Below are 57,671 nucleotides of genomic sequence, written 5' to 3' on the forward strand. Positions count from 1 at the left end.
CATAAGGGCTGGCGTAGTCGCCTAGCTCAATAAGAATGCTCTTGGTTTGGGTGTAATGAAGCAGAGTTTCGGGTCCATTTTCGCGACCAATCCCAGATAGCTTGTAGCCACCGACTGGCATCTCTGCTGGTGAGTCACCCCAAGTGTTTACCCAGCAAATTCCAGCCTGCATTTGATGAATCACACGGTGCGCACGCGATAGGTTTTGGGTGAATACCCCCGCAGCCAAGCCATAATGAGTGTCATTGGCACGGCGAATCACATCATCTTCATCGGTAAACTTAAGTACCGACATCACAGGACCGAAGATCTCTTGCTGTACATGGGGCATATCATCATCACAATCGACAAACACGGTTGGAATAACAAAATTGCCATTCTCTAAACCGTTATCAGTCACTTGATAACCGCCGGTGAGCAGTGTGGCGCCCGACTGCTTGGCCGTTTCGATGGCCTCTAGCACTTTAGAGAGATGTTGCTTAGAAATGAGTGCACCGATCTGCGTCTCGATATCCATTGGATCGCCGATGATCAACTTTTCAGTGCGTATTTTGAGCTGGTCAATAAACTCTTGGTAGATGTTTTCATGAACATAAACACGCGTACCATTGGTACACACTTCACCTTGGGTGTAGAAGTTCGCCACCATCGCGGCAGAAACCGCATCATCAAGCTTGGCATCATCAAAAATGATCATTGGCGACTTACCGCCAAGCTCCATGGTGACAGACTTAAGCGTCTTGGCACTATCAGCCATTACCGCTTTGCCCGTACCCGTTTCCCCCGTGAAAGAAACTTTGGCAATATCAGGATGAGCCGTCAGCATTTGACCAACTCGGTAATCGCCTTGAACGACGTTAAACACACCGTCAGGTAGACCCGCTTCGGTAAAGATCTCCGCCAATTTTAGTGCGGTAAGTGGTGTCTCTTCTGAAGGCTTAAACACCATTGCATTGCCCGCGGCTAATGCAGGTGCCGATTTCCACATTGCAATTTGAATTGGGTAGTTCCAAGCACCTATACCGGCACACACACCCAGAGGTTCACGGCGGGTATAGAAAAACTGGCTTTCGCTCAGGGGTTGTTGCTCGCCTTGCAGAGTCGGAGCCAGGCCTGCGTAGTACTCAATTACATCGGCGCCAGAAGCTACATCCACTTCAATCGCTTCCTGCAATGGCTTGCCAGTATCAGCGACCTCAAGCTTTGCAAGGTCATCGTTTCGTGTTCTAAGTATTTCTACCGCCTTCATCAAAATGCGACTGCGTTCCACTGCACTCATAGCAGACCATACAGCAAAGCCGCGCTTCGCCGACTCAACCGCCTGATTGAGGTCTGATTGGGACGCTTGGCCTATGATCGCAATAGGTTCACCATTGGCAGGGTTAGTGCTGACAAAGGTTTCCCCAGACGTAGCAGCCACCGTTTTTCCATCTATGTATAAAGTGTTCATTTCCATGTGAGTTTCTGACTTAGTTTATGTTTAGGCTCTGCTGGCCCATTCAAAATTACGGGTGTTAAACGCGTTAATCGACATTCAGCGAGTAAAACGTCAGCTGTTTATCGAGATAATCGTTGATGATTGCGCGTGCTTTGTTGGCATCTATGCCTTCAGGGTTGAGCGTCCCACGCAGCCAAATACCATCAATAAGCGATGCAATACCATGCGCCACTAACTCAGCTTGCTCAGGCTCCAAAAGTGCCTTTAGTTCAATAAGCAAATGAGAAATAAGACGTTTTTCATTTACACGCTGCAGCCTTTTAAGCTGAGCGTCGTGCATTGAGTAAGACCAAAACGCCAACCAAGTCTTCGCGACCTTGTTCTCTGCTTGGTAGCCTTCGAAATTGCCGTTGATGATGGCGTTGATTCTTTGTTGATGAGCGTTAGCGGGTAACTCTTTTAGAGCTTTAGTGATAGTGACCGACAATTGGCGCAAGATTTCGCGCATCGTCTCTTCAAGCAGCCCATGCTTACCACCAAAATAGTGGTTGATGATCCCAGTCGACACGCCAGCTTCTTTACTGATCAAAGCGATACTGGCCGAATGCAAACCGACACGATCGATCACCGCCATTGTGGCTTGTACGAGTTGCGGTTTTCGGATATCTGGCATCCCTACCTTGGGCATTTTGGGGTCCTTTTATTTTTAATTGAACGTTCGATTAATTATAAAATGACAGAAAACTAGTTAGGGTTCAAATGATTATTTTAACAAAGCAATTACAAAACAAACGTAAAAACAACAAAAATAGACCTTAAAACAATAAGTTACATAATCATTCGCCCACTAAATAAATACCCAAAAGATTTGAGGTGTGATGTTTATTGTTCGATAGTTTTAGGCAAAGGTTGTTTAATAGATGAGCAGAAAGAAGGGAAAGCTTGAGGCTTGAAAATAGAAAGAACCGAAAACCGAGGATCTTGAAAATAGATGATAAAAAAACGGAGAGTAGCCAATGGCACTCTCCGCGTGATTTAGGGTTAGACTGTGGTTTTATTAGAACGTGGGTTAACTAGAACGCAAGGTGATAACTGTTGCTCGGCTGACCAAGAGTAATACTCCACGTACGCTCTGATTCGCTACTGGTCATTGGTACCCAGCGCACATATAGCGACTCCCAGTTCGTATTGATCTCAAGTTCGACTTCGTCGGTAAGATCTGGGTAGATGGTAGTAATGCGCGAAACCGGATCTGGGATGACTTCACCATCGTTTTTTACAAATGCCGCTTCTGAATAGAGATGCAGCGCTCCCTTAGTTGACCCTGAATAATCGATCGACAGGGTTATTTTCTCACCTACATCGAACGAAAAATCGCGTCGAGCAACAATATCTTGAGCGGCAGCCGGGGTCGCGGGTTGAGCCGTTGAGCCACCACCACCTCCTCCGCCGCCACCACATGCAGTCAGGGCTGAAATCGAAAGTAGGCTGATTAGCTTGATAAATGTTTTCATGATGCTCTCCTTATTCGCCCGTTGCTGAGACTGAAGTGTTTTCTACAGCGGTTTTGTACCACTCTCCATGGCTCTCTCCGCTTGCTTCTACCCAGTCATCAAAGGTTAGGTAGGCCTCACAAATGTCTGTGTATTCAATCGGGTGATCCCACTCGTCACGAATGTTTATCGCCCACGGCATATTGTTTTCCGTAGTGAACGAAGCCACACCATCAGACTTGTCATCATGGGTATTGAAGAAAGCATTGTTCATGTCACTGGTACCCGAGAACTGCTTCAAATGAGTCTGCCATGTGAACCCAGGAGCCTCGCTCGTAAAGTCACCGTGATACATGTATTGAGCAGCAAAAATAAACGAGTCGTAAGGTGGATAACCGACAATGTCTCGCGACACTGGGGTTGTGAACTCAACATAGAGTTGGTACTGCAATGCGCCGACATTCTGGGTACCCAAACAATCAACTTGAGTGCGATAGAATGCGCAGCTTTCGGTAAGTTCACCGAGGTTTTGCAGATCCACTTTAAGGTCTTCAGAGACAATTAATACTGCATCACTAGTACCCTGTTTTACAATCGAATGACTAACCGCAACACCATTACGAGTCAGAGTCGCATTAGCAATGTTACTAGGGTCAACGCCCGGAAGATGGATACCGTAGCCGTTTGAGAAGCCAGCCCCCATCGCTTGCAGCGTATAGTCAAAGCTGATGTTTTTCAGTTCACGCTGACCATTCAACTGCTCAGTAATTTGGTAGCGCCACACCACATCATTGAAGTCGTAATCACCCATCAATGGCCATCTGTCCTCGAATGCGATGGTCGCATAATCACTACCACTTGGATAAACAGAGGTGATGGTGATGTCGCTGTCTTGCTGCACCAATGGCTCATATTTTGAGTCTGTAGAACCGTCTGGGTTAACCCCATCCACCGCAGTAAACGGAGTCACTTCAACCGTGAACAGCAGGTCATTAAAGTCATGGTCACCCCCCGTACGTTTTAGGTCTTCAAAGCCCAGTACGAAGAACTCATTCTCAGTATCGATAAAGGCCACGTTATGTCTTCGCAGACTTGCCGTGTTCTCAGGATTAAGGTCAGAGTAACTGTAGAAAGGGGTGCCCCAATTACCAAGTGAAGCAATGTTATTGTATGAACCCGACCACCCCCAACCATTGGGAACGACAAAGAAGGCAAGGGTTTGACCCGCGGTTAACTCTACCCCGAGATCTATGGTGTCACCTTCGACCATTTCACCATCTGGTGCTTTTGAAGTGTTGGGAAAAATGATGGTATGCGCCGTAATGTCGTCCATTGAAGCTGGCGGGTTATTGGTATCGTAGACAAAGTAGCCTAGTGCGTTTCGATAACCCGCGCCCTCATTCAAAAAAGTGACTTTTGCCGATGCAAACTCGGCTCCACCCAATTCATCGTCAATATCAATATTAGAGTAGCGCTCTGGTGCGATGAAAGCGCTGTTGACATAGGTTCCTTCAGGCAACATCGAGTAGACATTATCTAGCGTGTCATGAGGCAATGTTCCCGCAATCGAATAAGTATCATTGGGCTTACCTAGGGCGGAGTAGTTTGAGCTGTCTGCTCCAGATTCAAAAGTAAAATCGGACGTTGTTAATGCAAGTGCAAGGCTGGGAACCATGCAGCCTGCCGCAACCAGTGGATTCCATATTCTCATTGTCTTCCCTCTCAACTGACTGTAAATGTGTAAAGTAAAAGAGAGCAAGTATGGTGCCTAAAATTTAGTCGTTTAATTTCATAAAGTTAGCAATACTGAACACGATTTTCTCATTTTGAGAATAAAGTTGACGTCCTAAAAGCAATTGACGAGATATTAAGTTTACCGCTCACCCAAAACAAAAAACTCCGACCTAATGTCGGAGTTTTTTGTTCAATCGACCACAATCGCCGCTAATCCCAATTCAGGATCTGCCAATTCGGTCTGTCTGCCAATGCCTTCAATCGTTGGCATGGGTTAACCAAATACGCGTAATCGGCAAATTCGCACAATGGCAAGTCATTGATTGAGTCTGTGTAGAAATGAATCTCTGAGTACGTTGTCGGTTGTGCAGCGAGCCACTGCTCTAAGCGTGTCACTTTACCCTCTCGATAACTCGGCACACCTTCTATTTTGGATGTGTAGCGGCCTTGCTTCTCGACCAGATCGATACCGAGTGCCTCTGGAATACCAAGTTTGCGCCCTACGACTTCAACCAAAAAAGTCACACTGGCAGAGATAATCAGCACGTCGATTTCATCGCGCTTTAGCTGTCCTATCAATGGCAGAGTCTGCTTGAACAGGTTAGGTAGAATTTTGGTGTCAACGCACTCCTCAACCAAGGTGTTCACCTGCTGTGTCGTCAGATCAGAAAGTGGCTGCATGGCGAACATGAGGTAGTCCTCCATGTCGAGTTCACCTTGGCTATACAACCCCATAAGACGATGATCTTCTTCTAAAAAGCTCGCATCACTTGCAATACCTTTTTCGACCAAGAACTCATTCCACATCATCGCAGCATCGCCGTTGACTAGGGTTTCATCCATATCAAATACATACAAAGGCTTAGACATTTTAGGCTCTCACAGGCTGAATTTCGTTTAGATTAAATAGCAACTCTAGTTGGCTACCGTTAGCCAATAGACGCTCAGAAGAACGATTTAATAGGTCGACAGTGAGCTCACACTCATCCACATCAACTTGATAGCGAATCACGTTACCCAGCAGCTGATGATTACGGATCGTACCCGTTTTTGGTGCTGAAATATGTGCACCGTATTGCCTTCCCTGCTCTTTGACATAAATAGATTCAGGGCGTATCGCGACCTTCCAGTCAGTGTCAATATCAAACAACTGCTTAGCTTTGTTTGCTTGTACTAAGTTGTAGTGTCCCATGAAGCCTGCTACAAACTCATTCGCAGGTTGAGTGTAGATCTCTTCAGGTGTGCCTGCCTGAACGATCTCACCTTTATTCATCAAGAAGATGCGATCGGACATGATCATCGCCTCTTCTTGATCGTGAGTAACAAAGATAGTCGTCAGATCCATCTCTTTTTGGATATCACGGATCTGCTGACGAAGGTGCTTACGGATCTTGGCATCCAATGCCGATAGCGGTTCATCAAGCAACAGAATACGTGGCTTAACCACCAAAGCACGCGCTAAAGCGACACGTTGACGCTGACCACCTGATAACTGATGTGGATAGAAGGCCTCTTTACCTTTCAAGTCCACCAGCTCAATCACTTTTGCTACTTCACGTTTGATTTCGTCGCCAGCCAGCTTTTTCATTTTCAAACCAAAGGCGATGTTTCCCTCCACCGTCATGTTTGGAAACAATGCATAGGATTGGAAAACCATACCGATGCCGCGCTGCTGTGGCGCTTGGTGGGTGATGTCTTCACCATTGACCCAGATTTGGCCATCATCGACTGGGTTTAGCCCAGCCAAGCTACGTAGCAGGGTTGATTTACCACAACCACTTGGCCCAAGCAGGGTAATAAACTCACCTTTCTCGATAGTGAATTGAATGTCTTCAAAAACGGTGTTGTCACCGAAACTTTTCGTTAGATTGTGTGCGTTTACATAACTCATTATTTGACTCCACGGCTAAAACGACTTGCCATCCAAGTCAGTAAGAAAATGAATAGGAAGTAGGTCATCACCAAGGCTGAAGTAAAGTGGCCGCTGGTCTGACGCATGTTGTATAGATAGATTTGTAGCGTCTCGTAGCGTGTTCCAACCAAGATGTTGGCAAACACAAATTCACCCAGTAGGAACGAGAACGATAGGAACAGAGAAGCCATCAAGCCCTTCTTCAAGTTTGGCAGAATAATCAACAAGAAAGCCTTGGTGGTGCTCGCACCGAGTAAGTGCGCAGCGTCCATCAGATCTTGTAAATTGATCACCTGAAAGCTGTTAGCGATAGCGCGATACATGAATGGCAGCGCAATGGTGAAGTAGGTACCAATCAAGATCCAAGGTGTGCCGATAAGTGCAATTTCACTATCGGCATACAGCTGTAGCAGACCAACCGAAGAGACCACAGGTGGCACAGCGAACGGCAATAAGATCATGATATTCATTACTTTATCCAGTTTCGGGAAATAGTAGAACACCACAAATATTGCCGGAAGAATCAGCACCACACTAAGTGCTAATGCCGCGATACAGATAAACAGTGAACGACCAAACGCTTGTAGGAAGCGCGGGTCCGTCAGTAGGCTAACGTACCAATCCAGAGTAAAACCATCTGGCAGAATAGTAGCTCCCCAACGTGATGACAGCGAGTAAACGAACGTGGCAAGAATTGGAATCATCATGATGCCAACGATCGAGAAAACCACCGTTTTATGAAAGCGAGTATTAACGTTTTGCATTAGCTTTTCTTCCCTGCATAACTCTTACTGATAAGCCATTGGTTAATCACGCTGATAAATGCCAGCATCGCCATCAGAATCACAGAAATTGCAGCGGCTAGATTTGGTTCAAGGAACAGGTCTCCAGATACCAGACTTGCGATTCGAATAGTAATGACGTTGTAGTTACCTGAAGTGAGTGCATAGACACTGGCGTAAGCACCTATCGCGTTGGCGATCAGAATAATAAAAGTACCGAATAGTGCTGGAGATAAGACAGGCAAACCAACCTTAAGCCAGTACTGCCACGTCTTTGCGCCAAGCAATGCAGATGCTGCCTGCCAATCGTCGCTCAACGCATCAAACGCTGGGTATAACAGCAACACTGCCAATGGAATTTGAAAGTAGATATAGATCGCCAACAAACCCCACTTTCCGTAGAGGTCAAACTCTCCCAATAGACCATACTGCTTCAGCAACAAGGTTATCGCACCGTTGGTACCAAGGATGATGATGAAAGCGAAAGAGAGCGGGACACCGGCAAAGTTGCTGCTCATGTTGGTAAAGGCGATCACGCCGTCGCGAATTTTGCAGTCAACACGGCGCAGGGAAGAAACCAATAAGGTAGAAATCGCTAAACCAAACACGCTCGACCACACGGACAGCCACAAACTATTACCAAAGGCCTGCATCATGAAAGCAGAATCAAACACCTCGGTGTAGTTTTCGAGCGACAACTCGCCGTCGTAATAGAAGCTGTTAATTAGCACCCAAACCATAGGGGCTAGCTGAAACAGGTAGAAAAACAGTGCGAACGGTGCCAACCATAAAGCGGGCTTAAAGCGTTTGAACCAAGAAGAGGCCTTAGGTTTCGACGCGTTTGCGTTTAGTGAATTCGATTTTTGGGTAATGGCAGGACTGCTCATAGTGCTAACAATTCCTGAGTGTAAGATTTATTGTGTTCTAAATTAAGGAGTTGGCACACAGTGCCGCAGATATCGGTCTGTTTTACCTGACACTCTTGATGCGTGAATTTGTCACCAATCACAAAGAATGGGACTTCGCGCTCTTCCGCCAGAATGCCACCATGAGAAAGGTCGTCGTTCATACCGTGATCGCTAGTCACAATCACTTGATAGCCATCTTCAATCCAACCTTTTATGTAGTTCGATAGGAAGATATCGGCGCCACGCGCACTATTGCGATACTGACTAGAGTCCAGTCCATGCTTATGGCCCATATCGTCAATATTCATTGGGTGGATCAATAAGAAATCTGGCTGATACGTTAAACGCAAGTGCTCGGCATCTAGAAACAGCGCCTCATCTGGGTAGTGGTCCCAGTGATAGAAGCAGCCGTGCTGAATGTTCAAACTCTCGTCATGAGTAAAACGATCTCGAACCGGATTGAATGGCGCACGATTATAAAGCTCGCTCACCCAGTGATACGCTGCAGCAGCGGTGGTTTTGCCCTGCGCCTTTGCCAAGCTAAAGATCGACTCATGATTAGATAAACGCACAATCTGGTTGTTAACGATACCGCTCTCCGCAGGGCGAACTCCAGTTAAGATGCACTCATAGAGTGGGCGCGACATTGAAGGCAGTTCACATTGCATCGGATAAAGCGTCGCGCGCATTTTGCCTTGCGATGGGCTTTGTGAATCACTCTGATTACTAGGCGAGTGACTCAGTTCTAGAAGACCATTCAGGTAGCCCATGCAATTGCGGGCTACCTGATAATTCAGTCCATCTAGAACAACAAGGATAACCTTATTGCTCATGATTTATTCTCTTACTCAAATGGGGATTACTGCTGGTGAATCAGAACGCTTTCTTGCCATTGGCGTGGCAGGCGACGTGCTGATTTTTCCCATGCCGAGAAGTCAGTCACTGGGTGAACATTGCCATACTCTTCATTCGCAATAAGCTTGTCTTGTACTGATTGAGGCAGAGTGATGTTGGTACGAATTGGACGCGCGTAGCCCTCAGCTAGATTGATTTGGCCTTGGTCGCTGAAGATGTATTCACGAGCAAGCTTCGCCGCGTTAGGGTTCTTCGCATACTTGTTGATGATGGTGGTGTAACCCGAGATAACAGAGCCATCTTGAGGGATGTTGACACTGAAACGCTCACGGTCAATCTTGTCGCGGTAGTTCAGTGCGTTGAAGTCCCACATGATCGCCACTTCAACTTCACCTTTTTCTAGGTTCGCCATATTTGGATCGGTGTAAGACAGACGACCTTGTTTTGCTAGCTCACCAAAGAACTTAATCGCAGGCTTTAGGTTTGTTTCATCACCACCGTTAGCAAACGCGGCTGCTAGTACTGCGTTATTTGCTTGTGCCGCAACGCCTACATCACCGACCGTCACCTTGTAGTCACCCTCAAGTAGGTCACTCCATGTCTTAGGCGCGTCTTTGACTAGATTGTTGTTTGAGATGAATGAGATAGTGCCCGTGTAAGCCAGAGCCCAGTGGCCATCTTTGTCTTTCGCCCACTCAGGAATGTCATCCCAAGTTGATGGTTTGTAGGGTTGAGTCACGTCTTTCTTCACTGCAACGCGAGCAAAAGCAAAGCCCACATCGCCAATATCAGCGGTTGCATTGCGCTTCTCAGCCTCAAATTTTGAGATTTCTTGCGCTGAGCTCATATCAGTGTCTTGGTGCTTTAGGCCGTAGTTTTCCTTTAGGTCCGCCCAAGTGTCTTTCCAGTTCGCCCAACTATCCGGCATACCCACACTGTAAACCGCGCCCTCTTTTTGAGCGGCTTTTACTAGTGCGTCTAAGTCTGCGTCATTCGCCATCGCTGGCATTGAAATGGTCGCTGTCATCAAGGTTGCGCCAATCAGTTTTGATGGTGATAGCGTTGAACGGCAAAGCAAAGTTTTCATTGTCTCTATCCTTCTGGACTAGGTCAGTAAGTTCACTTTGTATGCTAGAGGCGGATTGTTACGGTTTATGGCAACTTATTTGACAGTTCAAATGCATTTATATGGCAGAACTGTTTCAACAGCCCGACTTTTAACCAGAACCTGTTGTCACATTACTGTTAAACAGCCGACTTATACTGGTAACAACAACGAATCATGGACTAGATCAACAATGAGAATGCCGGGCAACAGCCATTCAGAGACACAATTAGGAAAAATCAAAAACAGTATCCGCGAACAGATCCAGTCTGGAATCTATAAAGAAGGGCAAAAGATTCCTTCAGAAAGAGAACTCAGTGAGCTCTTTGCTACCACTCGCATCACGCTCAAAGATGCGCTTATCTCTCTTGAGACTGAAGGGCTAATCTATCGCGAGGATCGACGCGGTTGGTTTGTCTCTCCTGAGCGCATCCGATACAACCCCCTATCTCGCTCTCACTTTCATCAAATGATTCGCGATCAGAATCGAATTGCAGAGACTCGTCTTATCAATACCCGCTCAGAAATGGCCGCAGGTGAATATGCCAAGGCACTGAAAGTTGAAAGCATCACACCAGTTCATGTCATTGAACGACTGCGCTACATCGACGGGAGAGTGGTGCTGTTTGTGGAGAACGTACTTAAAGCAAGTTTGTTTCCTGAGATCCTCTCGCACGATCTCAAGATGTCACTCACCGATATCTACAAGAAGAACTACGGTTACGAAACTCAGCGTTCTCGATTTGATGTGATACCCACCTCTGCGCCCGCGCACGTCGCCAAGGCACTCAACCTATCAGAAGGTCAACCAGTGCTGAAGATTTGCCGTGTGAACTACAAGCAAGATGGTGAGCTGATGGATTGCGAATTCGAGTACTGGCGACCGGATTCAGTGATGATTCATATTGATAGCCGTGGCTAGCAAAAAAAACAGATCACGACACGAATAGCTATATAAGCGCGTGTCATCAAATGGCCATTTCTCTCTTAGATTGCTGCGTATGATTCACTCGTACTTCAGAACATCACCAGCAAATTAAGAGAGTCTACTATGTTCAAGAAAACACTGATTGCCGCATCTTTGATTATGACAACCGCTTCGGTAACCGCTGCGGCATTGCCAACAGAAACTCCAGCGCCAACTGCAGTAGAAGCACCACAAGTTGTTGTATTTAAGAACGTTAATGTTTTCAACGGAACTGAGAATAAGCTTTACAACAATCACACTGTGGTTGTTACTGGCAATAAAATCACCGCGATCACTAAAGGTGACGCCGAGCTTCCCGAGCAAGCCAAGGTTATCGATGGTGAAGGCCGAACGCTAATGCCAGCTATGGTAGAAGCGCACATGCACCTCAACCTACCAAAAGGGCTACTCGGCACTAATGATATGCGTTGGTCTGAGATTGCCGTGCACGCTCAAGGGTTTGGTGAAATGTACCTCGATCTTGGCTTTGGTACGATTCGTGATGTTGGTGGTGCTGACGGCGTATGGACAGAGCTGGAGAAGAAAGGTGACATCGACTTCCCTCGTACTTACGTTTCAGGCGCACCTATTGCACCAATTGGTGGTCACTCAGACGTTGGCCTACAATCGCGCCGCCTAGATGACTCACCACAAAACCTAGAAATTTTAGGCATTATGTCGACACCAGCAGGTGTTGCAGAGATCCACGAACAAGCGCGTCACAACTACCGTCAGGGTGGTCAGTTCACTAAAGTGTTCCAGTCTGGTGGTGTTTCATCAAAATTCGACCCGTGGCAGTACCAATCCCTGCTTGATGAAGAGCTGAAAGCAGCGGTAGATATTGCGGAGTCTTACGGTTCTTATGTCTCGACTCACGCCTATTCAGATAAGGCTTTGCACCAAGCCCTTGATACCGGAGTTAAATCCATCGAGCACGGCTTCATGTTTAACGAAAGTCACGATAAGAAATTTAAAGAAAACGGCGCATTCTTGGTCACTAACTTAACCGCGTTTTCCCCAGAATTGGCTAAGGTACCCGTGGTGCAAGACCCAAGCATCCAGAAGAAGTTAGCATCTGCACAAGCTGCCTTTGGTGACTATATCGAGAATGTGCAAAAGCTTGACCCAGACTATCGCGCATTCAACACAGATTGTGTCGGCTACGCGGATATGTGTGCCAAGCAGATCGCTCATGAGATTTACTTAAACGCTAAGTTCTTTGGTAACTTCTCAGCACTACGAGCACTCACCTCGACTGGTGGCCGTATTTCTGCAGAACTCATGGAAGACTGGATCAACCCATACTCTGACGGAAAAATTGGTGTTATTGAAGTGGGCGCCTACGCGGATATCCTGCTCATCGATGGTAACCCACTGGAAGACATCACTCTCATCGGTGGTCGTGAGACTTGGTTAACTAACGATGCCAAACCTGACGGTTCTCACCTGAGTGAAATGGACCTAATCATGAAAGACGGCAAAATCTTCAAGAACACGCTGTAATATCTTTCATAACAATCAAAAAGTTACGGAAACTAGCCCGGTCAATCGAACCGGGCTATTCTCGTTAAATCATTAAAAACACGATTTATAAAAAACACTGTGCAATTCAAACTAGCTTTGGTTATCATTGGCGTGACTGATGAATGGAGTAAGGTTTTATGATCAAAGTGATTGCACCGTTGTTGCTGGTATTTTCTGGGTACGCCCTGAGTGCAGGAACTTCAAGCACAGAGAGTTCAAGTGCAGATAGCTCAAGTGCAGAAAATCCGGGGGTATTTGATATCACTTCGATTCAAAACCTACCAATTCAGAACCTATCGACTCAAAACTTACCCACTGCACCAGAGCAGCATCATGATTGCCAAAGCATAGTGTGTAACGACTACGCTTCTTTTGACACCAACTCGACCTCTAATGATTTCGACAACATCACTGTAGTTAACGTGCCTGAGAGAAACTCCAATGAAACTCTCGATGCGATTGGCAGTGCTCTGTATATCATCGGTGAGATAGGCTTTGCTGATAATCTGTCTGAGCCTGATTATCACAACAATGTTTCTAACTAGCAGGCTTCTAACTCAAATGAGCGCTTAAGTCGCTCATTTGAGACTAGCCACAGCACGTTTAGTCCGGCATCACCACAATACCCATAGCTTCAAGCAATTGATCTTGTTGCCATTCTGAGATTTGAACACCTGTCATATCCACCCTTTTCGGGTTAAGCCCCTCTAGCTCAGCATGACATAGGTTTGCGCCTTGGAAACTAAATTGAGTCCAAGCATCTTCTGAAAAAACACCGCGGCTCAAGTCCGAATCCTTCATCGACGCTCCCACCAAATGTGCGCCTATCCAGCGGTTTTCAAACAGCTCACATTTTTCTAAATTGGCGCTCTCTAGGTTCGTATAAGACAAATTACAGCCTGTGATATAAGCCGAGCAGAAGAAGACTTTTTGCTTTATATAGTTGGAAAAATTTGCTCGATAGAAATTCGCGCCTTTTAGATCGCAGCTCCTGAATTCAATACCAAAGCAGTTAGCATTGCTGAAGTTGGCCATCGCGAGCTTACAGTCTTGAAAGCTCGCATCTCTCAGATCAGCAAAATTAAACTGACACCCTTCCATATCGGAAGTCTCAATAAACTTGCAATGTTTAAACGTGGTTTCTTTTAGCTGAGCGCTATGAAAGTTACACTCCAAAAAAGTGCAGGACTCAAAAGCCAAATAACTAAGGTCTTGATGAGAGAAATCGTGCTGATGATAAGTGTGGTTTTTGGTTTTCATGGCCGCTCCTTATTGGCGTCCCCGAAACGTAACATTAGGACGAGACCAAGTCACGATTTTAAAAACCTTTAAAAACAATCATTTAAAACACCCCAAAATCGCCAATTTAAGGCACCTAGAGGCCCTTTTAACAGGGTGATTTTTTGATTTTCCTACGCACCTTTGCAGAAAAAAGTTTAAACAAACTGAGAGACGCTCAGAGAGTAAAGAGACTCAAAAGCTCTCAGACATGAGTAAACTCGTGAAAAGTCATATTTACATTGTAAATCCGCACAAAAAAAGAGCACTCAATGGTGCTCTTTCTTAATTAAAATGAATAAGTTGCGTTACGCGACTTCAAGAATGATCTTCTCGAGCTTATCCAAACCCTCGCTAAGAACTTCTGACTCGATCGTCAATGGTGGCAATAAGCGGATTACGTTCGCCTTCACGCCACAAGACAACAGAATTAAGCCATTCTCTTGTGCTTTGCTGATAACGGCTTTAGTAAGATCTTGCAGAGGTTTGCCCGTTTCAGGACAAGCAAACTCAATTGCCATCATCGCACCCGTAGTACGGATTTCACCAATTGCAGGTACAGACTCTTGAAGCTTAGTCATACGAGCATTAACTACCTCACCAATACCCATCGCTTTCGCACACAACTGCTCTTCTTCAATAATTTTTAGAACCTCAAGACCCGCAACACAACCCAGAGGTGAACCTGCGTATGTACCACCAAGGCCACCCGGCAGTGCCGAATCCATCACATCCGCTTTGCCTACCACAGCAGAGATAGGGAAACCGCCTGCGATGCCTTTCGCCATAGTCATCATGTCTGGTTCAATGCCTAGGTATTCCGTAGCAAACATTTTACCGGTACGCGCAAAGCCAGTTTGGATTTCATCGGCAATGAGCATGATGCCGTGCTTATCACACACTTCACGTAGCCCTTGTGCAAATTCAGCTGGCGCTTTGTAGAAACCCCCTTCGCCTTGCACAGGTTCAAAGATGATAGCCGCTACGCGTGATGGCTCGATATCACATGCAAACAGGTCTTCAAGCGCTTGCAGGCTCTGCTCGGTGCTCACGCCATGGAAGGCATTTGGGTATGGTGCATGGAAGATCTCATTCGGGAAAGGACCAAAGCCCGCTTTGTACGGTGCAACTTTACCTGTCAGACCCATTGTCATGTTAGTACGACCGTGGAAGCCACCTTTGAATGCGATAACGCCACTACGACCAGTATGAGCACGTGCCACTTTCACTGCGTTTTCTACAGCCTCTGCACCCGTGGTTAGGAAAATTGCTTTCTTTTCGCTATCGCCCGGTGCAAGTTCAGTCAGTTTTTCCGCCAGTTCAACGAACGAAGCGTAAGGTGTCACCATCGCACAAGTATGAGAGAAGTTATCCAGCTGCGCTTTCACCGCTTCACTGATGCGTTTGTTTGAGTGACCGGTATTGGTTACCGCAATGCCTGCAGCAAAATCGATATATTTGTTGCCATCTACGTCCCATACATGGGCGTTCTCTGCTTTCTCAACGTAAAGTGGATAAAGTGCGCCCATACCTTGAGCGATTACTTGGCTTCTTCTTTGGTGTAGTTGTTGGTTAGTCATTGTTTTGTCCTTAAATTAGTTGCCGCCAAAGCAGAGATATTTGATGTCCATGTATTCATCGATACCTTGTTTTGCCCCTTCACGTCCGATACCAGACTGTTTTACCCCACCGAACGGAGCTACTTCGGTAGAAATCATGCCTTCATTAATGCCGACCATGCCGTACTCGAGCGCTTCAGCAATCTTCCAGACGCGATGGATGTTTTGGCTGTAGAAGTACGATGCGAGGCCGTAGATGGTGTCGTTAGCCATCTCGATCAATTGCTCATCGTTATCGAATGCAATCACAGGTGCGACAGGGCCAAAGATCTCCTGCGAAACAATGTGCATGTCGTGAGTTACGTTCTTGAGTACGACCGGCTGCATAAACAAACCATCAAGATTCGGCACTTCCGAAACTGGCTGTGCACCTTGCTCGATTGCACCATCAATCAGAGCTTGGATGCCCGCTTTCGCTGACTCGCTGATAACAGGTCCAATATTCACGCCTTCGTCTAAGCCATTGCCGACCTTGAGCTGCTGAACCGCTGCATCAAATTTAGTCACGAACTCATCGTAGACTTTGCTGTGAACATAGAATCGGTTCGCACACACACACGTTTGACCTGCATTACGGAACTTAGATGCCATCGCACCCGCTACGGCTGCGTCGATATCTGCGTCATCAAACACGATAAATGGCGCGTTGCCGCCCAGTTCCATTGAGGTGCGTTTGATGTCATGCGCACTCTGCTGCATCAGAACACTACCCACTTGAGTTGAGCCCGTGAACGAGAACTTACGAATCAGTGGATGTGACGTAAAAATCGCACCGATCTGGCGAGAGCTTTCTCCCAGAGTCACCTGCAATACATCGCGCGGAATGCCCGCTTGGTACGCAAGTTCAGCGACAGCGAATGCAGACAGCGGGGTCGAATCCGATGGCTTCACGATGAAGCTGCAGCCCGCAGCCAGTGCTGGCCCTGCTTTACGAGTGATCATTGCAATTGGGAAGTTCCATGGCGTGATCGCACATGCGACGCCAATTGGCTGCTTAATCGTCACAAGACGCTTATCACCACTTGGGGCAGGGATCGTTTCGCCGTAAGTACGCTTGGCTTCTTCAGCAAACCACTCTATAAAGCTCGCGCCATAAAGCACTTCACCCTGCGCTTCGGCTAGAGGCTTACCTTGCTCTAGCGTCATTAAACGGCCAAGGTCTTCTTTGTTTTCAAGCAGCAGTTGATACCACTTGTTCAATAGAGCTGCGCGTGCTTTTGCAGGCATTGCCGCCCACTCTTTTTGCGCGACACTTGCGCGTTCAACACCATCTAAAATGGCTTGCTCTGAAGAGACTGGGGCATAACCCAACACTTCACCAGTAGCAGGGTTAGTGACAGCAATGCCCTGCTCTTGGTCCGACACCATAAACGACAGCAAGGTTTGGTTGTTAATTTGTTGCATGGTGATTCCTTTTGACAGCTAAACAATGCCGCTCTTTGTTGACTGATTCAGTCATCCGCGGCTATTAGTAATTTTAATTGATGATGGCTAAGCGGGGATCTGCTGGGTAATGCAGTGAATGTTGCCACCACCCAATAATACTTCACGTGATGGGATCCCAATCACCTGATGCTCAGGCATTGCCTGTTGCAGTATCTCTATCGCTTGCGAGTCGGTTGTATCATCGAGCAGAGGTAAAAAGACATACTCATTTACGATAAGAAAGTTTGCATAAGAGGCACTTAGGCGTTCTCCCGCATCGCGCACCATGCCTTCACTCTTATCGACACCGTTGGCTTCAGCCTCGCTGTAGTGCAAAGGCCCCGGCAACGGCAAGCGGATCACTTCGATACTTCTACCTTGAGCATCGGTCTGCGACTTAAGTGCATATTCTGCTTGGCGTGATAGCTCGAACTGTGGGTCACTTGGATCGTCAGTCCAGCTCAGCACCACCTTACCCGGCGCAATAACGTGCATCAGATTATCGACGTGACCGTCGGTCTCGTCGTTAAACAGCCCCTTTGGCAACCAGATAACTTTATCGATGCCAAGATACTCTTTAAGACTCGCTTCTATCTGTTGCTGACTCATCTCAGGGTTGCGCCCCGGGCTGAGTAGACACTCTTGCGTGGTGTACAGGGTGCCTTCACCATCGGTATGAATGGCGCCGCCCTCTAGAACAAACGGAGCTCGATAGTGGTCAAGGCCGATGATGTCACACACCGAACTCGCCACTAAATCGTCTTGCTGCCAGTTGTCATACAGGCCGTTGTAATCCCCGCCCCACGCATTGAACTGCCAGCTGATGCCACGGCGGTCGCCTTGCTCATTCACCACCACCGTTGGACCTATATCGCGCATCCAAGCATCGTTGTATGGGATCTCGACCAGTCGAATATCGGAATGAAGCAAAGCGCGAGCTCTATCAAACTGCTTACAGCTAACTGCCACGCACACCTTGGTCACTTCCGAAATCGCGTTGGCAATGCGAGCAAAGGTCTGTTGTGCAGGCTGCGCTTGTTCACGCCAATTGTCTTTTCGCTCTGGCCAAGCAAGCCACACTTCACTCACCGGTTGAAACTCAGCCGGAAAGTAGAAGCCATCTTGTCGAGGCGTGGTTGATAGCTGCATAGTGCCCCCTTATACCGCCAGTTTGCCTACACTGCCGTATAGATCTGGTCGACGGTCACGGAATAACCCCCATGAATGACGAGCCTGCGCCGTTGCGGCCAAATCGACTTCTGCATAGATGATCGCTTCACCTTCACGTGGCGCTTCGGCAAGCTTGCCACCGGTATGGTCGGTGATGAAAGACGAGCCGTAGAAAGTCGTTTCAATACCATCATCCAGTTCAGTACCCACGCGGTTTGACGCGATTACCGGTACCAAGTTGGCCGCTGAATGGCCTTGCATCGTGCGTTGCCAATGGTCACGTGAATCTAGGGTTGGGTCTTGTGGCTCGCTACCGATCGCGGTTGGGTAGAAGATCGCTTCTGCGCCATGCAAGGCTAAGCTACGAGCCAGTTCTGGGAACCATTGATCCCAACAGATGCCGGCGCCGAAAGTGCCAAACTTAGTCTTCCAAACCTTGAAGCCAGTGTCACCCGGGCTGAAGTAGTACTTTTCACTGTAACCCGGTCCATCTGGAATGTGTGACTTGCGGTAATTGTCGAGCACCGTGCCATCTGCATCGATCATCACTAACGAGTTAAAGAAGGTGTTACCCGCTTTTTCAAAGTAGCTCACCGGGATCACGACACCCAACTCTTTAGCGAGAGCGCTCATCTCTTTAATCAGCAAGCAATTTTCTGTCTCTTCTGCCAACTCGAAGTACTTCGCTTCCTGTTTCTTGCAGAAGTAAGGCGCTGCAAACAGCTCTTGTGGCAGAATGACGTTGGCACCGTTGCTCGCTGCTTCACGAATCGCCTGCTTGGCTTTGTTCAGGTTATCTTCCAGATCCCAGCTCTTAGTCAGTTGTAAGGCTGCAAATTTCACTACTCTACTCATTCGATGTTCCTTATCTGTGTCTGGATTAGATAGCCAGTTTGTCTCTTAGGTTGTAATACGCTGCACCCACTGCGGTGAATGGGATTTGGAAGTGGCGACCGCCCGGGAAGGCATAGTGCTTCAATGCTGCAAAAGCATCAAATCGCTCAGCGTGTCCGGTTAATGCTTCCGCCAATAGTTTGCCTGCAAGGTGAGTACAAGTGACACCATGGCCGCTGTAACCTTGTAGGTAGTAGATGTTGTCGTCAAATGCGCCGAACTGAGGCATACGCGAGTAAGTTAGCAGGAAGTTGCCCGTCCAAGTGTAATCGATCTTAATCCCTTTCAATTGAGGGAAAACTTTCTCTAGCTTAGGACGAATCAAGGCTTCGATATTCTCTGGGTCACGAGCACCGTACACCACGCCACCACCAAACAGCAGGCGTTTATCAGCACTTAGACGGAAGTAGTCCAGTAGGTAATTACAGTCTTCAACACAGTAGTCACTTGGCAGTACCTGCTTAAGTTGCTCATCAGTCAGCGGCTCTGTCGCCACCACTTGGGTACCACACGGAATCGCTTTGTTGCTGATATTCGGTGCAAGACCACCAAGATACGCGTTACCTGCCAACACTAGGTATTTGCACTTCACGCTGCCCTGAGCCGTTCTAGCGACAGGGTTTACGCCTTTCTCTAGTGATGTTACTGCAGACTGTTCGAATATTTGACCACCCAAAGAGACAAACGCTGCTGCTTCACCGAGAGCCAGTTTTAGCGGATGGATGTGACCACCACGCATATCGAGCAGACCGCCAGTGTAAACCTGAGTACCGACTGCCGCTTCTACCTCATTGGCATCAAGTAGAGTCAGTTGGTCGTTACCGTAGCGCTCCCAGTTTTTCTTATGATGCTCTAGGCCAGCGAGCTGCTTTTTGTTTAGTGCTGTAAATAGGCCACCGCGCTTATGATCACATTCGATATCGTACTTATCGATAAGGCCACGAATGATGTCGCCGCCTTCAAATATCATGTCACACAGAGCTTTAGCTTGGGGTTGGTCGTAACGGCTTTCAATCACGTCAACATCTCGGCTGTAGCTGTTAACGATCTGACCGCCGTTGCGACCGGTTGCGCCAAAACCGACTTTCGCACTTTCTAGCACCACCACTTTGAAGCCTTTCTCTGCCAGATGCAGTGCTGAAGATAAACCAGAGAAACCGGCACCAACCACACACACATCACACTCGATGTTGTCTTGAAGTTGTGGGAAATCTGGCATATTTGGTACTGAGTGCGCGTAAAACGAGTCCGTATGCTTATTCATTGCTTTATTCCTTTGTTATTCGTCAGCAGGCTTAAGGGTGTAGGCGAATCCAAGTCGTTTTGGTTTCTGTGAATTTTTCGATGGCATGCAATGACTTATCACGGCCGTTACCACTCATTTTGAATCCACCAAATGGGACAGTCATGTCACCTTCGTTGTAGTTATTGACCCAGACGGAACCCGCTTGAAGCTGCTTAGCCACACGGTGAACACGATTAATATTGCTGCTCCAAAGAGCGGCACCTAGGCCATATTTAGAATCGTTAGCAATGGCGATCGCCTCTTGCTCATCTTTGAAAGGAATCACGCACAACACAGGACCAAAAATCTCTTCCTGCGCAACACGCATCTTATTGTCTACATTGTCGAGAATGGTTGGCTCAACGAACGCGCCTTTGCCATCGACATCACCACCGCAGCGCAGCGTTGCACCCTCAGTTTGACCAAGGTGGATGTACTCCAGCACTTTGGCTTTATGTCCTTGATCGATAAGCGCTCCCATAGAACAAGTGGTGTCCATTGGGTCTTTTGGCGTGAAGGCTTTAGACGCTTCAATCACCTTCTCAACAAACTGATCTTTAATGCTTTCATGAACCAGCAATCGAGTTGCTGCAACACACACTTCACCTTGGTTATAAAAGCAACCACCTGCCGTTTCAGCGGCTGCGCGGTCCAGGTCGTCACAGTCTTCAAAAACAATATTGGCATTCTTACCGCCCGCTTCTGCAAAGACGCGTTTTAGGTTGGTCTCACCAGAACGAACCATTAACTGACCAGCGATTCGGGTTGAACCGGTAAACGCGATGCAATCAACATCATGGTGTTTAGCTAGCGCATCCCCAGCTTCATGACCAAAACCAGTGATGACTTGGAATACGCCACGAGGAAGACCCGCTTGATTAGCAAGCTTGCCAAGGAAGATCGCAGTAAGTGAAGATTTTTCTGACGGTTTTAGAATGACACTGTTGCCAGCCGCGAGCGCAGGGCCGAGCTTCCAACAGGCTAGCCATAGAGGGAAGTTCCATGGAACCACAGCGGCGACAACACCAATAGGTTGATGAGAGATGTAGGCGTGAACATCTTTTTCGGTTGGTGCGACTTCACCGTAGACTTTATCAATCGCTTCAGCGTACCAGCGCAAAGAGCCTGCTGCACCGGGGATATCGGTAGAGACACTGTGGTTAATAGGTTTACCGGTATCGAGCGTTTCCAGTAACGCTAACTCTTCACGGTGTTCATCGATGAGATCAGCGAATAAGCATAGGACAGCTTTACGATGAGATGGGGCGCTGTTGCTCCATTCACCTGCTTGAAAGGCTTGACGAGCGCATGTTACCGCAAGATCAACATCTTCTTCTTGGCAACGAGCGATCTCTGTAAGCGTTTCGTCCGTTGCTGGGTTGATGACATCAAGCATTTGGCCGCTGATGGCAAGAGTATACTCGCCGTTAATAAATGCTCGATTTTCGATGTTTAGACTGTTTTGTAATTCAATCCATTGTTCCTGGGTTTTCATACGCTCTCCTTGTTATCACAACAAGGCAAGGCCCACTTAGAATGTGGTTGGCGTATGCGCGCTTATCATTCGACAAGCCTTGTCTGTGTGATTTGTAAACTTATGCGGCTGAGTTGTATCAATGACGTACGACTCGCCTTGTTTAAGGACGTAAGATTGGTCTTTATACTCAAGCGTGATTTCACCCTCAAGAATGGTCCCGATCTCTTCGCCTTCATGCTTAATTTCTGCCGCACCGGTCGTACCATGTGGGGCATACTCTTCGATTAAAAACCCGATGACTTGCTCTTTACTGCCGTTGGTGACTAGCTTCATTGAAACGGACTCACTGCCCATCTCCACCAACTCATCAGGGGTAACGACAACCTTTACTTCATCACTGGCTGGCTTTTCAAAGGTGAAAAACTCCGATAGCGACAAAGAAAAAACGTTCACTATTTTTTGCAACGAGCTCACTGAAGGGCTGACCTTAGCGTTCTCAATAGAGGAGATAGCACTATGTGTAATGCCAGCTCGCTCGGCTAATTCTCGTTGTGACAATCCATGTTCTTTTCGTAACTGAACAATATTTTTACCAATCTCTTGATTGTCCATTTATCTGGCTCCTAATTTATAGAGAGGCAGCCATCATAAATTCTTTGAACAAAATTTGTGAGAAATGATTGGTTTTCGCTTTCCATTCTGGGTGCCACTGCACGCCAACAAAGAATTTTTGTCCTGGAAGGCTGAATGCTTCCACCAAACCATCGGGGGCTTTCGCTTCTACTTGCAGTTGCGGAGCCAGTTGGTCAACACCTTGATTATGAAGGGTGTTCACTTCAAAAAAGACCGTGGTTTCCCAGTGATTCTCTGTCAGCCATTTTTCAAAAAGGCTCTGCTTTTGCACCAGTACCGCATGTGATGGTGCGTATTTCTCTTCAAAGTCATCGACTTGGATCTCTCGATGGTCATTAAAGCCGGAATCGTGAACCGCCGGATTTAACGAACCACCCAACGCCACATTCATCTCTTGAAAGCCACGGCAGATCCCTAGACATGGAATGTCTTTATCAATCGCTTTACGCAGTAATGAAAAAGAGAGCTCGTCGCGCGCTTCATCTTTCTTTGCCTCTTGATGCGTCGCGTTGTAGTGGTGCGGCGCAACATTCGAGTGACTACCCGGAAACAAAAAGCCATCACACATCTCAAGGATTCGTTCGATATCTTCACTCGACATATCTGGCGCTAACATCAGCGGCAACCCGCCGAAGTCTTTTACTGCCGCTAGATAGAAGTCATTAACGGCTTGTATTTGATAGCCACCCAACTCTTTCGCGCAGCTAACAATTCCAATAATGGGTTTGCTTTGTGTAGACATGTTACTTCCGTGCTCGATTTATTTAACACTCACACTACAAACCATGTACAAAATTATCAACACCGATGTTCGATATTCTGACCAAATCGTGACCAACACCTCTTTTTTGGTCAAAAAAACGGCTAATTTTGCTCATTATATTGAGCAAAAACCGATCAGCTGTTACAAAATAGTTAACAAAAACATCTTTCATGAAATTTACAACTTGAAAGAAAATCAAAATAAACCATTGTATTTTAAGCAAATAAAACAAAATCTTTAGACTTTAGTCTTATCAATACAACTCAGTTGTTTATTTTTTGTTACTTTAGGTTTGCTGTACAGAGGCTAGTTGGAGAACTCAATGGAATCGTATCTACAGGAAGTTAAAAATTTTCGACAAAAATGGCCCAACATCGAGTTTGTTGATCTCATTTTCACCGATATCAATGCCACGCCAAGAGGCAAAAGAATCCCAGTCAATGCGCTAGAGAAGCTAACGAAAGGGGTGGCACTACCGCTGTCTACTATTACTCTCGATACTAAAGGCAATGTGGTAGAGAGCGCAGGGTTAGGTGAAGACCTAGGCGAGCCGGATAACATCTGTTTCCCTGTTGCTGACACACTGATGCCAACAGCAAAAGAGTCAGTTGGTCAGGTGCTATTAAGTATGATGGATGAGACAGCAGAGCAACCAAGCCCGCTATTCATTCGTAATATCGTCGAAGGCATGCTCGATAAACTGCATGCTAAAGATCAGTACCCATGCGTTGCCTTAGAACTTGAGTTCTACCTCATCGACAAAAAACGCGGCGAGATGGGCGCTCTGCAAACCGCTATTAACCCAACCAAAAAGTCACGTGAGAAAGATACCGAGGTGTATGACCTAGACGGCCTTGATGACTACGCAGATTTTCTCTCCGACCTTAACAAGGTCGCCCAAGAACAAGGGTTAAATACCTCTGGTGCACTCTCTGAATCCGCACCGGGGCAGTTTGAGATTAACTTTAACCACTCAAAAGACGTGCTCAAAGCGTGTGATGAAGTGATCATCGCTAAGCGCCTTATCCGCCAGATTGCCCACCAGCACGGTTTTGATGCCACGTTTATGGCTAAGCCATTTGGCGACCAAGCCGGTAATGGCATGCACATTCACCTTAGCTTGGTGGATGCACTCAGTAACAATCACTTTAGCCAAACCGATGGCGAAGCCAGTGACCTCTTTTATCAAACCATGGCCGCGATGTTGGCTCAGACATCCGATTCCATGGCATTGATTTGTCCTAACGTAAACTCTTACCGCCGTTTTGTCCCTGGCGCTTACGTACCTACGAAAGCCGATTGGGGAGAAAACCACCGTGGTGTTGCGATGCGTGTGCCCATCAGCGATAGTAAGAATCGCCGAATAGAACATCGTATAGCAGGAGCTGACGTTAACCCTTATATTCTCGCTGCAGTAGTACTTTCCGCGGTATTAGCGAGTGAAAACTATACCAAAGACCAATGTCCTAAAGCCCTCAGTGATGATGCAATTGACCTACCGCTGCGTATGTCAGAGGCACTCGACCAGCTAGAACGCAGTGAGCTGGCTCCGTACATCTCTAGAGACTTTATCGATTTATATTTAGCTTGCAAACGGAGTGAACTCACCGACTTTGAACGCGAAATCACCCCATTAGAAATCGAATGGATGTTGCACTCAGCATAAATAAAGGAAATATACGTATGACTACGCAAACCAAGGCGTTGGACGCGCCGCTGAAGATCAACACTCAACACATCATGGTATCCCTATTGGTGGTGGCGACGTTTGTGTTCTTCACTTCAATCGGATTGAACCACCAAGAAGGAGAAGCATACGGGTGGATGAGTTTGCTTCCGACGGCTCTGGTGTTGGTGTTCGCACTGACAACACACCGCACCGTAGAAGCGCTATTTAGCGGCACGATTGCAGGTGTGTTGCTACTAAACCCAGCTGAAGCAGTGGAGCAGATCGTTGGCATCTCTATGGATGTGATGATGAACGAGACCATTGCATGGATCGTGCTTGTTTGTGGTCTGATGGGTGGCTTAATTGCGATTCTGGAGAAAGGCGGCAGTATCTTAAGCTTCTCTGATATGCTGGTGACCAAGGTGAAAAGCCGCAAGCAATCTATGCTGATGACCTTCTTCCTCGGTATTCTGATCTTCATTGATGATTATCTAAACGCGATTGCTATCTCCTCTTCAATGAAGAAGATCACGGATGGCTACAACATTTCGCGTGAGAAACTCTCTTACCTAGTGGATTCGACCGCGGCACCTATCTGTATTCTGGTTCCGATTTCAACTTGGGCAATCTTCTTTAGCTCACTGCTTGAAGCGAATGGCGTTGCTGAAGCTGGCCAAGGCATCAAAGCATACATCGAAGCGATTCCTTACATGGCTTACGGCTGGGTAACATTAGCAATCGTACTTCTCGTTGCAATGGAAAAACTGCCTGACCTAGGCGCAATGAAGGTCGCTGAAGAGCGCGCGAAGAATGGTCAAGTTCGCCCAGATGGCGCAACAGATATCGACTTTGGCGCAGACATCTCAGCACACACTAACCCAACCATGGGCCTAATCAACTTCCTACTGCCAATGGTAGTATTAGTTGCAGCGAGCTGGTACTTCGGTATCGATCTACTAGCCGGTGTGTTTGTCGCAATCATCTTCACTATCTGTTTCTACGGTGTGCAGCGTCTGATCTCGATGAACGACATGTTCGAAGCGGTCTACGACGGTATCAAGGTGATGTTGTTGCCACTAGCAACGGTAATCGGCGGCTTTATGCTGAAATCGGTTAACGACTCTCTGGGTGTAACTCAGTATGTAATCGAAACGGTGAGCCCTTACCTATCAGCATCTTACTTCCCTGCGATCATCTTTATGATCACTGGCGCGCTGGTATTCGCAACGGCATCTTCATGGGGTACATTCGCAGTTGCAATGCCAATCGTATTGCCACTTGGTGAGCAACTTGGCGTACCACTGCACCTTACTGTAGCGGCGCTACTATCAGCATCAGCGGCGGGCAGCCACTCTTGTTTCTTCAGCGATTCAACGGTTCTGTCAGCACAAGGCTCAGGTTGTACATCAATGCAGCACGCTACGACTCAGTTCCCGTACGCACTGATAGGTATCATCGCTACCGCTATCTTCTTCTTAGTGATTGGCTAACAAGCAAAACAAGCTTAATTAAAAAATCCGAGTGTTTAACGACACTCGGATTTTTTACATTACTCGTCACCGGAAACTCTCTCAGTAAAAGCCGCCATGTTTCATGTGCACAAAAAGCAAGATAGAGGCGATCACCAGCTCTAGAACCAATGGCGGTACGACAGCTTTATCGAATCCATCCAGAACCAGACCGACTACTCGCCCAGCCGCGACAGCCAACATCACCACTGCAACAAAGAAGTAGCCGTCTGTGTCATTGTTAAAAAAGCCAGCCGCAATAATATAAACGCTTGCCAAAAATAGGCCGCCCATCACTGAGCGGATCGTGTTCATGCCCACCTTACCAATCGGTTCCAAAGCGAAATTTGCCAACATTTTCTTGGGTACAAACATCGACATTATGCCAAGCCCAGTCAGCACCAACGCAATCACACCAACCAAAGTGTTCATTACTGTATCCATCATATCTCTCCTTATGCTGGTGTTTTCGCTGTTAAAAACTGTTGAATCGCTTGATACGCATTGTCTTGCGCAGAACTGTTGTTAAATAGTGGTTCCAGTGTCACTTGGTCGATCACAGGCCCTGTCGGTGAGCCGGCTCGGCTCGCATAAAATCGGCCACTCTCAAAGCTTGGATTAAACAAGCCTTCTAGGTAACGCTTGGCGCCTTTCTCGACACTGTGCATCATGCCAAACAGTGGCATCACGGTTCCTCCGACGTACTTAAAGAACACCTTTTTCAACAGTGGCAAATCGTCCATACCATTGGTGCCAGTCGTGCCACCAGGGCTGATGGTCACAAAACGAAGGTGCGGGTGCTGTCTCGCCATCGATGACATCCACAGAGTACCAGTCAGTTTAATGGTGCCGTAAACATCCAGCGGATCCGCGTTTGAACCAAATTTGCTGCCGTCTGCAATAGAAGAAAATTCCTGTACCGACGTGTCCTTTAGCTCAGGCTTAGCAACACCCATTCTTGGTACACCTCGCGCCGTCTCAGAGCCTGCATAAATAATGGTTGAGGTAACCAATTGCTTTTTCACAAGCTCTTCTACAAGTACTACATGGCCGAGAACATTCGATGCAAAGATAGTGGTCACGCCATCTTCAGTCAGTTGATGAGGTGTTTTTCCGCCCGTACCACCCGCATTCAAAATTACCGCATCAACAGGCGACTTGAGACGAGTCACTGCTTGTTGCACGGAATAGGACTCAGACACATCAAGTAGTAAAATCTCGAACAAATCTTTGCCTGTTGCTTCAACCAGTTTTCTCTTCGCTTCGTTCGCTTTCTGTTGGTTTCTGCAACCCAAGTAAATCTTCTTTATGCCACTTTGTTGGGCCAACTGGCGCGCTGCTTCAAAGCCTAAGCCAGCGTTGGCACCCGTAATTAATACACTTGTTATTGAGTTCATCATGCTCCCTTCTCGGTGATGTTTAACGTGTAATTAAGCTAACATGATTGAAAAATGGACTGTATAGAGGTAAAAGTGGACACTGTGTTTCAAAAATGAACCATAGGCAGAATTATGCTGAACAATGAGACTTATACCTTTAACTGGGATGACCTGAAGATTTTTCTCGCGGTGGTACGCAGCGGAACACTGCGTGGGGGAGCCGAGAGCATCAAGATCAACCACACCACGCTCACCCGTCGCCTGTCAGTCATGGAAGAGCAGATTGGTAGTCGACTGTTTGACCGCTCCAAGCAAGGCTTACAGCTCACTCAGATAGGGGAAGAACTGCTCCCATACGCTGAGCGCGTCGAAGAGGAGATGGTCGCTGCATCACGCATGATCATTGGCAAAGACAGTGAGCCTGTTGGCACCGTTTATGTCTCTATGCCTCATGGATTGGCGATGACCTCGATCATGGATGACCTAGCACTCTTTGCTGAGAGTTATCCAGATATCACACTTAATCTCAATTTCGGTAACGACATCGCTAACTTGAGCCGTCGTGAATCAGACGTCTCGATTCGCATCGCTAATGAGGTTTATGACGATGCCGTAGGTCGCCGTTTAGTTCAGATGTCGCAAGCGGCCTACTGCACCCGAGAATACGCAGAGAAAGTAAAAGACAACGCTGGCGAAGGGCTACACTTTATTGGATGGCACGAACCAGAGGGGGATGTCAGTGCTCAGTGGCTAAAAGAGAGCTTCTACCCAAAAGCCACACTTAAACACCGAGTTTCGGAGCTAGTCCCGTTGATAAACTTAGCGGCTTCTGGGCTTGGGATGGCTTATCTGGCATGCAATTTAGGTGACAGACACCCAAACCTTGTGCGCGCTCCATTTCAAAAGCCACTGCCCTATCGAAGCATCTGGTTGTTGCTCCACACAGACCTACGCCGTACAGCGAGGATTCGTCGCTTTGTCGACTTTCTTGGAGAACAGATTCAATCACGTGAGAACGAGTTTTGGGTAACGGGAACCGTGGCAAAAGCTGATTAAACAAATCATGAATAACACCTCAATAAAGCCACTAACATAGTGGCTTTTTTCATACTCGATTTTCACTCTGTTGCTGCCGATTTATATTGAGTTTATTTAGGCAAATAAATACACTGAAGAGAGCATTACTCGGAGGTGAAATGAACAATAAAAACAAGCACATAATATTAATTCACGGCCTCTATATGCCTGCATTGATCATGCAGTATCTAGATAGAAACTTTAAAAAGCGCGGCTTTCAAACTCACAAGTTTGCCTATAATTCTTTGCGCTTTCCATCCGCTTCCAAGCGATTGAATCGATTTGTCACTGCTCGCTTTGATGAAAATGATGAGGTCTACTTCTTTGGCCATTCACTCGGTGGTTTACTGATTCGTCACTACTTCAAACATTATCAGCCCAAATTTGCCGATACCTGCATCATTACCGCGGGCACACCACACAATGGCGCAACCATAGCCAAGACACTCTCGAATCATGGACTAGGATTTATCTTTGGTTCGACTAAACATATCCTCAATGATGGGCTTGGAGACTATGATAACGACGTACCGATAGGTGTTATCACTGGCACTTATGATGCGGGTGTAGGCCGAATCGTACTCGGAAAGAATCATGGCGATGGCACGGTCACACTGGAAGATGCCAATCTAAAAGGGGCAACCGACACCTGCGCACTCAACCTCAATCACACCGCTTTGGTGTATTCGAAAGAAGTAGTGCAGCGATCCAGCTACTTCATAGAGCATAAAAGCTTTCGTTAAGAGAGTTCAGATACAAAAAACCACTTCATCATGAAGTGGTTTTTTTAATTGTTTGCAAGTTACAGGCGATTCACTCTGGTAGGTAGGAACACCTCACCAAGCATGCAGCGTACTGAGCCACCGCCGATATCTTCGATGGTCTTCACGTTGAATGGCAGCAGTTTACCGTGCGTCGCTAGCTGCGCGCGTTGTGCAGGAGAAAACGCATCAAAAGCCGACTGTGACATCGCAATCACTTTATCGCCATTCACGGTTTCAAGTTGAAGGATGTTGCCACAGAAGCGGTTCATCTGATCGATCGAAATCGAGATCACTTGTTTGTCTTTCGCAAGGGACTTCACGACGAAGCGACGCTCGAACTCTGGAATCACTTCATCACAAATCACACAGAAGTTATCACCTATCGCCATCATCACATTGGTATGGTAAATCGGGTGCCCAGAAGGCAGAGCTGTTTGGAAAGAAACCACTCGCGAATAACCGATACGCTTGGCGTAGTCTTCCAATACTTCTCTATCACAGCGTTGAGAAAGGGCTGCATAGATGGTCTTGTTGATGTGGTCGATCACCATTACGCCAGTACTTTCAAGGTAAGCACCCTGCTGTAAGTAAGGTTCAAGCGTGTCCACATGGTTTACGATACGACCAGATGCTTCAAGCGCTTCGATGAGAGCGTTAGGCTTCACTTCATGTTGGCGGTTTTCACACGCCATTGGGAATGTGTATAGGCTGCCATCACTAACAGTACTAAACCAGTTATTTGGGAAAACCGCATCCGGTGTTTCAACACCAAGCTCAGGATAATCAAACTCGACTACTTGCACGCCTTCTTTGCGAAGTACCTTCACCATTGCCTTAAACTCAGCCATGGTTTGCGACTTTACTTCTTCTTGAGTCAAGTTAACGCGCTGCTGAAATTCATTGTCACGCGCGGTCTCTTCGTTAAAACGAAACTCTTTAGGTGGCACCATCACTACACAGTTTGCATTTTGTACATTCGTTGTTTGTAGTGATTTTTCATGTAGGTTTAACATCTCAACTGTCCCTATCTGGAATTTACCCGCTAATTGTAAACAGGTTGTTACGAGAAAAATCACTGAATTATTGACAATTTCATTAGCTAACCTCAATAATTCCTGCCAAATGTCCAATCCTCCCTAATTTTTACTGCACTACCTTGAGCGCCGCCCTCTACTCACTTATCGCATCCTATTCGAACAGTAATATTACGCTAAGTGTCAGTTTTGGTTACAATTTAATCCAATTAGCGTTAGGATAGCCCTGTTGCATAACACGTTGATCCCGCGGCAGTCAGTCAACGTCTCATTTCACATCAACCCTAACTCATTAAAAAATAACTATGATTTCGCTTATCGCGTTGTCATGGACTTGTTTTACTCGTGATCTAAAATCACCACAATAATTACAACTTTGCACACAGATGCAGAGGTTGACTAAGGGAAATCTATGTTTAAGAAATTTGAAGGCTTTACCGAGGCCTTCCCAAAAGACGAACCAATACAGCCCCCAAGCGGCATATTGGCTTTTTGTCGACATTACACACGTGGCTTTGAAAAACCATTACTGCTTCTCGGCTTAATGAGCATGACTATCGCCATCATCGAGGTTGCCCTGTTTGGCTATATGGGCCAGCTCGTGGATTGGTTGTCGACCAGTAATAAAGAGACCTTCCTTGCGGACAATCAATCAACATTGATTGGTTTAGGGGTTCTGTTATTGGTCATCATGCCAGTTATGATCGCGATATATTCTCTGTTGCTTCACCAAACTTTACTGGGCAACTACCCAATGTCGATTCGTTGGCTTGCCCACCGCTACCTTCTAAAGCAGAGCCTCTCTTTCTATCAAGATGACTTTGCAGGGCGTGTCGCAACTAAGGTGATGCAAACATCATTGGCCGTTCGCGAAACCGTGACCAAAATGGTCGATGTATTCGTCTATGTGACAGTCTACTTTACGGCAATGCTATTCATGTTGGCCGAATCCGATTGGCGCTTAATGGCTCCAATGCTGATCTGGCTGTTCGTCTACGTCGGTATTCAGTTGCATTTTGTACCTAAGCTAAAAGATGTCTCTTCTGAACAAGCCGATGCGCGTTCACTGATGACAGGTCGAATCGTGGATAGCTACACCAATATTGCGACGGTTAAGCTGTTCTCACACAGCAAGCGTGAAACGGAATACGCTGAAGAGGGAATGGAAGGCTTTCTAGACACGGTTTACCGTCAAATGCGTTTAGTGACTGGCTTTAACGTGTGGGTTGAGTTTGCTAACTACCTACTGGTTTTCGCCATCGCAGGTATCTCGATTTATCTATGGTTAGATGACGCGATCACCGTTGGTGCGATCGCTATCGCGGTCAGCTTAGCACTGCGTATCAATGGTATGTCTAAGTGGATCATGTGGGAAATCGGTGGCCTATTTGAAAACTTGGGTACCGTTATTGACGGCATGAAAACGCTGGCTAAACCAATCGCTATCGAAGACAAGCCGAACGCGGAGCCACTGCAAGTGCCTCAAGGTGGCATCCACTTTGATAACGTGAGTTTCAACTACGGTGAGAACAAAGGGGTCATCAACAACCTTAACCTCAACATCAAACCAGGTGAAAAAGTAGGTCTCGTGGGTCGCTCTGGTGCGGGTAAATCAACGCTGGTTAACTTGCTGCTTCGCTTCCATGACGTTGAAAAAGGTCGTATTCTGATTGATGGGCAAGAGATCGCAGAGGTCACGCAGGACTCGCTGCGTAGCAACATCGGTATGGTGACACAAGACACCTCACTACTTCACCGCTCAATCAAAGACAACATCCTTTACGGTCGTCCAGATGCGACTGACGAAGAGTTGTATGCAGCGACCAAGCAAGCGCATGCTCATGAGTTCATCGAAACCCTAACCGACCCGTTCGGCAACTTAGGTTACGATGCACAAGTGGGTGAGCGTGGTGTGAAACTGTCAGGGGGTCAACGTCAGCGTATCGCGATCTCTCGTGTACTTCTGAAGAATGCACCGCTATTGGTACTTGATGAAGCGACATCTGCACTCGATTCTGAGGTAGAAGCAGCAATTCAAGAGAGCTTGATTGAGCTGATGGAAGGTAAAACGGTGATTGCGATTGCGCACCGCTTGTCGACTATTGCAGCAATGGATCGCTTGATCGTGCTCGATCAGGGCAATATCGTTGAAGAGGGCACGCACCAAGAGCTCATTTCACAAGATGGCATCTATGCTCAACTGTGGAATCATCAAACAGGTGGCTTTATCGGAGATGATCTGGAACAGGCATCCAACGCTTAAATTGTATGCAATTTTAAATATGCGGGGCGATTCACACTAATTTGTTAGATAGTCGTAAATTGGGCGTAGCAGAATGTTATGTCGTAATTATATAATATGACTAACAGACACAGACGCTTCGCTTGCGCGTTCTGGAATAAGGCTAGACTTCGGGGGGAGGCTAGCCTTTTTTATTGGCTAGCTTTTTTGTTAACTGGCTTTTTTGTTAACTAGAATTTGCGATTCATTTTCTCTAAGCATGCTGTCAAAACCTGTGTCTCTTCCGAAGAGATGCCACTGGTTAAGTCATTCACTAGCTCTAGGTGTAACTGGTTGTGCTGGGTATGAATCGCTTGCCCTGCTGGCGTTAAGTCAACCACGATGGCGCGTCTGTCTGTAGGATGCTCGCAGCGCTTCACTAACTCCGCTTTCACCAACTTTTCAATCTGAACCGTCAGCGTTCCTGTCGTGATTCCAAGCTTTTCAGACAGCTCTTTCATACGCAGAGCACCATGAACACCCAGTACTTCGATGGTGTGTACCTGAGCTAGCGAATAGCCCGTCTCTTTCACAACCGATTGCTCCCAAGAAGACATCTTGTCGTAGAATTCGGTAATAAGCTGACTTAGGTGTTCAAGGTTTTGCATGACAAATGACTAATTTAATTCAAGAGTAAGATGATTAATCTTATCAAACTTCGCCAGTCGTTGCCTAAAGTCATTCACGCTCAAATCACCATTTGATCGCAGCGCAATGGCTGCCGAATAGTGATGACCGCTGATTCTCCATATGTGCAAATCGATCACCTCTGCATCCGGGGCAAGCTCTTCAATAATCTGCTGGCGATAGTTTGAGTCAATGCTTTCATCAAGCAGGATCGGGCTCGTCTGCTTAAGCAGGTTCATTGTCCACTTTAAGATAACGACGGCACCGACCATCCCCATAATCGCATCTAACCAGTTCCAACTGTAGAATTTGCCAAACAACAATGCGACGATCGCCAACAAAGAGGTGAGCGCATCGGCCAACACATGCATATAAGCAGCTCTGAGGTTGTGATCATGATGATGGTGGCTGTGGTCATGGTGGTCATGGTCGTGATGGTCGTGATGGTCGTGATGGTCGTGATGGTCGTGATGGTCGTGATGGTCGTGATGATGATCGCCCAATAAGAGCATACTCGCCACATTCACAGCCAAACCGATACAAGCCACCACTATCGCTTCATTGAACTGGATAGCTTGAGGGTTTAGCAAGCGATGCACCGACTCAGTAAACATCAACAAAGCAACAATACCCAGCGCAATAGCACTGGTGTAGCCACCCAACACACTCACTTTCCCCGTACCAAATGAAAACCGGTCACTGTTTTCATGCTTCTTCGCATAGCGATACGCAAACAGCGTGATACAAAATGCAGCAGCGTGAGTCCCCATATGCCAACCATCGGCCAACAGTGCCATAGAGCCATATACCGTCCCTGCCCCGATCTCCACCACCATAGTGACTACGGTTAACAACAAGACATAAAAAGTCCTTCTTTCACCCGTTTGGTTACGGGCAGAAAAGTGGTGTGAATGCTTAACTTGAGGGTTCATCGTTATTCCATTTTAGTTTGATAGTCAAAATACTTGCCTATCAATGTAGTTTGACTATCAAACAAAGTCAACGATCAAGCTATGATCCACGGCAAGCTAAATTTCATGATTAGCCTAGATCCATGAATAAGCTTGCTGCTTTCTATTTGTTTCTTTCCTGATTTTTTTTAAAATGCGCGCAAGACTTAATCTAGAGAACAACTATGAACAAGAGTGTTATCACTAACGCGGTGGCTTTAGCTCTGCTGGCTGCGGGTTACTTTACGGCTAGCCAATACTTACTTTATGCGGGCCTATTCGCATTTTCTGGCGCGATTACCAACTGGCTTGCCATTCACATGCTGTTTGAAAAAGTGCCGGGATTGTATGGCTCAGGCGTGATTCCAGCTCGTTTCGAACAGTTTAAAGCGGCCATCAAGCAGTTGATGATGGAACAGTTCTTTACCGAAAGTAACATCGACCGCTTCTTGAGCAGCGAAATGGCTGGCGGCCAGTCGCTGAACTTAGAGCCAGTGATCAAGAAGATTGACCTTAACCCTGCTTTCGATTCCTTGGTCGAAGTGATCGCCAACTCTCAATTTGGCGGGATGCTCGCAATGCTTGGTGGCACAGAAGCACTTCAACCGCTGAAAGAACCATTTGTAGAGAAAATGCAGACTTCTATCATTGAGATTGGCCAAAGTGACACTGTGAAAAATGCCCTTAAAGAGCAGTTTGAGTCTCCTGCAATGATGGACGAAATCAAAGAGAACATCGAAGCGATCATCGACCAGCGCTTGAGCGAGCTGACACCAAAATTGGTAAAAGAGATGGTGCAGAAAATGATCAAAGAGCACCTTGGCTGGCTTGTGGTATGGGGTGGTGTTTTCGGTGGCGTAATTGGCGTTATCTCAGCGGCTATCACTCTATAAACCGTAAACTCTCTCCTTTAGAACGCAAAATGGAAGCCATGTGGCTTCCATTTTTTATATCCCATAATCAGAGCGAAAACAGAACTAGCCCAAGGTAGAGAGCAATTCAGGGTTCACACCAAAGCCCTTTTTGTGCTCTTCAATAACCACTTCACTTCTTGTCTGTATCACGCCAGGTAGCGTACCAAGCTTAGTCGACATAAACGACTGATACGCCTTCATATCTTTAACTCGTACTTTGATCATGGTGTCGAAGTCACCAGAAAGCGAATAGCACTCTTCAATTTCAGGCATCATCTCTACGGCCTGTGCAAACTTATCGAAAATCGAAAAGCTGGTCTGGTCTAAGCGAATATGAATGAACACCTGTACATCGAGGCCTAATTTTTCTGAACATAACTCAGCGTGATAGCCAGTAATGTAGCCCTCTTTCTCTAGACGCTTTAAACGATCCGAACATGGAGAAGTAGTGAGGTTTACCTGCTTAGCCAGTTCAACAACTGGCAGTCGGCCCTTCATGTGCAAGATTCGTAGTATCTCTTTGTCGATACGATCCAATTGGTGTTGAGGCATAACATCTCTATAAACAGTCTCAATATAGGGTGAGTATATTCCATGCTTGACCAAAACCTGCAGAGCACGGCTCACAGAATTTAAAACAGGTCGACAACACCATATTTACAAGGGAGATATAAAGAGAATTAGCCATATTGATAACTTATAAATTCAGTTTCAGACTGTTAATATAATGTTATAAATTTGACCTTTTTAACAAATAAGTTGAGCTATAGAGAAAAGTATCTATTGAGGGCTGTGTGAATAATAGATTGCACAGAGAGAAAGGATGACTCTATATATGAAAACACAAGAAATCGCATACAAACCTTACGGCATTGGCTTATGGACTCGAGCAACCGTATCTAAAGACGTCGCTCAAGCACTTGCAAACGAATATTCAAGCTACGGCTGGGAAGTAAAACTAGATGGCTTTCTCGTTGAACCAGAAGGCATAAAGCAAGCCGCTTAAGCACATCAAACCTCCATTTTGGAGGTTTTTTTATTGCTAATCTCGCTACTTTCTTCGTCTTTAGCTTTACGCTTCTTGAAGATCTGCAGTTCAGCTAGGTATCTGCAGCGAAAAGCTAAGCTAACCCGACTTGCGGAGCGACACTTTCGCTCTCTTTCTTGGGAAGCTCTTCCGCTCGGCTGTTGCACGTTCTGCAGAAGTGTTGAACTTCCATATCATAGTACTGAGTGCCACTGAACAGTTTTGAGGTAAGCAATAACATACGACCTGATAAGGTTTCCGGTGCGATCTCACAGCGCTTCATGATCGACTTGTGGTGAGTGGTTTTCTTACACGTTTTGCAATATAGATCTGGCATACCTTTATCCTATCCGGCTTGTCCTCATTACTGACAATTGACATATCATGTCCAATTCAGTTCAAACATTCACCGTATGATTTATAAAAATGAGGGCTAAGTTCAAAAAAACACCGTATCGGTAAACGGTTTTTTGAAGCAAGGCGAGCTTAGTCTTCATTCAATCCTATGAAAAACTCAGTCACAAAGCGGCGATAATTTACAATGTAAACTTGCTCAGAAAGTCATCGCAAAGACAATTCTAAATAGCCATTCTGTTAGTTTGAGACATCTGCCATGCATTTTTTATTGAGCTTTTAAGAAAAGACAATGAGCTCAGAGCTATAAACCAATTACCGCTTTCTAGGGACTCTCTGCGAACGATGTCTTGGGGAACAAGGTTGTGGTGACATGATGATGTTTAGGCATAAAAAAAGAGCCACCGAAGTGACTCTTTGTTTCAATAGATTGGCGTGTGAAGAATTAGTCTAGTTCAACTAATTGCTTTTCAAACTTCTCGTGTTGCTTCTTAACTGACTCTTCTGGCTCACCAGTAATTAGGCTCACAACTACGATAGAGATAGCTGAGAAGATGATGCCCGGTACGATTTCGTACACGTCAAACCAACCACCTGTTAGCTGTTTCCACATTACGATAGTCACACCACCCACAACGATACCCGCTAGAGCGCCGTTACGGTTCATACGAGACCAGTACAGGCTAAGTACGATAGCTGGACCAAATGCAGCACCGAAACCTGCCCATGCGTAAGATACAAGACCAAGAACAGAGCTGTCTGGTGTCATCGCTAGGAACAGTGCGATAAGTGAGATAATCACAACTGCAAAACGACCTACACGTACAATCTCTTCAGATGTCGCGTCTTTCTTCAGTACTTGCTTGTACAAGTCTTCTGCCATTGCAGATGAAGATACAAGAAGTTGTGAATCCGCAGTACTCATGATTGCCGCTAGGATAGCTGCCAGTAGAATACCTGCGATTACTGGGTGGAACATTGCGTTCACAAGAAGCATGAAGATCTTCTCGCCGTCATCCAGTTTAGGTGCACCAGAGTTGGTTACGTAGATCAGGCCCACTAGACCTACTAGCATCGCACCAGCCATAGATAGTGCAGTCCATACCACTGCGATACGACGCGCAGTGCCTAGGTCTTTGTTAGTACGTGTTGCTTTGAAACGCGCTAGGATGTGTGGTTGACCGAAGTAACCTAGACCCCATGCCGCTAGAGAGATGATTGCAATCGCAGATAGAGGCTCACCTTTCGCATCATTCCAAAGCGTTAGCAGCTCTGGGTTGATGTTGTGTAGGTCGCTAGACAGTTGACCAAGGCCGCCGTTCATCGCTGCGATAGGCACGATAAGTAGCGCTGCAGACATCAATAGGCCCTGAACAAGGTCAGTCCAAGATACCGCAAGGAAGCCACCAAATAGCGTGTATGACACAACACATACTGTGCCGATGATAACCGCTGTGGTGTAGTCTAAGCCAAATACTGTTTCAAACAACTTACCGCCCGCTACCAAGCCTGAGCTCGTGTAGAAAAGGAAGAAGAGAAGAATGAAGAAAGCAGAAATTGTTTGGATCAGCTTAGACGTATCATTGAAACGACGAGCTAGGAACTCAGGCAGAGTCAATGCATCTGTTGTAATGCTGTAAGTACGCAGACGCTTAGCACTGATTAACCAGTTAGCCCAAGTACCAACTAGTAGGCCACCAGCCAACCAGAAAGCTTCAAAACCTGCTGCATACGCGTAGCCAGGCAGACCTAGTAGTAGCCAACCACTCATATCCGACGCACCAGCAGAAAGTGCTGCAGGCCAAGGACCTAGTGCACGACCACCAAGAAAGTAGTCAGTTGAGTTAGATGTGCGTTTGTAAGCAATAACCCCGATTGCCAGCATCATAATTAGATACGCAATGAACGTTGATGTTATTGCAAAACTGTTTTCTATCATTTGATAGTCCTCATTTAGAAAAATCCTTCCATGCCTAGCCAATAAAACTTAGCCAACACAATGTTGGCCAAGTTTAGTCAGATAGGGTTCCTGATATCACGGCGCAACCGAAGCTGCCTCCAGTCATCAGTGGTGTTGAAGGTTAGTGGGCTTCGCTCCCAAGCTCAAGCAAGGTCGCATTACCACCCACGGCTGTTATATTTATGGTTCGTGTACGCTCAGTAATAAAGCGCAACGATAGGTGTGGATCGTGAGCAACATGCATTGCCGTCAGATCCGTTTCAGACACTAAACCGACGATAGCGCCGTCTCGCTTAGCAAGTTGTAAATTAATCGCTTGTTCAGTTTGTGGATTGCCCACATACGCCACGCTACGAACATCACAAGCAAGCAGTTGCTGAGACGCATCGAACGATGTCGTTTGAACAAGGTTTGATGGCAGATTCGCTTGTTTTGCTGCATCCGCAATCAGAGTATTGAACTGAGTATCATCACTACACACAATCACGCTGTTACCTGCAACAAGCGCAGCCGTCAGCATTGCCGTTGCCGTTTGCAGCTTTGGTAATGAATCTTGAGTCTCATCAACGATAACCAAAGCTACACCACGGCCTGCCGCATATAGCTCATTCGTTTCGCCCGTAGGACCTACAAGTAGGTGCTCTTCAGCTAACAGAGAAGAAGCCTGTTCAATGTGATAGCCAGCAACCGCCGCTAGTGGCGCTGATTGACTCTCGATCTCAGATTTTAATGCCAGAATTTGAGCACTCTTGTGATCAAAATCGGTTAGGTTCCACTGTTCCCACGCTTGAAATGCATCGGAAAAACCTGTCACTTGATGAACCATGATATCGCTCCTTATGCCTGCGCTTGAGAAAAGTGAACATCGGTAAAGCGGTATAGGTAGTGTGGTCCACCCGCTTTCGGTCCTGTTCCTGATAAACCTTGACCACCGAATGGTTGAACACCTACCACCGCACCAACTTGGTCACGGTTGATGTAGCAGTTACCCACGCGAACGTGTTTTTCAATCCAACGGTAAGTAGTTTCGTTACGGCTATGAATACCCATAGTCAGTCCGAAGCCTGTTTGGTTTATCTGTTCAACCACTTGCGCCAACTCGCTCGCTTTGTAACGAACAATGTGTAGCACAGGGCCAAACTGCTCTTCAGTTAGGCAGCTAATATCGTTGATCTCGAAAGCGCTTGGTGGCACGAAGTCACCATGTTCGCACGCGTCACCTAGAGTTAGCTGAGCAACACGCTTCTGCGTTTGAGTCATGTTCTCAAGGTGAGCCATTAACTTCTGTTTCGCATTGCTGTCGATAACAGGGCCAACGTCCGTCTTGTGTAGGTGTGGAATACCAACACTCAACTCGTTCATCGCACCTTGGATAAGAGCAACAACGCGATCGGCAATGTCTTCTTGGATGTAAAGCACACGTAGTGCTGAACAACGCTGACCTGCAGAAGCAAACGCTGAACGAATAACATCACGTACTACCTGCTCTGGAAGCGCCGTACTGTCGACGATCATCGCATTCTGGCCGCCTGTTTCCGCGATAAATGGAACAGGTTTAGCTGTACGACTTGCCAATGACACGTTGATACGCTGAGCGGTTGGTGTAGAGCCTGTAAACGCCACACCTGCAATCGCATCGTGGCTAGTTAGTGCGCTACCGATTTCTGCACCGCGACCCGGTAGAAGCTGAATTGTGCCTGCCGGGAAGCCAGCTTGTTGCATCAACTCAACTGCGCGAGCAGCGATTAAGCTGGTTTGCTCTGCTGGTTTTGCAACGACAGTGTTACCTGCAACTAATGCAGCTGTAATTTGACCAAGGAAGATCGCCAGTGGGAAGTTCCAAGGGCTGATACATACAAACACACCACGACCTTGGCGAGATGCCAAACGAACTTGGCCATCAAAGCCTTTCAGTTCAAATTCTTGTAGATTGTCTGCCTGCTTTGCGTAGTAACGACAGAAGTCGACCGCCTCACGCACTTCATCAATGCTGTCGTGAATTGTCTTACCCGCTTCTTGATGACAGATTGCCACCAGCTCAGCAAGGTTCTCTTCCATCAAGTCAGCCAACTTCTCAAGAGCCGCAGCTTTAACTTCAACAGAAGTCGCATTCCAATCTGCGAACGCCGCATCTGCGCCGCTGATCGCTTCGGAAACATGATCAAGGTTTGCGAAAGCCACCTGACCAACATTGATACGACGATCGTAAGGTGCTGTTACTTGCTCAACATTCTGATCAGCCTTGATCATGCTTTCGGCAAGAGCTTCACCGTTGATGATCGGGCCAGCCGTCCACTGTTTATTCAAGAAGCCTTTTACTTGCTCTTCAAAACTGTGCGCTTCACTTTCGATATCAATGTTGACACCGTATGAGTTTTTACGCTCTGGGAACACGGATGGTGGCAGTGGAATCTTAGTATTGTTCAGTGTATCGAACTCTAGAAGCATATCCACTGGGTGTTGCGTTAGCTCTGCCACTGGGCAACGTGCATCCACCAAGCGGTGTACAAACGAGCTGTTCGCACCATTTTCTAGCAGACGACGAACTAGGTAAGGAAGTAGATCCTTATGGCTACCAACTGGCGCGTAGATACGCACTGACTGTTGGTAAGCTTCCATCGCATGGTTGTACAGGGAATCACCCATACCGTGCAGGCGTTGGAATTCAAAATCTTTGTGATCGGCCATTACAGCAATAGCAGACACAGTGTGTGCGTTGTGGCTCGCAAACTGCGGGAAGATGTTGCCACGAACACTTGGGCTCAGTAGGTAACGTGCACAGGCTAGGTAAGCAACATCGGTTGCTTCTTTGCGTGTGTAAACCGGGTAGTTATCAAAGCCAGCTTGTTGCGACCATTTGATTTCGCTATCCCAGTACGCACCTTTTACCAAACGCAGTGGGATCAGATCGCCCTGCTCTTTGGCTAAACGGTTCAGCCATACCAATACCGGTAATGCACGCTTCGAGTACGCTTGAATAACCAGACCAAATTTGCCCCAGCCTTTCACAAGTTCGCTGCGGTAAAGTTTCTCAAACAGTTTTAGAGAAAGCTCTAAACGGTCTGCTTCTTCAGCATCGATGGTAATCGCAACATCAAGCTCGATCGCGCGGCGCAGTAACTGCTCTAGTGTGTCGCAAAGCTCTGTCAGAACACGCTCTTCATTCGCTACTTCGTAACGTGGGTGCAGTGCAGAAAGCTTGATAGATACTGATGGCGCAGGGCTAGATTTTGATGAAACATAAGTGTCTCGACCTACAGCTTCAATCGCCATTAGGTAATCTTTGAAGTACTTGTTTGCGTCTGCAGTCGTCAGTGCCGCTTCGCCTAACATGTCGTATGAATAGGTAAAGCCTTTGTCACGCATAGGTTTGCCATTCTTTTGTGCCTCAGCAATACTGCGACCCAAAACAAACTGATGACCCATTACTTTCATCGCTTGGTGCATCGCTTTACGAATCACCGGCTCAGAAAGCTTGTTTACTAGACGGTTTACCGCCTGTGCTGGGCTCTGCTCATTTGATGAAAGACCCACAACCTTGCCCGTTAGCATTAGACCCCAAGTGGATGCATTCACAAACACAGAATCAGAGTTCTTCAGGTGAGATTTCCAGTCAGCAACGCTTAGCTTGTCACGAATCAATGCATCAGCAGTTGCAGCATCAGGGATACGCATCAGTGCTTCAGCAAGACACATCAACAAAATACCTTCTTGCGTATCTAGACTGTATTCAAGCAGCAGTGCATCGATCATTTGAATCGATGTTTTGTCTGCACGAATCGTTTCGATAAGCGAGGTTGTCTTGTCCGTGATTTGTTGCTTTTCAGACTCAGAAGGCGTAGCTAGCGGCAGAAGCTGCTCTAGCCATTGGGTTTCATCCACCATATATAATGGTGAGATAAGCGACCACAGCTCACCAAGCGATTGCTCGTTGAACTCTGGTTTTAACACATCAGTAGCTGTAAACATGCGTTTTCCTTAATCTCACACCCGAACAAAAAACGTCCGAGATTTCTACAATGGCTGCAGTGTATTGAGAGTATATAAGGAATACTTGTCAAAAACTCCGAGTTTTTTGCTAAAAACTGGGTTTATTAACAAAACAAAAACATCATCACATATGAAACTTCAAACGAATGTGCCGTTTTGTTTCACTATTTAACAGTTATTTGCTTTTTGTATTGAGATGGTGACATCCCTTGAAGGCGGGAAAAAGTATGGGTAAATGCCGACTGACCAGAGAAGCCTGCCAGCTCTGCTACCTGACCAAGGCTGAGGTTACCTTGCTCAATTAAACGGCGAGCGCGGTCGATTCGCTTACCTAATACGTACTGGTGTGGAGTGATGCCCATCTGCTCTTTAAACAGCATATGGAACTGACTCTCACCTAAGAACACGCTACCAGCCAATTGCGCCACTGAGATCTTATTTGCTAAATGCTGTTCGATGTAGCGATCCAGCGCCTCAAGATCAAAGCGTGATTCTTTAATAGATGTTTCAAATTCAGAGATATGGCGTTGTAGAAGCGCGATCACCGTGTCATTACAAGCTCGGCTTAGTAGCAGATCGTCCGGACTTGCTTGCATCTCCTGCACCAGCATCTGAATCAGCTTTTGGATCTGCCCGTCCAACTGGAAGTAAACGTTAGATGACGCAAGCTGATTGATCTTCTCTAACATCAATGGGTCATCATTACTTGGCATAGGCATGTTCAGCACTAAGATATCAGACTGCCCCACCACGCCACCGAAAGCATGATCAGAGCAAGCCGTTACTACACAACCTTGACCCGGCCCGACTAAATTCCCCTTACCGCTGACTTCGAACTCGGCTTGGCCTTTAAGCCCGATCACCACTTGCGAATATTGGTGCTCGTGACAGTCCATATGAGATGGCAAAGTCACGATCTCAGCAGGACGAGGGCCTGATAAGCCTAGCGGTGAAAGATCGAGGTTGGGCATGATGGGTAATTTTGGCATGTCGAAACAGTTTTGATAGTCACAGATCGGGGATAATACTCTGATTTTAGCTCAAGATGAATTTGTAAATGATCATGAGAGTCATTTAGCACAGGTAATCGACACAAGATCATTCTTGCGATCACGGTGATCATGCCTCCGGAAAGATGATCAAGAGTGTACAAACTACGGGGAGTGTAAAACCAACTTTGAGCTACTTATGTAAAACAAGCCACCTGCGCTTCTTGGTGTGACTCATCATTGAGAATCTAATCGATAGGACATCGCAGGAGATTTTCGTATATAGCTCAAATAAATCACCTTCAGTTTATAAAAATTAGTAATAAGTCTACCCATTTCGGTAGATTGAAAGGGAATAAAACGGTATAAAGTCGGGTACTGTGTTAATTGCTAATAATCTAGTGACTTACAACTAGGAAGTAGACACCGTATCAACGAGCCAATTTCAATCTATAAGTTGCAGGGACCTATGACTAACTTTCGAATTTCAGCGCTTTTGCTTGCGCTATCCCCTATTTGGGTATCTGCATCGGTATCAGCTGAAGAACTGAATCAAGTCGATCCCGTTTCAGCTATCGATGCAAAACTCACTGAGAAAAACTCAGATATTGAGCGTATTTCAGAAACCCAAGTATCGGCTGCTGAGAAGCTAAAAGAGCTACAAAACAACAACAGCAAATTGGTGCGTGAGGGTGAAGAACTCAAGGCAAAACGTAACAGAGCGAAGTCTGCACTTGATAAACAGTACAGCCGTCTACTTGAAGACCCAGAAACCGATCTTATCTCTTTCCAGAAAAGCTACCAAGATGCGTGGGCAGCCGTTAAAGAAAATCAATCGGCTCAGCTAGACAACCAACAAGCGATCAACGAGAGCGAAATTCACCTCTCTCAGATTAAGCAAAAGCAGGCTCGCCTGAACAACGAGCTGGCCAATCTAAAAGAGCTAAAAGTTGAAGCACGTGTAAAACGTATTGCAACAGAGCTACGCGAAAGCGCAGTTCTAGAAACCAGCTACACCACGACTTGTGCATCAACAATGACGCTAGGTGAGTGTACTGCTCAGGGTAAATACCTAACCAACCAAAAAGCTGTACAAACGTTCAAGAGCCAGTTGCTTGAGCAGCTCACAGAAAGCACATTAGCGAAACAGAACTTGCAAGGTGTTCAACTCAATATCCATGTTCAAGACAGCCAACCAATCAAGAGTGGCTTCTCTGGTAACAACTCGTACTTCATGCAGATGCAAGCTCAGCTACAAGCCAAGCCTGAAGCGATTGCTGCATGTAACTTGTTGAACGTATCAACACGCTACTGTTTAACAGGCAGCGACGCAACTGTGACTAACAAGAACAATAAACAATGGGCTAACGTGACCGTTCGTTCTGACCAGTACAACGACTCTGTTACGATTAATGGCATCAAGTATGGCAGCACGCCACTACAAGTTGCGCTACCAAGCGGTCGCCACCAAGTAACGGTTTCAAAGCAAGGTTACGAGTCTTACAACCGCACAGTGACTATCAACGGCAGCGATACTATCTGGGTTAAGCTTCTTCCAAACAAAGAAAGCTAAACCTGCCTATCGGCTTAGCGCTTTATAGAGCTAAGCCGATGTAAAACTCTCCATTGTGTTGATAGTGATACGATTCAACTGCAGCCAACATGGCTTTCGCTAAAACATTTGATTCACCCATTTTACGAATGAAGTAGCCCATCATGCGCCAAGGTTTACCCACTCTACTGTTTGCACTCGCTCCTAGCTTAATGGCACCCGCTATTTTGGCCGAAGCGACATCACCCGCTGTCACTACATCTGTTATAGACATAGAAAGCTCACTTTTCGAAAAACATGCCGATTTGGCAGCAGTCGAAAAGAAGATTGCCGACAAACAGAACCAAGTTGACAATCAAACAGAGCAAGTGGTCCGCCTTACCAAGTTATCTGAACAATCACAGCAAAAGCTTGCGACAGCGAAAGCAAGTTTAGAGCAAGATTACAGCCGCATGATTGATGAGCCTGACTTCGATATATCGCCAGCTCAAAACCGATTTCAAGATGCTTGGAAATCGGTAAAAGAGGGGAAACTTGCTGTTTCTGATTCTGAGCAAAAACAACAAGCGTTAATGATGGAACTAGAGGCCATCCAAGCCGAAAAGAGTTCGATTGAAGCTTCAATTGCGGATCTGGAGAAAGGAAAACTAAGAGCGAGAGCCGATCGACTCAGAAGTGAGATCACGAAAACCGAAGAGAAGACGGTTAGCTTTACCAATCGCTGCAGCGACGATATGACACTAGCGCAGTGCTCGGAGCAAACGGTGACATTGGCGCTTCAAAAAGCCGTCGAACAGTTCCAAAACAGCGTGATCGACAACGCTACAGAATCAAAAGCAGCAAAAGAGCATTTGGCATCAACATCGCTGAACATTCACGTTCTACAACACAAAGTGACAAGTTCAGGGTTTGGTGCCGAAAACCGCTACCAAGCAAACATCACAGCAAACCTAGAAACTCGCCCAGACAAGAACACCCCTTGTCGCCTGCTTGGGATTCAATCATCGCACTGCTTTACAGAGACCGATCAGAAAGCCGACGACCAGCAAAAAGAGGTTGCTTGGGTTAACTTGGTGGTCCGTTCAAACCAGTACAACGACAAGGTATCAATCAATGGTGTTAACTACGGCAGTACACCCGTTGAAGTCATGTTACCGACTGGCCAGCACATGGTGACGATTGAAAAAGAGGGGTACCTCTCTTTCCATCAAGAACTTAAAATTGCTCGCGACCACAACCTAAGAGCTGTATTGCAAGCCAAGCAAAACACACTCAACGTCGGTAGTAAGTTTGCTGATCCTATGGGTGATGATAGCCAGAGCCCAGAGATGATCGTCGTCGGTGCGGGTCGTTACCTGCTAGGTGAGAACAATGCTAAGCAAGTGACGATCAAAAAACCATTTGCATTAGCGGCGACACCAACCCGAGTTCTAGATTTCAAAGCCTTCATCGACAGTACTGGCTACCAAACAGATGCCGAGCTGATGAACACCTGTGATACCTTCGTCAATACCGAGATCACTGCCGTATCTAATAGTTACTGGCGAAACCCCGGCTTTAAGCAAACTGACAGCTCACCTGTGGTATGTGTTAGTCAAAACGACGCCAAGGCCTACACGCGCTGGTTATCTAAAAAAACAGGCTTTACCTATCGTCTACCTACGCCACAAGAGTGGGAAGCGGCAGCACGTGCAGGCCAAGACACCAACTTCTGGTGGGGTAACGAGTTCCGCTCAGGCAAAGCGAATACTGGCTGGGCAGGAACACCATGGTCAAACGTCAGCACTTCGCCAGTGAAATCATTCTTACCGACCCCAACTGGGTTCTACGACATGGTCGGTAATGTATGGGAGTGGACAACCAATCACAAAGGCATAGCTAAGGGTGGCGCATGGAGCTTCTCTCCTGAAGAAGCTAAAGTTTTCAATGAACTCTACGTTCCACCGACAACCGCAGCCAACCACTTAGGCTTCAGAGTATTACGAGAGCTATAGGCTCTCGATTACTAACTTCTCAGTACCCTTTCTCACAAAACAGGGCTCTCACTTCTCATTTGTCGTGTTGAGTCTTGTTTATAGGGGAATTCCCCCCTTATGCATTCGCACTCGTAGGAGTAAATTTGTCGACAGAGTAGTAAGTCACTCTGGGTATCTCACTGATACCTCAGGTTAATTTGCATGACCCTCGTGAATTAATCTGAAATCTTCTACACGTCGACAAGGCAGATCTTGTCTTTAGCCAGCCCGTCTTCAGGCTGGCTTTTTTTTACTTAAAATATGCTGTGGCGGATCAACTAGCGATATCCAGATACTCGTCCCCCCTCCCTATCCTTGATCATTCTTCCCTTGATCATCGTTTCGGGACGCTTCCATGAATTTACAATACAGCGTTATAAGAAACTGATATCATTAACTTAGTTCCGAAACTGAGATAATATTTTGTCGAAAACACTTAACTCAATACAACGCTCTCTGTTTGAACAGTTGCCGGGCTGCTGGGGATGCAAAGATACTGACTCCGTCTTTGTTTATGCTAACCAAGCCTACAATCGACTGATCGGTTTGACCGACAACCAAAACAGCGCAGGTTTGACAGACTTCGATATGCCAAGCCAAACAACGGAATGTGCGCAAGACTTCAGAGCGCAAGATAAATACGTGATGGAAACACGTAAGACTTTAAAAATTCTAGATATTCACCCATACCCTGACGGCCGTTGGCACGCCCATATTTTTACCAAAACGCCTTGGTTAGATGATGATGGCGAGGTGCAGGGAACGATATTCTATGGTCAAGAGCTGACTGATACTGCCATTTTGGAGGTGGGTCACTGGGTTTGCCAAGCGACCAGTGCCAAGAAGTGTGATGGCTCGATTGCTGGTTCAGAGCCTAGACAATCAAAGCTCAATAAGAAGCTCACAGCTCGCGAATCCGAAGTGCTGTTTTTGCTGCTGTTTGGAAAGAAGCCTCAGTACATTGCGCAGATTCTGACGATTTCGATCAAAACTGTTGAGGGTCACGTGGCACGCCTTAAACAAAAGTTCGATGCCAACAGTAAAAGCCAATTGATTGAGTTTGCACTAGACTCTGGTCTTGGTTCCGTCATTCCAGAGAGCTTGCTCAATCGGCAGATTTCAGTGGTGCTGCACAGTGAAGTGACGACAACCAATTAACCATGATACTCATCAAGCACCCGATATGACTCACAACGGTTAATGATCACTGGCTTTTATCTCTCTTCTACCTCATTTCAAAAGCCATAAAAAAAACACCGCGCCAATCTTTGAAGATTACAGCGCGGTGTTTAAGTATTTAGCCTTGGTAAACTCGGAACGCCTAACTACGGCGCAAGTCGATCGATATCCCAACGGTTATCTTGACGAGAGAACAAGAAACGGTCGTGTAAGCGATGTTCACCACCTTGCCAGAACTCAATGCTGTCTACTCGAACACGGAAACCACCCCAGAAGCTCGGTACAGGGATCTCACCCTTAGCAAACTTCTGTTTAAGTTCTAGGTATTTGCCTTCCAAGATGCCACGTGCAGAAATGCGGCTGCTTTGCTTACTTGCGATTGCCGCCAGTTGGCTCTCTTTTGGACGAGAAGAGAAGTACTTCATGTTCTCCACAGCACTCAACTTCTCTGCGGTACCAGTGATGTGCACTTGGCGCTCTAGTGGGTGCCATGGGAAGTGCAAGCTGATCTTGCTGTTGTGCTCAAGCTGCTGTGCTTTACGGCTGCCAAGGTTTGTGTAGAAAACGAAACCTTGTTGATCGACATTCTTAAGCAACACAATGCGCTGAAAAGGTTGGCCGTCCTTATCGACTGTCGCAACTGTCATCGCAGTTGGGTCGGTAAGTTTGGCTTCAATAGCCTGCTCAAGCCAAAGATTAAATTGGTCAATCGGATCAGCCGCTAAGTCTTTGCGTCTCAATCCACCCTGAGCATATTCACGGCGAATATCTTTCAGTTCCATTTCGTTGCTCCTTTTCATTTTTTTGTGATTCTGCGCTTTCGCATAGGGAAATACAAGTCTGTGGTAGCCGATTGTGCTATCTCTTGGATTCGGTGTTAACAAGATCTCGGTACTTTGATAGCCATGTTGCTAATCTATATACACTTTCAACCTGCTCTGAGTTCACCTTGGCCAACAAAATATCCCGTTTCTTCACCCCTTTTGTTATCGCTTCACTGTCATTGGGTGCGGCGGGTTTTGCTGCTACTCACTTATTGGCAGAGCAATATCAGCAACGTCTGGTTGGTGAGCAGCTGCAAGAAGCCGCCAACAAAGCCAATCTTCAGCTCGACTCTGAGATCGCAAAATTCAAACAGGTGCCCGCAATCCTGAGTCACGACCCTCGAATCCTTGGGTACTTTTCAGAACAGACCTCGGCTCAGCAGCTCAACCTGTTGTTAGAAGAGTGGGCCAACCAGAGCTTAGCCGACACGATCTACATCCATGACGATAGCGGTACCGTAGTCGCATCAAGCAACTATCAAGATCCAAAAACCTTTGTTGGTGAGAACTTTGCGTTTCGTCCCTACTTCAGTCAGGCGATAAACGGCCTCAGCTCGCAATACGTCGGGCTTGGTGCAAGATCGAATGTGCGCGGCTACTTTCTCTCATCTCCTTTATACGTGAAGCAAGAGATTGTTGGCGTATTAACAGTAAAAGTAAGCCTAGAAAACATCGAAGAGATCCTAACCAGTGATGGGTTCGATATTGTGGTGCTCGACAACAACCAAGTGGTGTTCTTATCAAGCCAGCCACATTGGCTCTATCACTCTCTTCAACCACTCACTCTGATTCAGCAACAACAGATTGCCGAACAGCGTCAGTATGGGTTAGATAAAATCACATTGATTGATGACTTCCTCGATTTACCACAAAACGATAACGCTTTGCCGAGTGAGAAATTAAGCAGGATGGGTACATTTAACATCTACCCTGCTGCGGCCAGCAGCCAGCAGTATCAAGTCGTCGCACTCAAAGGTCGCGACACAGAGATGAAAAAAGTCATGCAGATCGACGTAATATTCTTGGTGATATACAGCCTAGTACTGTTGATCGCTTGGTCATGGCGCCAAACCTACAAAGCTAAAGTCGCGCTGACTACGCTCAACCATAAGCTAGAAGAAACAGTTAACAAGCGAACTCTTTACCTGCAACAATCAAACCAACAGCTGCAGCAGACCATACACCAGTATCAAGAATCGCAAAGTAAGCTCAAACAGACGGAACAAGAGCTGACACAAACCGCCAAACTTGCCGTCTTGGGAGAACTCTCTGCGAGCATCAACCACGAGATCAATCAGCCGCTTGCCGCCTTGAGAACTTACAGCGAAAACAGCCTCAAACTACTTGAAATGGGGCGCAATGATATGGTGAAAGGCAACTTAGAAAAGATGCTAGCGCTTAACCTATCCATCACCGACATCATTGCCCGTTTAAAAGTCTTTACCCGTAAGGTGACCAAGCAAGAGAATCATACAGCTAACCTTCACCAAGCGGTCAACAATGCCACGGGAATCTTAAGCGCGCTGCTGATTAAACACGGTATTACGCTGCGCATGACCTCGATCAGTGACGATATCCAGATCGCGATTCATCCGACTGAGTTGGAGCAGGTGTTGGTGAATTTAATCCACAACGCCGCCCAAGCGCTACACCAGCAACCTAGCCCTCAGATCGGCCTGGATTGGCGGTTGGAATCTGAAGCCTGTGTCCTGGATATTTGGGACAACGGCGTCGGCCTACCGGAATCAAAGCTATCTCAACTCTTTGATCCCTTCTTCACCACCAAACCGGAGGGACTGGGGCTTGGCCTATCGATCTCAAAGCGGATTATTGAAGCGTATCACGGCACGATCACCGCAACGCGGCGCGAGCCTTGTGGCATGGTATTCTCACTAAGAATTCCCTTGCACAACGCATGCAATAACACCTCAAGCACTGATTAAGCGTGCTGATGATAATGACTGATAACAAGGAATGTCGCTTTGACAACCATGCCTGCACTCTATTTTATTGACGACGAACCTGCGATTCGAGATTCCGTAGAACAAGCAATGCTCATTGAAGGCATTGAAATTCGCTGTTTTCCTAACGCTGTAGAAGCGCTCAAGCAAATCCCATTAACCCAAGCGGGCGTCGTCATCACCGATATACATATGCCGGTGATGGACGGTATTCAATTCACCGAACAACTCTTAAAACACAATCCGCATTTTCAAGTGATTGTATTAACGGGTCATGGCGACGTTCAAACAGCCGTTACCGCAATGAAGGTGGGCGCTTGTGATTTTCTTGAAAAACCATTCGTTGTGGACGCTTTAATGGCTGCGGTTCACAAAGCCGCAGACAAATTGGCACTGGTTGAAGAGAATAACCTACTGCGTAAAGAGCTGGCGATGCAGACCCATGTTGGGCCTAAGCTGATTGGCCAGTCCCCATCGATGGTGGCGTTAAGACGAGATTTAATCACTCTCGACATCCGCAAGGACCCGATGATCATTCTCAAAGGCGACATCGGAACGGGTAAACGGATTACCGCGCAATACACTCACGATTTACACAGTCACCAGAGAGGGGAACTCTACCCTGTCGCCGCGTTCAACCTACCCAAATCGGATCAAGAGACTTTTTGCGAGTTCCTCAAGCAACTTTGCATTAAGCACCGTGGAGGAACTCTCTATATACATGAAACAGAAGTATTAATGTCTCAGCAATGGGAGTGGTTTAAGCAAGTAAAGTCAACGCTGCTTCATGAAAACGAGTGCAATTCAAATGCAACCTGTATCATTATCGCATCCACGACTGTACCCGCTACAATTAAAGGGGAGTTTCGTCAGTTTGAGCTGCTACCACTCGTAAAAAGACCCGAAGACATTGGTTCGCTGTTTAAACATTTCGCGCGAGGTGCGGCAAGTCGATATCAATTGCCGCCCCCAATCATCACCAAACAGGATGTAGAAAGGCTAGTCGCCAAGCCTTGGCCTGAGAACTTGCGTCAACTGCGCCAAGAAGCGGAGCTTAGAGTACTCACACAAGCCAAGCAGCCTGAGGATCAGGAACAAGACAAAAGTAACGAAGATGAAGGGGCGTCCGATACGACGATTAAACAGCTCTCGCTTAGCGAACGTACCGACAACATTGAGCAAATCATTTTGATAGAAGCCTTACATCGTCATCAAGGCATGCTCAAAGAGGTTCAACAAGAGCTTCAAGTCTCTCGTAAAACGCTTTATGACAAACTACGTAAGCACCAACTAGATAAAACAGATTTCAAAAACCGATGAGTGATTAAACATTTATAAATACAACGCTTTATGGGAACAAGATCTTAACATTTCTTAAAACTAAGAATACACTCAATAGGCTTGCACCAAATTTCGCAGACAAGGATTGTTATGAGCCAAAAAAGTTACAACAAGCTGAACGATACCGAACTTGAGTACGTCGATGATAAAACAGCGGCACTGCTACTCAATACGCCAACCAGCGCGCGTATCATGCTGTGGGTTATCGTTCTATTCTTTGTTGCTGCGATCGGATGGGCGGCTTGGGCCGAGATTGACAAAGTCACTGTCGGCCAAGGCAAAGTCATCCCCTCTTCTCAAATTCAAGTAGTCCAGAACCTTGAAGGCGGTTTGGTGAAAGAGATCCTTGTAAAGGAAGGCCAACAGGTACAAAAAGGCCAGCAACTGCTCCTTATCGATGATACTCGTTTCCGTTCCGACTTCCGCGAACGCGAGCAACAGGTGGCCAACCTGACTGCAAGCGTACTGATGCTTTCTGCCTCTTTGACCAGCGTGGTGATTGACGAAAACTTCTCTGTCGACAATTGGCAACAGAGCGTCACACTCAACTACGGCAAGCTGGCATTCCCTCCACAGTTTATTGAGCGACAGCCTAATCTGATTCAACGCCAGAAAGCCGAATACCGCCAAGACCTTAATAATCTTCGTAACCAACTCTCTGTTTTTGAACAACAAGTTGAACAGAAGCAGCAAGACTTGGTAGAGGTGAGAGCCCGTGTCGATAACCTGCGCCAAAGCTACAACTTTGCTCGCAAAGAGCTGGATATCACCAAGCCGCTTGCTGATGAGGGTGTGGTACCTCGTATCGAGCTTCTTAAACTACAAAGACAAGTGAACGATACGCGCCGTGAGCTGACTTCTAGCGAGCTAAAAATCCCTGTACTACGTTCGGCGATCAAAGAGTCTATGCTCAGCCGCGTCGATGCAGCACTTAAATTCCGTTCAGAACAGCAAGAGAAGCTTAACCAAGCGCAAGATAAGCTCTCCGCTCTTACCGAATCAGCCGTTGGCTTGGAAGATCGAGTTAATCGAACCGTGGTTATCTCCCCTGTGACAGGTACCGTCAAAACCTTAGGTATCAATACCGTTGGCGGTGTTATCCAGCCAGGTATGGATATTGTTGAGATTGTACCCACCGAAGATTCGTTGCTTGTGGAAGCCAAGATCGCGCCGCAAGACATCGCCTTTTTACGTCCAGAGCTACCAGCCATTGTTAAGTTCAGTGCTTATGACTTCACCAAGTATGGTGGTCTAGAGGGCGTGTTGGAGCACATCAGTGCCGATACGACTCAAGATGAAGAAGGTAACAGTTTTTACATCGTGCGTGTACGCACCGAAAAGTACAGCTTTGGACACAACGAAGAGCTGCCAATTATTCCAGGCATGACAGCATCGGTTGACATTATTACGGGTAAGAGGACCGTTCTAGATTACATGTTGAAGCCGATACTTAGCGCTCAAAACAACGCATTGAAAGAGTAAGGGTGTGTGATGTTTTCCCCTTTCTACACAGATAACTGCCGCAGTAACAAGGCAGTTTGCCAATGAAGATTCGTTCCGCAGTTGCGTTGCTGACATTGATATCGTCTTGTGCATCATTTGCACTGAATACCACTGAGCAGCGTTGGGTGAGTGCGGTTTCTGAAACCTATGGTCAAAGGGCCGCTAAACGCGTGGAAACATGGCGATCGAATATCGACCAGTTCAGCACTCAAAGTGAGACGCAAAAACTGGAGTCGGTCAATCGATTCTTCAACCAACTCTACTTCGTCGACGATATCGTGCTGTGGGGTAAAAAAGACTACTGGGCTACGCCACTCGAGTTTCTAGGAAGTAATGCAGGCGACTGTGAAGACTTCACCATCGCTAAATACTTTTCGCTACTGGAACTCGGTGTACCCGACAAAAAATTGAGACTGGTCTACGTAAAAGCGTTGGAGCTGAATCAGTTCCACATGGTACTGGCTTACTACTCCACGCCCAGCGCAGAACCCGTCATTTTGGATAACTTGAATCCAGAGATTAAACGAGCGTCAACTCGCAGAGACTTGCTGCCGATATACAGTTTTAACGGTAAGAACCTATGGCTAATGAAGTCTTCAGCAGGAAACGGACAGCTTGCAGGTAAATCATCCAGATTGAGCTTGTGGAACGATCTTCGTTCACGCGAGCGCTCTCTAAAATTAAACAAACCCATTATCAATTACGATGAGTAGGTACAATGACTTTATATAAACAGCTTGTAGTCGGGATGGTAGCGGTCTTTATATTACTGATGACATCAGTATTTATGATCGAATTTAATACCACTCGAGGCCACCTAGAAGCGCAGCAGCGCTCAGAGGTAAGCAATACCATCAATACCGTTGGTTTAGCGCTAGCTCCTTACCTAGAGGACAAAGACCCAATCGCGGTTGAGTCGGTCATCAATGCATTGTTTGATGGCAGCTCCTATTCGGTCGTAAGGCTCATCTTCCTTGATAGTGGCGACGACATCCTGCGTTCATACCCGGTAAAACCGAGCACTGTACCTAGCTGGTTTACTTCGCTCGACCTGTTTGAACCAATCCATGATCGTCGTGTTATCACTAGTGGTTGGATGCAGTTGGCCGAAGTGGAAATTGTTAGCCACCCAGGTCCAGCATACTCACAGCTTTGGCAATCTTTTACTCGCCTAGCAACCGTATTTGCTCTTATTTTTGTGATTGGCTTATTGGCCATTTCATGGATCGTAAAACGATCGTTGAAACCACTCGACTTGATCATCGCCAAAATGAACCAGATTGCGAAGAACCAATTTGGTGAACCCCTTGCTCGCCCGAAAACAAAGGATCTGATCTTAGTCGTTGATGGTATTAACCATATGTCGACGCAAGTTGAACAAGCCTTTAAGAATCAAGCTCAAGAAGCTCAGCGCCTGCGTGAACGTGCCTACATCGACCCAGTATCACAACTCGGCAACCGTGCTTACTACATGTCTCAACTCAATCAATGGTTGGCGGAATCCAGCGTCGGTGGCTTAGCGGTTCTGCAAGCACAGTTCATTGCTGACGAATACGATGATAAGGGTTACCAAGAGGGCGATGCACTTGTCCACGACTTAGCAGAGCACTTACAGGCCTCTATCTCATCACCAGATCTAACCATGGCTCGTATTTCAAAAGATGAGTTCGGCTTTATCTTGCCAAATATCGATGAAAGCGAACTCAAACTCATCGCAGACAGCATTGTTAACTGTGTTCAAGGGTTGGGCTCCGATCCAACTGGGACGGCTCGCGCTAATATCTCACTTGGTGTGACTCACAGTAGCCAAAGCAAGACCAGCACAGAAATCATGTCGCTGGTGGATAACGCCCTCTCTGTAGCAAAAGCGAACCGTGAAATGAGTTACGGCTACATTACTGCCGATGATCACGGCGCAGTAATGGGTAAACAGCAGTGGCGTACACTGGTTGAAGAAGCCATCATCAATGATCTCTTCACCTTCCGTCTGCAAGCAGCGAATAACAGCTTCGGTAAAACCTTCCACCAAGAGGTGTTCTCCGCGATTGAAAAAGACGGCGTTCGCTACAGCGCGGCTCAATACCTATTTGCACTTGAACAACTCGGCGCCAGTCATGAACTTGATCAGTACGTGATCGAGAAAATGATTGAGAAGCTACACGCTAAAGAAATCACTACACCAGTGGCGATCAACATCTCAGCAAGCAGTATCTCAGAACCAAGCTTCATCCGCTGGGTTGGTGAGACACTAAGCAAAAACGCATCTATCTGTGACATGCTGCACTTTGAAATCCCTGAGAACTGCTTCGTTAATGAACCGCACTATACGGCACTACTGTGTACCGCAATACGCAACACCAACGCAGTATTTGGTGTCGATAATTACGGTCGTAACTTCCAGTCTCTGGAATACATTAATGAGTTCCGCCCTGGTTACGTTAAGCTGGATTACCTCTACACCCACAACTTGGATGATGAGAAACAGAAATTCACTCTAACGTCGATCTCTAGAACGGCACATAACTTGGGTATCACCACCATCGCCTCACGTATCGAGACTCAAACGCAGCTTGATACATTGTCAGACAACTATGTTGAAGTGTTCCAAGGCTTCATCGTTGATAAGTAGTAAGGTGGTTATTTAATGCAAGATCCATTACTGAATTCGCTGATATACGTCAGCCGATACTACGGTCTAGCAAACTCTCCAGAGGCGCTCGTCAACGGGCTGCCTCTTGCGGATGGTAAACTCACCCCTTTCCTGTTTCCTCGTTCAGCAGAACGTGCAGGGTTAGTTGCCAAAGAGAACCGCTCAAACCTAGAGAGTATTCCAGAACTGATTCTGCCAGCAGTGCTGCTACTCAAGCAGGGCGAAGCGTGTGTTCTCAACCGAATTGATTTTCAGAAACAAGAAGCGGAGATCATTACCGCTGAAAGTGGCATGGTGCCGATTCTCATTCCGTTGGAAGAGCTAAAAGCACAGTTTATTGGCCGCTACTTCTTGGTTAAAAAACAGTTCCGCTATGATGAACGCTCACCTGAGATTCTGAAAACACGTCATGGCCACTGGTTCTGGGGCACTATCTGGGAATCGAAAAAGATCTACCGTGATGTGTTGATCGCCTCGATTCTAATCAACCTGTTCGCGATTGCTGCACCGATGTTTACGCGCTTGGTGTATGACAAAGTGGTGCCCAACCTCGCCTTTGAGACGCTCTGGGTATTGGCGAGTGGCATATTTGTGGTGTTCATCTTCGACCTACTGCTCAAATTAATGCGCAGCTACTTCATCGACATTGCCGGTAAAAAGTCTGACATCCTGATCTCTTCGAAGCTATTTAGTAAGGTTCTCGGGATTCGTATGGAAGCGAAACCAGCCTCCGTGGGTGCTTTCGCCAAGAACTTACAAGAGTTCGAATCAATCCGAGAGTTTTTCACTTCCGCTACGATTGGCTCTCTGATTGATCTCCCTTTCGCGATTCTGTTCCTAACTCTGATTTGGTTGATGGCT

General features: G+C 46.7%; 51 protein-coding genes (2 of these 51 cut by a window edge). 19 read left to right on the forward strand and 32 right to left on the reverse strand.

Going from position 1 to position 57,671, the window contains the following annotated elements:
- The 10 genes from betB to FIV04_RS18135 form a co-directional block, all read right to left on the reverse strand.
- Nucleotides 1-1,456, reverse strand: partial view of a betaine-aldehyde dehydrogenase gene (gene betB / locus FIV04_RS18090; protein ID WP_152469998.1) — the 5' portion only. It extends 5 nt beyond the left edge of the window; only the first 1,456 of its 1,461 coding nucleotides appear in the window; the start codon lies at nt 1,454-1,456; its stop codon lies beyond the left edge, outside the window.
- Nucleotides 1,457-1,523: 67 nt separating this feature from the next.
- Complete coding sequence (betI, locus tag FIV04_RS18095) at nt 1,524-2,126, reverse strand: transcriptional regulator BetI (RefSeq protein ID WP_152469999.1); 603 nt, start codon at nt 2,124-2,126, stop codon at nt 1,524-1,526.
- Nucleotides 2,127-2,511: 385 nt separating this feature from the next.
- Nucleotides 2,512-2,952 (reverse strand): hypothetical protein, encoded by a 441-nt coding sequence (locus tag FIV04_RS18100; protein ID WP_152470000.1) that lies wholly within the window; start codon nt 2,950-2,952, stop codon nt 2,512-2,514.
- A 10-nt stretch (nt 2,953-2,962) separates the two neighbouring features.
- A complete protein-coding gene (locus FIV04_RS18105) occupies nt 2,963-4,642 on the reverse strand; it encodes an LruC domain-containing protein (protein ID WP_152470001.1) in 1,680 nt (559 codons plus the stop codon).
- 233 nt (nt 4,643-4,875) lie between these two features.
- On the reverse strand, nt 4,876-5,535 hold the full coding sequence (locus FIV04_RS18110; RefSeq protein ID WP_152470002.1) for an HAD family phosphatase: 660 nt from the start codon (nt 5,533-5,535) through the stop codon (nt 4,876-4,878).
- Between the two features lies 1 nt (nt 5,536).
- Nucleotides 5,537-6,556 carry an ABC transporter ATP-binding protein gene (locus FIV04_RS18115; protein ID WP_152470003.1) on the reverse strand — a complete coding sequence of 340 codons (1,020 nt, stop codon included), beginning with the start codon at nt 6,554-6,556 and terminating at the stop codon, nt 5,537-5,539.
- Nucleotides 6,556-7,341 (reverse strand): ABC transporter permease, encoded by a 786-nt coding sequence (locus FIV04_RS18120; protein ID WP_152470004.1) that lies wholly within the window; start codon nt 7,339-7,341, stop codon nt 6,556-6,558. The genes FIV04_RS18115 and FIV04_RS18120 overlap by 1 nt, the downstream gene beginning before the upstream one ends.
- Nucleotides 7,341-8,246 (reverse strand): ABC transporter permease subunit, encoded by a 906-nt coding sequence (locus tag FIV04_RS18125; protein ID WP_152470005.1) that lies wholly within the window; start codon nt 8,244-8,246, stop codon nt 7,341-7,343. The genes FIV04_RS18120 and FIV04_RS18125 overlap by 1 nt, the downstream gene beginning before the upstream one ends.
- Nucleotides 8,243-9,100 (reverse strand): alkaline phosphatase family protein, encoded by an 858-nt coding sequence (locus FIV04_RS18130; protein WP_152470006.1) that lies wholly within the window; start codon nt 9,098-9,100, stop codon nt 8,243-8,245. The genes FIV04_RS18125 and FIV04_RS18130 overlap by 4 nt, the downstream gene beginning before the upstream one ends.
- A 26-nt stretch (nt 9,101-9,126) precedes the next feature.
- Nucleotides 9,127-10,209 carry an ABC transporter substrate-binding protein gene (locus FIV04_RS18135; RefSeq protein ID WP_152470007.1) on the reverse strand — a complete coding sequence of 361 codons (1,083 nt, stop codon included), beginning with the start codon at nt 10,207-10,209 and terminating at the stop codon, nt 9,127-9,129.
- Nucleotides 10,210-10,420: 211 nt separating this feature from the next.
- Here FIV04_RS18135 and FIV04_RS18140 point away from each other — a divergent pair, with 211 nt between their 5' ends.
- The 3 genes from FIV04_RS18140 (at nt 10,421) to FIV04_RS18150 (ending at nt 13,263) form a co-directional block, all read left to right on the forward strand.
- Entirely contained in the window at nt 10,421-11,149 is a 729-nt protein-coding gene (locus FIV04_RS18140) for a UTRA domain-containing protein (protein WP_032553802.1), read from the forward strand.
- 129 nt (nt 11,150-11,278) lie between these two features.
- Nucleotides 11,279-12,697 (forward strand): amidohydrolase family protein, encoded by a 1,419-nt coding sequence (locus tag FIV04_RS18145; protein WP_150869817.1) that lies wholly within the window; start codon nt 11,279-11,281, stop codon nt 12,695-12,697.
- Between the two features lie 158 nt (nt 12,698-12,855).
- Entirely contained in the window at nt 12,856-13,263 is a 408-nt protein-coding gene (locus tag FIV04_RS18150; RefSeq protein WP_152470008.1) for a hypothetical protein, read from the forward strand.
- A gap of 58 nt (nt 13,264-13,321) precedes the next feature.
- Here FIV04_RS18150 and FIV04_RS18155 read toward each other — a convergent pair whose 3' ends face one another.
- The 9 genes from FIV04_RS18155 to FIV04_RS18195 form a co-directional block, all read right to left on the reverse strand.
- Complete coding sequence (locus FIV04_RS18155) at nt 13,322-13,978, reverse strand: Qnr family pentapeptide repeat protein (RefSeq protein WP_152470009.1); 657 nt, start codon at nt 13,976-13,978, stop codon at nt 13,322-13,324.
- Between the two features lie 326 nt (nt 13,979-14,304).
- A complete protein-coding gene (gene gabT / locus FIV04_RS18160) occupies nt 14,305-15,576 on the reverse strand; it encodes a 4-aminobutyrate--2-oxoglutarate transaminase (RefSeq protein ID WP_150869815.1) in 1,272 nt (423 codons plus the stop codon).
- 15 nt (nt 15,577-15,591) lie between these two features.
- Complete coding sequence (locus FIV04_RS18165) at nt 15,592-17,019, reverse strand: NAD-dependent succinate-semialdehyde dehydrogenase (RefSeq protein WP_032553797.1); 1,428 nt, start codon at nt 17,017-17,019, stop codon at nt 15,592-15,594.
- A gap of 87 nt (nt 17,020-17,106) precedes the next feature.
- Nucleotides 17,107-18,189, reverse strand: coding sequence for an agmatine deiminase (gene aguA / locus FIV04_RS18170; protein WP_152470011.1), 1,083 nt, complete (start codon nt 18,187-18,189; stop codon nt 17,107-17,109).
- Between the two features lie 9 nt (nt 18,190-18,198).
- Nucleotides 18,199-19,065, reverse strand: a complete 867-nt coding sequence (gene aguB, locus FIV04_RS18175; RefSeq protein ID WP_150896913.1) for an N-carbamoylputrescine amidase — start codon at nt 19,063-19,065, stop codon at nt 18,199-18,201.
- A gap of 25 nt (nt 19,066-19,090) precedes the next feature.
- Nucleotides 19,091-20,368 carry an FAD-binding oxidoreductase gene (locus FIV04_RS18180; protein WP_032553791.1) on the reverse strand — a complete coding sequence of 426 codons (1,278 nt, stop codon included), beginning with the start codon at nt 20,366-20,368 and terminating at the stop codon, nt 19,091-19,093.
- A 31-nt stretch (nt 20,369-20,399) separates the two neighbouring features.
- Entirely contained in the window at nt 20,400-21,884 is a 1,485-nt protein-coding gene (locus tag FIV04_RS18185; RefSeq protein WP_152470012.1) for an aldehyde dehydrogenase, read from the reverse strand.
- Between the two features lie 36 nt (nt 21,885-21,920).
- Nucleotides 21,921-22,478 (reverse strand): HTH-type transcriptional regulator PuuR, encoded by a 558-nt coding sequence (gene puuR / locus FIV04_RS18190; RefSeq protein ID WP_032553788.1) that lies wholly within the window; start codon nt 22,476-22,478, stop codon nt 21,921-21,923.
- A 16-nt stretch (nt 22,479-22,494) separates the two neighbouring features.
- Nucleotides 22,495-23,241 (reverse strand): gamma-glutamyl-gamma-aminobutyrate hydrolase family protein, encoded by a 747-nt coding sequence (locus FIV04_RS18195; RefSeq protein WP_032553786.1) that lies wholly within the window; start codon nt 23,239-23,241, stop codon nt 22,495-22,497.
- Nucleotides 23,242-23,584: 343 nt separating this feature from the next.
- On the opposite strand from FIV04_RS18195, the gene FIV04_RS18205 reads away from it, so the two are divergent.
- Together FIV04_RS18205 and FIV04_RS18210 are read left to right on the forward strand one after the other, a co-directional pair.
- Nucleotides 23,585-24,928, forward strand: coding sequence for a glutamine synthetase family protein (locus FIV04_RS18205; protein ID WP_152470014.1), 1,344 nt, complete (start codon nt 23,585-23,587; stop codon nt 24,926-24,928).
- Nucleotides 24,929-24,945: 17 nt separating this feature from the next.
- Nucleotides 24,946-26,421, forward strand: a complete 1,476-nt coding sequence (locus tag FIV04_RS18210) for a Na+/H+ antiporter NhaC family protein (protein ID WP_152470015.1) — start codon at nt 24,946-24,948, stop codon at nt 26,419-26,421.
- A gap of 81 nt (nt 26,422-26,502) precedes the next feature.
- Here the strand turns inward: FIV04_RS18210 and FIV04_RS18215 are convergent, their stop codons facing one another.
- Both FIV04_RS18215 and FIV04_RS18220 read right to left on the reverse strand, forming a co-directional pair.
- Nucleotides 26,503-26,886, reverse strand: coding sequence for a DUF4345 family protein (locus FIV04_RS18215; RefSeq protein WP_253895528.1), 384 nt, complete (start codon nt 26,884-26,886; stop codon nt 26,503-26,505).
- Between the two features lie 8 nt (nt 26,887-26,894).
- A complete protein-coding gene (locus tag FIV04_RS18220) occupies nt 26,895-27,839 on the reverse strand; it encodes an SDR family NAD(P)-dependent oxidoreductase (RefSeq protein WP_367618269.1) in 945 nt (314 codons plus the stop codon).
- Between the two features lie 111 nt (nt 27,840-27,950).
- Here FIV04_RS18220 and FIV04_RS18225 point away from each other — a divergent pair, with 111 nt between their 5' ends.
- Nucleotides 27,951-28,874, forward strand: coding sequence for a LysR family transcriptional regulator (locus tag FIV04_RS18225; protein WP_152470016.1), 924 nt, complete (start codon nt 27,951-27,953; stop codon nt 28,872-28,874).
- A gap of 140 nt (nt 28,875-29,014) precedes the next feature.
- On the forward strand, nt 29,015-29,638 hold the full coding sequence (locus FIV04_RS18230; protein WP_152470017.1) for a triacylglycerol lipase: 624 nt from the start codon (nt 29,015-29,017) through the stop codon (nt 29,636-29,638).
- A gap of 59 nt (nt 29,639-29,697) precedes the next feature.
- On the opposite strand, the gene FIV04_RS18235 is transcribed toward FIV04_RS18230, so the two are convergent.
- Nucleotides 29,698-30,672 carry an arginine deiminase-related protein gene (locus FIV04_RS18235; protein WP_152470018.1) on the reverse strand — a complete coding sequence of 325 codons (975 nt, stop codon included), beginning with the start codon at nt 30,670-30,672 and terminating at the stop codon, nt 29,698-29,700.
- Nucleotides 30,673-31,105: 433 nt separating this feature from the next.
- On the opposite strand from FIV04_RS18235, the gene FIV04_RS18240 reads away from it, so the two are divergent.
- Complete coding sequence (locus FIV04_RS18240) at nt 31,106-32,956, forward strand: ABC transporter ATP-binding protein (RefSeq protein WP_150869802.1); 1,851 nt, start codon at nt 31,106-31,108, stop codon at nt 32,954-32,956.
- Nucleotides 32,957-33,165: 209 nt separating this feature from the next.
- Here FIV04_RS18240 and FIV04_RS18245 read toward each other — a convergent pair whose 3' ends face one another.
- Together FIV04_RS18245 and dmeF are read right to left on the reverse strand one after the other, a co-directional pair.
- Nucleotides 33,166-33,582 carry a MarR family winged helix-turn-helix transcriptional regulator gene (locus FIV04_RS18245; RefSeq protein ID WP_032553769.1) on the reverse strand — a complete coding sequence of 139 codons (417 nt, stop codon included), beginning with the start codon at nt 33,580-33,582 and terminating at the stop codon, nt 33,166-33,168.
- 9 nt (nt 33,583-33,591) lie between these two features.
- On the reverse strand, nt 33,592-34,533 hold the full coding sequence (dmeF, locus tag FIV04_RS18250; protein ID WP_152470019.1) for a CDF family Co(II)/Ni(II) efflux transporter DmeF: 942 nt from the start codon (nt 34,531-34,533) through the stop codon (nt 33,592-33,594).
- Nucleotides 34,534-34,736: 203 nt separating this feature from the next.
- Here dmeF and FIV04_RS18255 point away from each other — a divergent pair, with 203 nt between their 5' ends.
- On the forward strand, nt 34,737-35,444 hold the full coding sequence (locus FIV04_RS18255) for a hypothetical protein (protein ID WP_032553766.1): 708 nt from the start codon (nt 34,737-34,739) through the stop codon (nt 35,442-35,444).
- 84 nt (nt 35,445-35,528) lie between these two features.
- Here the strand turns inward: FIV04_RS18255 and FIV04_RS18260 are convergent, their stop codons facing one another.
- Nucleotides 35,529-36,017, reverse strand: coding sequence for an Lrp/AsnC family transcriptional regulator (locus tag FIV04_RS18260; protein ID WP_032553765.1), 489 nt, complete (start codon nt 36,015-36,017; stop codon nt 35,529-35,531).
- Between the two features lie 283 nt (nt 36,018-36,300).
- Between FIV04_RS18260 and FIV04_RS26960 the strand changes: the two genes are divergently transcribed.
- Complete coding sequence (locus tag FIV04_RS26960) at nt 36,301-36,471, forward strand: hypothetical protein (protein WP_167332363.1); 171 nt, start codon at nt 36,301-36,303, stop codon at nt 36,469-36,471.
- A 115-nt stretch (nt 36,472-36,586) separates the two neighbouring features.
- Here the strand turns inward: FIV04_RS26960 and FIV04_RS18265 are convergent, their stop codons facing one another.
- The 5 genes from FIV04_RS18265 to FIV04_RS18285 all read right to left on the reverse strand — a co-directional run bounded on the left by FIV04_RS18265 (nt 36,587) and on the right by FIV04_RS18285 (nt 43,785).
- Nucleotides 36,587-36,829 (reverse strand): hypothetical protein, encoded by a 243-nt coding sequence (locus FIV04_RS18265; protein ID WP_032553764.1) that lies wholly within the window; start codon nt 36,827-36,829, stop codon nt 36,587-36,589.
- Nucleotides 36,830-37,291: 462 nt separating this feature from the next.
- Nucleotides 37,292-38,782 (reverse strand): sodium/proline symporter PutP, encoded by a 1,491-nt coding sequence (putP, locus tag FIV04_RS18270; RefSeq protein WP_150870339.1) that lies wholly within the window; start codon nt 38,780-38,782, stop codon nt 37,292-37,294.
- 145 nt (nt 38,783-38,927) lie between these two features.
- Nucleotides 38,928-39,632: a 1-pyrroline-5-carboxylate dehydrogenase gene (locus FIV04_RS18275; RefSeq protein WP_150869799.1), complete on the reverse strand. Its 705-nt coding sequence runs from the start codon at nt 39,630-39,632 to the stop codon at nt 38,928-38,930.
- An 11-nt stretch (nt 39,633-39,643) separates the two neighbouring features.
- Nucleotides 39,644-42,775: a bifunctional proline dehydrogenase/L-glutamate gamma-semialdehyde dehydrogenase PutA gene (putA, locus tag FIV04_RS18280; protein ID WP_152470020.1), complete on the reverse strand. Its 3,132-nt coding sequence runs from the start codon at nt 42,773-42,775 to the stop codon at nt 39,644-39,646.
- A gap of 185 nt (nt 42,776-42,960) precedes the next feature.
- On the reverse strand, nt 42,961-43,785 hold the full coding sequence (locus FIV04_RS18285; RefSeq protein WP_032553760.1) for an AraC family transcriptional regulator: 825 nt from the start codon (nt 43,783-43,785) through the stop codon (nt 42,961-42,963).
- 469 nt (nt 43,786-44,254) lie between these two features.
- On the opposite strand from FIV04_RS18285, the gene FIV04_RS18290 reads away from it, so the two are divergent.
- The gene (locus FIV04_RS18290) at nt 44,255-45,358 is read left to right on the forward strand and encodes a PEGA domain-containing protein (protein WP_152470021.1); all 1,104 of its coding nucleotides are present in this window, start codon (nt 44,255-44,257) and stop codon (nt 45,356-45,358) included.
- A gap of 22 nt (nt 45,359-45,380) precedes the next feature.
- Here FIV04_RS18290 and FIV04_RS26965 read toward each other — a convergent pair whose 3' ends face one another.
- Complete coding sequence (locus tag FIV04_RS26965; protein ID WP_172974273.1) at nt 45,381-45,611, reverse strand: hypothetical protein; 231 nt, start codon at nt 45,609-45,611, stop codon at nt 45,381-45,383.
- On the opposite strand from FIV04_RS26965, the gene FIV04_RS18295 reads away from it, so the two are divergent.
- Nucleotides 45,502-47,331, forward strand: a complete 1,830-nt coding sequence (locus FIV04_RS18295) for a formylglycine-generating enzyme family protein (protein WP_152470022.1) — start codon at nt 45,502-45,504, stop codon at nt 47,329-47,331. The two genes, FIV04_RS26965 and FIV04_RS18295, sit on opposite strands and share 110 nt — an antisense overlap.
- A 441-nt stretch (nt 47,332-47,772) precedes the next feature.
- Complete coding sequence (locus FIV04_RS18300; RefSeq protein WP_301339528.1) at nt 47,773-48,510, forward strand: helix-turn-helix transcriptional regulator; 738 nt, start codon at nt 47,773-47,775, stop codon at nt 48,508-48,510.
- A gap of 167 nt (nt 48,511-48,677) precedes the next feature.
- Here the strand turns inward: FIV04_RS18300 and pdxH are convergent, their stop codons facing one another.
- Entirely contained in the window at nt 48,678-49,313 is a 636-nt protein-coding gene (gene pdxH, locus FIV04_RS18305) for a pyridoxamine 5'-phosphate oxidase (RefSeq protein WP_032553753.1), read from the reverse strand.
- Between the two features lie 167 nt (nt 49,314-49,480).
- On the opposite strand from pdxH, the gene FIV04_RS18310 reads away from it, so the two are divergent.
- The 6 genes from FIV04_RS18310 to FIV04_RS18335 form a co-directional block, all read left to right on the forward strand.
- Complete coding sequence (locus tag FIV04_RS18310; protein ID WP_253895530.1) at nt 49,481-51,298, forward strand: ATP-binding protein; 1,818 nt, start codon at nt 49,481-49,483, stop codon at nt 51,296-51,298.
- Nucleotides 51,299-51,346: 48 nt separating this feature from the next.
- Nucleotides 51,347-52,636 carry a sigma-54 dependent transcriptional regulator gene (locus tag FIV04_RS18315; RefSeq protein ID WP_152470665.1) on the forward strand — a complete coding sequence of 430 codons (1,290 nt, stop codon included), beginning with the start codon at nt 51,347-51,349 and terminating at the stop codon, nt 52,634-52,636.
- Between the two features lie 111 nt (nt 52,637-52,747).
- The gene (locus FIV04_RS18320) at nt 52,748-54,139 is read left to right on the forward strand and encodes an HlyD family type I secretion periplasmic adaptor subunit (protein WP_032553750.1); all 1,392 of its coding nucleotides are present in this window, start codon (nt 52,748-52,750) and stop codon (nt 54,137-54,139) included.
- 68 nt (nt 54,140-54,207) lie between these two features.
- Nucleotides 54,208-54,873, forward strand: a complete 666-nt coding sequence (locus tag FIV04_RS18325) for a transglutaminase-like cysteine peptidase (RefSeq protein ID WP_172974305.1) — start codon at nt 54,208-54,210, stop codon at nt 54,871-54,873.
- 5 nt (nt 54,874-54,878) lie between these two features.
- Nucleotides 54,879-56,789: an EAL domain-containing protein gene (locus FIV04_RS18330; RefSeq protein WP_032553746.1), complete on the forward strand. Its 1,911-nt coding sequence runs from the start codon at nt 54,879-54,881 to the stop codon at nt 56,787-56,789.
- Between the two features lie 15 nt (nt 56,790-56,804).
- Nucleotides 56,805-57,671 carry the beginning of a type I secretion system permease/ATPase gene (locus FIV04_RS18335; RefSeq protein ID WP_150869792.1) on the forward strand. Its footprint extends 1,248 nt past the window's final position, so only the first 867 of its 2,115 coding nucleotides appear in the window; it begins with the start codon at nt 56,805-56,807; its stop codon lies beyond the right edge, outside the window.

This window comes from Vibrio sp. THAF190c (assembly GCF_009363355.1).
GTDB lineage: Bacteria > Pseudomonadota > Gammaproteobacteria > Enterobacterales > Vibrionaceae > Vibrio > Vibrio fortis_A.

Excerpts from the sequence above, each read along its gene's own strand:
- betI (WP_152469999.1), bottom strand. The coding sequence starts at position 2,126 with ATGCCCAAGGTAGGGATGCCAGATATCCGAAAACCGCAACTCGTACAA.
- FIV04_RS18100 (WP_152470000.1), bottom strand. The coding sequence starts at position 2,952 with ATGAAAACATTTATCAAGCTAATCAGCCTACTTTCGATTTCAGCCCTG.
- FIV04_RS18105 (WP_152470001.1), bottom strand. The coding sequence starts at position 4,642 with ATGAGAATATGGAATCCACTGGTTGCGGCAGGCTGCATGGTTCCCAGC.
- FIV04_RS18110 (WP_152470002.1), bottom strand. The coding sequence starts at position 5,535 with ATGTCTAAGCCTTTGTATGTATTTGATATGGATGAAACCCTAGTCAAC.
- FIV04_RS18115 (WP_152470003.1), bottom strand. The coding sequence starts at position 6,556 with ATGAGTTATGTAAACGCACACAATCTAACGAAAAGTTTCGGTGACAAC.
- FIV04_RS18120 (WP_152470004.1), bottom strand. The coding sequence starts at position 7,341 with ATGCAAAACGTTAATACTCGCTTTCATAAAACGGTGGTTTTCTCGATC.
- FIV04_RS18125 (WP_152470005.1), bottom strand. The coding sequence starts at position 8,246 with ATGAGCAGTCCTGCCATTACCCAAAAATCGAATTCACTAAACGCAAAC.
- FIV04_RS18130 (WP_152470006.1), bottom strand. The coding sequence starts at position 9,100 with ATGAGCAATAAGGTTATCCTTGTTGTTCTAGATGGACTGAATTATCAG.
- FIV04_RS18135 (WP_152470007.1), bottom strand. The coding sequence starts at position 10,209 with ATGAAAACTTTGCTTTGCCGTTCAACGCTATCACCATCAAAACTGATT.
- FIV04_RS18140 (WP_032553802.1), top strand. The coding sequence starts at position 10,421 with ATGAGAATGCCGGGCAACAGCCATTCAGAGACACAATTAGGAAAAATC.
- FIV04_RS18145 (WP_150869817.1), top strand. The coding sequence starts at position 11,279 with ATGTTCAAGAAAACACTGATTGCCGCATCTTTGATTATGACAACCGCT.
- FIV04_RS18150 (WP_152470008.1), top strand. The coding sequence starts at position 12,856 with ATGATCAAAGTGATTGCACCGTTGTTGCTGGTATTTTCTGGGTACGCC.
- FIV04_RS18155 (WP_152470009.1), bottom strand. The coding sequence starts at position 13,978 with ATGAAAACCAAAAACCACACTTATCATCAGCACGATTTCTCTCATCAA.
- gabT (WP_150869815.1), bottom strand. The coding sequence starts at position 15,576 with ATGACTAACCAACAACTACACCAAAGAAGAAGCCAAGTAATCGCTCAA.
- FIV04_RS18165 (WP_032553797.1), bottom strand. The coding sequence starts at position 17,019 with ATGCAACAAATTAACAACCAAACCTTGCTGTCGTTTATGGTGTCGGAC.
- aguA (WP_152470011.1), bottom strand. The coding sequence starts at position 18,189 with ATGCAGCTATCAACCACGCCTCGACAAGATGGCTTCTACTTTCCGGCT.
- aguB (WP_150896913.1), bottom strand. The coding sequence starts at position 19,065 with ATGAGTAGAGTAGTGAAATTTGCAGCCTTACAACTGACTAAGAGCTGG.
- FIV04_RS18180 (WP_032553791.1), bottom strand. The coding sequence starts at position 20,368 with ATGAATAAGCATACGGACTCGTTTTACGCGCACTCAGTACCAAATATG.
- FIV04_RS18185 (WP_152470012.1), bottom strand. The coding sequence starts at position 21,884 with ATGAAAACCCAGGAACAATGGATTGAATTACAAAACAGTCTAAACATC.
- puuR (WP_032553788.1), bottom strand. The coding sequence starts at position 22,478 with ATGGACAATCAAGAGATTGGTAAAAATATTGTTCAGTTACGAAAAGAA.
- FIV04_RS18195 (WP_032553786.1), bottom strand. The coding sequence starts at position 23,241 with ATGTCTACACAAAGCAAACCCATTATTGGAATTGTTAGCTGCGCGAAA.
- FIV04_RS18205 (WP_152470014.1), top strand. The coding sequence starts at position 23,585 with ATGGAATCGTATCTACAGGAAGTTAAAAATTTTCGACAAAAATGGCCC.
- FIV04_RS18210 (WP_152470015.1), top strand. The coding sequence starts at position 24,946 with ATGACTACGCAAACCAAGGCGTTGGACGCGCCGCTGAAGATCAACACT.
- FIV04_RS18215 (WP_253895528.1), bottom strand. The coding sequence starts at position 26,886 with ATGATGGATACAGTAATGAACACTTTGGTTGGTGTGATTGCGTTGGTG.
- FIV04_RS18220 (WP_367618269.1), bottom strand. The coding sequence starts at position 27,839 with ATGATGAACTCAATAACAAGTGTATTAATTACGGGTGCCAACGCTGGC.
- FIV04_RS18225 (WP_152470016.1), top strand. The coding sequence starts at position 27,951 with ATGCTGAACAATGAGACTTATACCTTTAACTGGGATGACCTGAAGATT.
- FIV04_RS18230 (WP_152470017.1), top strand. The coding sequence starts at position 29,015 with ATGAACAATAAAAACAAGCACATAATATTAATTCACGGCCTCTATATG.
- FIV04_RS18235 (WP_152470018.1), bottom strand. The coding sequence starts at position 30,672 with ATGTTAAACCTACATGAAAAATCACTACAAACAACGAATGTACAAAAT.
- FIV04_RS18240 (WP_150869802.1), top strand. The coding sequence starts at position 31,106 with ATGTTTAAGAAATTTGAAGGCTTTACCGAGGCCTTCCCAAAAGACGAA.
- FIV04_RS18245 (WP_032553769.1), bottom strand. The coding sequence starts at position 33,582 with ATGCAAAACCTTGAACACCTAAGTCAGCTTATTACCGAATTCTACGAC.
- dmeF (WP_152470019.1), bottom strand. The coding sequence starts at position 34,533 with ATGAACCCTCAAGTTAAGCATTCACACCACTTTTCTGCCCGTAACCAA.
- FIV04_RS18255 (WP_032553766.1), top strand. The coding sequence starts at position 34,737 with ATGAACAAGAGTGTTATCACTAACGCGGTGGCTTTAGCTCTGCTGGCT.
- FIV04_RS18260 (WP_032553765.1), bottom strand. The coding sequence starts at position 36,017 with ATGCCTCAACACCAATTGGATCGTATCGACAAAGAGATACTACGAATC.
- FIV04_RS26960 (WP_167332363.1), top strand. The coding sequence starts at position 36,301 with ATGAAAACACAAGAAATCGCATACAAACCTTACGGCATTGGCTTATGG.
- FIV04_RS18265 (WP_032553764.1), bottom strand. The coding sequence starts at position 36,829 with ATGCCAGATCTATATTGCAAAACGTGTAAGAAAACCACTCACCACAAG.
- FIV04_RS18275 (WP_150869799.1), bottom strand. The coding sequence starts at position 39,632 with ATGGTTCATCAAGTGACAGGTTTTTCCGATGCATTTCAAGCGTGGGAA.
- putA (WP_152470020.1), bottom strand. The coding sequence starts at position 42,775 with ATGTTTACAGCTACTGATGTGTTAAAACCAGAGTTCAACGAGCAATCG.
- FIV04_RS18285 (WP_032553760.1), bottom strand. The coding sequence starts at position 43,785 with ATGCCAAAATTACCCATCATGCCCAACCTCGATCTTTCACCGCTAGGC.
- FIV04_RS18290 (WP_152470021.1), top strand. The coding sequence starts at position 44,255 with ATGACTAACTTTCGAATTTCAGCGCTTTTGCTTGCGCTATCCCCTATT.
- FIV04_RS18295 (WP_152470022.1), top strand. The coding sequence starts at position 45,502 with ATGCGCCAAGGTTTACCCACTCTACTGTTTGCACTCGCTCCTAGCTTA.
- FIV04_RS26965 (WP_172974273.1), bottom strand. The coding sequence starts at position 45,611 with ATGTCTATAACAGATGTAGTGACAGCGGGTGATGTCGCTTCGGCCAAA.
- pdxH (WP_032553753.1), bottom strand. The coding sequence starts at position 49,313 with ATGGAACTGAAAGATATTCGCCGTGAATATGCTCAGGGTGGATTGAGA.
- FIV04_RS18315 (WP_152470665.1), top strand. The coding sequence starts at position 51,347 with ATGCCTGCACTCTATTTTATTGACGACGAACCTGCGATTCGAGATTCC.
- FIV04_RS18320 (WP_032553750.1), top strand. The coding sequence starts at position 52,748 with ATGAGCCAAAAAAGTTACAACAAGCTGAACGATACCGAACTTGAGTAC.
- FIV04_RS18330 (WP_032553746.1), top strand. The coding sequence starts at position 54,879 with ATGACTTTATATAAACAGCTTGTAGTCGGGATGGTAGCGGTCTTTATA.